The sequence below is a fragment of the Arthrobacter crystallopoietes genome (genome assembly GCF_002849715.1).
Classification (GTDB): Bacteria; Actinomycetota; Actinomycetes; order Actinomycetales; family Micrococcaceae; genus Crystallibacter; species Crystallibacter crystallopoietes.
On sequence record NZ_CP018863.1, the window covers coordinates 4,496,268 to 4,552,480 of the forward strand.

58 protein-coding genes and 1 pseudogene (1 of these 59 only partly in view) are annotated in these 56,213 nt (G+C 64.3%); 35 read left to right on the forward strand and 24 right to left on the reverse strand.

What is annotated here, in order from left to right; all coding sequences use genetic code 11:
* Positions 1-341 carry the 5' portion of an IS256 family transposase gene (locus tag AC20117_RS20645; protein WP_418202253.1) on the reverse strand. Its footprint begins 910 nt before the window's first position, so 341 of the gene's 1,251 nt are visible here — the first part of the coding sequence; the start codon lies at positions 339-341; the stop codon falls past the left edge of the window.
* Positions 342-662: 321 nt separating this feature from the next.
* Here AC20117_RS20645 and AC20117_RS20650 point away from each other — a divergent pair, with 321 nt between their 5' ends.
* Both AC20117_RS20650 and AC20117_RS20655 read left to right on the forward strand, forming a co-directional pair.
* Positions 663-1,037: a BlaI/MecI/CopY family transcriptional regulator gene (locus AC20117_RS20650; protein WP_074703359.1), complete on the forward strand. Its 375-nt coding sequence runs from the start codon at positions 663-665 to the stop codon at positions 1,035-1,037.
* Positions 1,034-2,065 carry a M56 family metallopeptidase gene (locus AC20117_RS20655; RefSeq protein WP_074701902.1) on the forward strand — a complete coding sequence of 344 codons (1,032 nt, stop codon included), beginning with the start codon at positions 1,034-1,036 and terminating at the stop codon, positions 2,063-2,065. Before AC20117_RS20650 ends, AC20117_RS20655 begins: the two co-directional genes overlap by 4 nt.
* Positions 2,066-2,297: 232 nt before the next feature.
* Here AC20117_RS20655 and AC20117_RS20660 read toward each other — a convergent pair whose 3' ends face one another.
* From AC20117_RS20660 to AC20117_RS20670, 3 genes are all read right to left on the reverse strand, one after another.
* Positions 2,298-2,510: a hypothetical protein gene (locus AC20117_RS20660; RefSeq protein WP_074701900.1), complete on the reverse strand. Its 213-nt coding sequence runs from the start codon at positions 2,508-2,510 to the stop codon at positions 2,298-2,300.
* Between the two features lie 2 nt (positions 2,511-2,512).
* Positions 2,513-2,806: a hypothetical protein gene (locus tag AC20117_RS20665; RefSeq protein ID WP_074701899.1), complete on the reverse strand. Its 294-nt coding sequence runs from the start codon at positions 2,804-2,806 to the stop codon at positions 2,513-2,515.
* Between the two features lie 102 nt (positions 2,807-2,908).
* Positions 2,909-5,686: a heavy metal translocating P-type ATPase gene (locus tag AC20117_RS20670; RefSeq protein ID WP_083339828.1), complete on the reverse strand. Its 2,778-nt coding sequence runs from the start codon at positions 5,684-5,686 to the stop codon at positions 2,909-2,911.
* Positions 5,687-5,903: 217 nt separating this feature from the next.
* Between AC20117_RS20670 and lgt (AC20117_RS20675) the strand changes: the two genes are divergently transcribed.
* The 4 genes from lgt (AC20117_RS20675) to AC20117_RS20690 all read left to right on the forward strand — a co-directional run bounded on the left by lgt (AC20117_RS20675) (position 5,904) and on the right by AC20117_RS20690 (position 10,098).
* On the forward strand, positions 5,904-6,893 hold the full coding sequence (lgt, locus tag AC20117_RS20675; RefSeq protein WP_083339827.1) for a prolipoprotein diacylglyceryl transferase: 990 nt from the start codon (positions 5,904-5,906) through the stop codon (positions 6,891-6,893).
* Positions 6,890-7,132: an SHOCT domain-containing protein gene (locus AC20117_RS20680; RefSeq protein WP_074701897.1), complete on the forward strand. Its 243-nt coding sequence runs from the start codon at positions 6,890-6,892 to the stop codon at positions 7,130-7,132. The genes lgt (AC20117_RS20675) and AC20117_RS20680 overlap by 4 nt, the downstream gene beginning before the upstream one ends.
* Positions 7,133-7,716: 584 nt before the next feature.
* On the forward strand, positions 7,717-9,294 hold the full coding sequence (locus AC20117_RS20685) for a multicopper oxidase domain-containing protein (protein WP_074701896.1): 1,578 nt from the start codon (positions 7,717-7,719) through the stop codon (positions 9,292-9,294).
* A 621-nt stretch (positions 9,295-9,915) separates the two neighbouring features.
* A complete protein-coding gene (locus AC20117_RS20690; RefSeq protein WP_074701894.1) occupies positions 9,916-10,098 on the forward strand; it encodes a hypothetical protein in 183 nt (60 codons plus the stop codon).
* Positions 10,099-10,174: 76 nt separating this feature from the next.
* On the opposite strand, the gene AC20117_RS20695 is transcribed toward AC20117_RS20690, so the two are convergent.
* The 3 genes from AC20117_RS20695 to AC20117_RS20705 all read right to left on the reverse strand — a co-directional run bounded on the left by AC20117_RS20695 (position 10,175) and on the right by AC20117_RS20705 (position 12,442).
* Positions 10,175-10,579, reverse strand: coding sequence for a hypothetical protein (locus AC20117_RS20695; protein WP_074701893.1), 405 nt, complete (start codon positions 10,577-10,579; stop codon positions 10,175-10,177).
* Positions 10,580-11,159: 580 nt separating this feature from the next.
* Positions 11,160-11,792 (reverse strand): DUF305 domain-containing protein, encoded by a 633-nt coding sequence (locus tag AC20117_RS20700; protein ID WP_074701892.1) that lies wholly within the window; start codon positions 11,790-11,792, stop codon positions 11,160-11,162.
* Between the two features lie 2 nt (positions 11,793-11,794).
* Entirely contained in the window at positions 11,795-12,442 is a 648-nt protein-coding gene (locus tag AC20117_RS20705) for a thioredoxin-like domain-containing protein (RefSeq protein WP_074701891.1), read from the reverse strand.
* A gap of 267 nt (positions 12,443-12,709) precedes the next feature.
* Between AC20117_RS20705 and AC20117_RS20710 the strand changes: the two genes are divergently transcribed.
* Positions 12,710-13,960 (forward strand): Nramp family divalent metal transporter, encoded by a 1,251-nt coding sequence (locus AC20117_RS20710; protein ID WP_074701889.1) that lies wholly within the window; start codon positions 12,710-12,712, stop codon positions 13,958-13,960.
* A 243-nt stretch (positions 13,961-14,203) separates the two neighbouring features.
* On the opposite strand, the gene AC20117_RS20715 is transcribed toward AC20117_RS20710, so the two are convergent.
* From AC20117_RS20715 to AC20117_RS20745, 7 genes are all read right to left on the reverse strand, one after another.
* Complete coding sequence (locus AC20117_RS20715; RefSeq protein WP_170064963.1) at positions 14,204-14,767, reverse strand: DUF3093 domain-containing protein; 564 nt, start codon at positions 14,765-14,767, stop codon at positions 14,204-14,206.
* Between the two features lie 123 nt (positions 14,768-14,890).
* Positions 14,891-15,202, reverse strand: a complete 312-nt coding sequence (locus tag AC20117_RS20720; protein WP_179951890.1) for a hypothetical protein — start codon at positions 15,200-15,202, stop codon at positions 14,891-14,893.
* 75 nt (positions 15,203-15,277) lie between these two features.
* Entirely contained in the window at positions 15,278-15,904 is a 627-nt protein-coding gene (locus AC20117_RS20725) for a thioredoxin-like domain-containing protein (protein ID WP_236777387.1), read from the reverse strand.
* A 187-nt stretch (positions 15,905-16,091) separates the two neighbouring features.
* Complete coding sequence (locus tag AC20117_RS20730) at positions 16,092-16,535, reverse strand: hypothetical protein (protein ID WP_074703357.1); 444 nt, start codon at positions 16,533-16,535, stop codon at positions 16,092-16,094.
* Positions 16,536-16,619: 84 nt separating this feature from the next.
* Positions 16,620-17,060 (reverse strand): signal peptidase II, encoded by a 441-nt coding sequence (lspA, locus tag AC20117_RS20735; protein WP_236777388.1) that lies wholly within the window; start codon positions 17,058-17,060, stop codon positions 16,620-16,622.
* Positions 17,061-17,129: 69 nt separating this feature from the next.
* Positions 17,130-19,082 (reverse strand): heavy metal translocating P-type ATPase, encoded by a 1,953-nt coding sequence (locus tag AC20117_RS20740; protein WP_074701886.1) that lies wholly within the window; start codon positions 19,080-19,082, stop codon positions 17,130-17,132.
* Positions 19,079-19,471 carry an ArsR/SmtB family transcription factor gene (locus tag AC20117_RS20745; protein ID WP_074701885.1) on the reverse strand — a complete coding sequence of 131 codons (393 nt, stop codon included), beginning with the start codon at positions 19,469-19,471 and terminating at the stop codon, positions 19,079-19,081. The genes AC20117_RS20740 and AC20117_RS20745 overlap by 4 nt, the downstream gene beginning before the upstream one ends.
* An 84-nt stretch (positions 19,472-19,555) precedes the next feature.
* On the opposite strand from AC20117_RS20745, the gene AC20117_RS20750 reads away from it, so the two are divergent.
* The 10 genes and pseudogenes from AC20117_RS20750 to AC20117_RS20795 all read left to right on the forward strand — a co-directional run bounded on the left by AC20117_RS20750 (position 19,556) and on the right by AC20117_RS20795 (position 27,570).
* Positions 19,556-19,915: an ArsR/SmtB family transcription factor gene (locus tag AC20117_RS20750; RefSeq protein WP_074703356.1), complete on the forward strand. Its 360-nt coding sequence runs from the start codon at positions 19,556-19,558 to the stop codon at positions 19,913-19,915.
* Positions 19,912-20,829 (forward strand): cation diffusion facilitator family transporter, encoded by a 918-nt coding sequence (locus AC20117_RS20755; protein WP_074701883.1) that lies wholly within the window; start codon positions 19,912-19,914, stop codon positions 20,827-20,829. Before AC20117_RS20750 ends, AC20117_RS20755 begins: the two co-directional genes overlap by 4 nt.
* Positions 20,830-20,877: 48 nt before the next feature.
* Positions 20,878-21,534, forward strand: a complete 657-nt coding sequence (locus AC20117_RS20760) for a DsbA family protein (RefSeq protein ID WP_101632660.1) — start codon at positions 20,878-20,880, stop codon at positions 21,532-21,534.
* A 33-nt stretch (positions 21,535-21,567) separates the two neighbouring features.
* Positions 21,568-22,560, forward strand: a complete 993-nt coding sequence (locus tag AC20117_RS20765; protein ID WP_170064982.1) for a cytochrome c oxidase assembly protein — start codon at positions 21,568-21,570, stop codon at positions 22,558-22,560.
* Positions 22,557-24,461 (forward strand): bifunctional copper resistance protein CopD/cytochrome c oxidase assembly protein, encoded by a 1,905-nt coding sequence (locus AC20117_RS20770; RefSeq protein ID WP_101632662.1) that lies wholly within the window; start codon positions 22,557-22,559, stop codon positions 24,459-24,461. Before AC20117_RS20765 ends, AC20117_RS20770 begins: the two co-directional genes overlap by 4 nt.
* Positions 24,462-24,466: 5 nt before the next feature.
* The gene (locus AC20117_RS20775; protein ID WP_101632663.1) at positions 24,467-25,210 is read left to right on the forward strand and encodes a hypothetical protein; all 744 of its coding nucleotides are present in this window, start codon (positions 24,467-24,469) and stop codon (positions 25,208-25,210) included.
* Between the two features lie 44 nt (positions 25,211-25,254).
* Complete coding sequence (locus AC20117_RS20780; protein ID WP_101632664.1) at positions 25,255-25,887, forward strand: copper resistance CopC family protein; 633 nt, start codon at positions 25,255-25,257, stop codon at positions 25,885-25,887.
* A gap of 84 nt (positions 25,888-25,971) precedes the next feature.
* Positions 25,972-26,148 (forward strand): annotated as a pseudogene (locus tag AC20117_RS20785) (cytochrome c biogenesis CcdA family protein); the annotation flags it as partial.
* A gap of 16 nt (positions 26,149-26,164) precedes the next feature.
* Complete coding sequence (locus tag AC20117_RS20790; protein WP_074701875.1) at positions 26,165-26,680, forward strand: TlpA disulfide reductase family protein; 516 nt, start codon at positions 26,165-26,167, stop codon at positions 26,678-26,680.
* A gap of 305 nt (positions 26,681-26,985) precedes the next feature.
* Positions 26,986-27,570, forward strand: a complete 585-nt coding sequence (locus AC20117_RS20795; RefSeq protein WP_074703354.1) for a vitamin K epoxide reductase family protein — start codon at positions 26,986-26,988, stop codon at positions 27,568-27,570.
* A gap of 33 nt (positions 27,571-27,603) precedes the next feature.
* Here AC20117_RS20795 and AC20117_RS20800 read toward each other — a convergent pair whose 3' ends face one another.
* The 3 genes from AC20117_RS20800 to AC20117_RS20810 all read right to left on the reverse strand — a co-directional run bounded on the left by AC20117_RS20800 (position 27,604) and on the right by AC20117_RS20810 (position 33,857).
* Positions 27,604-28,338, reverse strand: coding sequence for a ZIP family metal transporter (locus AC20117_RS20800; RefSeq protein ID WP_074701873.1), 735 nt, complete (start codon positions 28,336-28,338; stop codon positions 27,604-27,606).
* A 214-nt stretch (positions 28,339-28,552) separates the two neighbouring features.
* The gene (locus AC20117_RS20805) at positions 28,553-29,302 is read right to left on the reverse strand and encodes an AfsR/SARP family transcriptional regulator (protein ID WP_139186820.1); all 750 of its coding nucleotides are present in this window, start codon (positions 29,300-29,302) and stop codon (positions 28,553-28,555) included.
* 346 nt (positions 29,303-29,648) lie between these two features.
* A complete protein-coding gene (locus tag AC20117_RS20810; protein ID WP_236777389.1) occupies positions 29,649-33,857 on the reverse strand; it encodes a Pls/PosA family non-ribosomal peptide synthetase in 4,209 nt (1,402 codons plus the stop codon).
* 318 nt (positions 33,858-34,175) lie between these two features.
* Between AC20117_RS20810 and AC20117_RS20815 the strand changes: the two genes are divergently transcribed.
* The gene (locus AC20117_RS20815) at positions 34,176-35,417 is read left to right on the forward strand and encodes a heparan-alpha-glucosaminide N-acetyltransferase domain-containing protein (RefSeq protein WP_236777390.1); all 1,242 of its coding nucleotides are present in this window, start codon (positions 34,176-34,178) and stop codon (positions 35,415-35,417) included.
* Between the two features lie 294 nt (positions 35,418-35,711).
* Here AC20117_RS20815 and AC20117_RS20820 read toward each other — a convergent pair whose 3' ends face one another.
* Positions 35,712-36,587 carry a potassium channel family protein gene (locus AC20117_RS20820; protein ID WP_101632665.1) on the reverse strand — a complete coding sequence of 292 codons (876 nt, stop codon included), beginning with the start codon at positions 36,585-36,587 and terminating at the stop codon, positions 35,712-35,714.
* 278 nt (positions 36,588-36,865) lie between these two features.
* On the opposite strand from AC20117_RS20820, the gene AC20117_RS20830 reads away from it, so the two are divergent.
* Positions 36,866-37,762, forward strand: coding sequence for an aldo/keto reductase (locus AC20117_RS20830; protein ID WP_074701866.1), 897 nt, complete (start codon positions 36,866-36,868; stop codon positions 37,760-37,762).
* Positions 37,763-37,931: 169 nt separating this feature from the next.
* Here AC20117_RS20830 and AC20117_RS20835 read toward each other — a convergent pair whose 3' ends face one another.
* Positions 37,932-38,420 (reverse strand): signal peptidase II, encoded by a 489-nt coding sequence (locus AC20117_RS20835; protein ID WP_074701865.1) that lies wholly within the window; start codon positions 38,418-38,420, stop codon positions 37,932-37,934.
* 207 nt (positions 38,421-38,627) lie between these two features.
* Positions 38,628-39,215, reverse strand: a complete 588-nt coding sequence (locus tag AC20117_RS20840; protein WP_074701864.1) for a TetR/AcrR family transcriptional regulator — start codon at positions 39,213-39,215, stop codon at positions 38,628-38,630.
* Between the two features lie 112 nt (positions 39,216-39,327).
* On the opposite strand from AC20117_RS20840, the gene AC20117_RS20845 reads away from it, so the two are divergent.
* Together AC20117_RS20845 and AC20117_RS20850 are read left to right on the forward strand one after the other, a co-directional pair.
* Positions 39,328-39,537, forward strand: coding sequence for a hypothetical protein (locus AC20117_RS20845; protein WP_074701862.1), 210 nt, complete (start codon positions 39,328-39,330; stop codon positions 39,535-39,537).
* On the forward strand, positions 39,534-40,061 hold the full coding sequence (locus AC20117_RS20850) for a hypothetical protein (protein WP_170837962.1): 528 nt from the start codon (positions 39,534-39,536) through the stop codon (positions 40,059-40,061). The genes AC20117_RS20845 and AC20117_RS20850 overlap by 4 nt, the downstream gene beginning before the upstream one ends.
* 146 nt (positions 40,062-40,207) lie before the next feature.
* Here the strand turns inward: AC20117_RS20850 and AC20117_RS20855 are convergent, their stop codons facing one another.
* Positions 40,208-40,912: a DUF305 domain-containing protein gene (locus tag AC20117_RS20855; protein WP_074701860.1), complete on the reverse strand. Its 705-nt coding sequence runs from the start codon at positions 40,910-40,912 to the stop codon at positions 40,208-40,210.
* Positions 40,913-41,013: 101 nt separating this feature from the next.
* Entirely contained in the window at positions 41,014-41,421 is a 408-nt protein-coding gene (locus tag AC20117_RS20860; protein WP_074701859.1) for a four-helix bundle copper-binding protein, read from the reverse strand.
* Between the two features lie 682 nt (positions 41,422-42,103).
* On the opposite strand from AC20117_RS20860, the gene AC20117_RS24390 reads away from it, so the two are divergent.
* The 14 genes from AC20117_RS24390 to AC20117_RS20925 all read left to right on the forward strand — a co-directional run bounded on the left by AC20117_RS24390 (position 42,104) and on the right by AC20117_RS20925 (position 53,742).
* A complete protein-coding gene (locus tag AC20117_RS24390; RefSeq protein WP_170064954.1) occupies positions 42,104-42,370 on the forward strand; it encodes a hypothetical protein in 267 nt (88 codons plus the stop codon).
* A gap of 164 nt (positions 42,371-42,534) precedes the next feature.
* Entirely contained in the window at positions 42,535-43,020 is a 486-nt protein-coding gene (locus tag AC20117_RS20865) for a DUF6153 family protein (protein ID WP_236777623.1), read from the forward strand.
* A gap of 117 nt (positions 43,021-43,137) precedes the next feature.
* Positions 43,138-43,755 carry a DUF305 domain-containing protein gene (locus AC20117_RS20870; protein WP_074701857.1) on the forward strand — a complete coding sequence of 206 codons (618 nt, stop codon included), beginning with the start codon at positions 43,138-43,140 and terminating at the stop codon, positions 43,753-43,755.
* 114 nt (positions 43,756-43,869) lie between these two features.
* Positions 43,870-44,760, forward strand: a complete 891-nt coding sequence (locus AC20117_RS20875) for a F510_1955 family glycosylhydrolase (RefSeq protein ID WP_083339822.1) — start codon at positions 43,870-43,872, stop codon at positions 44,758-44,760.
* Between the two features lie 78 nt (positions 44,761-44,838).
* On the forward strand, positions 44,839-45,558 hold the full coding sequence (locus tag AC20117_RS20880) for a GNAT family N-acetyltransferase (protein ID WP_074703351.1): 720 nt from the start codon (positions 44,839-44,841) through the stop codon (positions 45,556-45,558).
* A 31-nt stretch (positions 45,559-45,589) separates the two neighbouring features.
* Positions 45,590-46,339, forward strand: coding sequence for a cytochrome c biogenesis CcdA family protein (locus tag AC20117_RS20885; RefSeq protein ID WP_074701854.1), 750 nt, complete (start codon positions 45,590-45,592; stop codon positions 46,337-46,339).
* Positions 46,340-46,387: 48 nt separating this feature from the next.
* A complete protein-coding gene (locus tag AC20117_RS20890) occupies positions 46,388-46,999 on the forward strand; it encodes a TlpA family protein disulfide reductase (RefSeq protein ID WP_074701853.1) in 612 nt (203 codons plus the stop codon).
* Complete coding sequence (gene resB, locus AC20117_RS20895) at positions 46,996-48,624, forward strand: cytochrome c biogenesis protein ResB (protein ID WP_074701851.1); 1,629 nt, start codon at positions 46,996-46,998, stop codon at positions 48,622-48,624. Before AC20117_RS20890 ends, resB begins: the two co-directional genes overlap by 4 nt.
* Entirely contained in the window at positions 48,621-49,640 is a 1,020-nt protein-coding gene (gene ccsB / locus AC20117_RS20900) for a c-type cytochrome biogenesis protein CcsB (RefSeq protein ID WP_074701850.1), read from the forward strand. Before resB ends, ccsB begins: the two co-directional genes overlap by 4 nt.
* 103 nt (positions 49,641-49,743) lie before the next feature.
* A complete protein-coding gene (locus AC20117_RS20905; RefSeq protein WP_074701848.1) occupies positions 49,744-50,190 on the forward strand; it encodes a hypothetical protein in 447 nt (148 codons plus the stop codon).
* A 115-nt stretch (positions 50,191-50,305) separates the two neighbouring features.
* Entirely contained in the window at positions 50,306-51,841 is a 1,536-nt protein-coding gene (locus AC20117_RS20910) for a multicopper oxidase family protein (protein WP_074701847.1), read from the forward strand.
* 55 nt (positions 51,842-51,896) lie between these two features.
* Positions 51,897-52,817 (forward strand): prolipoprotein diacylglyceryl transferase, encoded by a 921-nt coding sequence (gene lgt / locus AC20117_RS20915; protein WP_074701845.1) that lies wholly within the window; start codon positions 51,897-51,899, stop codon positions 52,815-52,817.
* The gene (locus AC20117_RS20920) at positions 52,814-53,011 is read left to right on the forward strand and encodes a hypothetical protein (protein ID WP_074701844.1); all 198 of its coding nucleotides are present in this window, start codon (positions 52,814-52,816) and stop codon (positions 53,009-53,011) included. The genes lgt (AC20117_RS20915) and AC20117_RS20920 overlap by 4 nt, the downstream gene beginning before the upstream one ends.
* A 92-nt stretch (positions 53,012-53,103) precedes the next feature.
* A complete protein-coding gene (locus AC20117_RS20925) occupies positions 53,104-53,742 on the forward strand; it encodes a thioredoxin-like domain-containing protein (protein WP_074701842.1) in 639 nt (212 codons plus the stop codon).
* Positions 53,743-53,869: 127 nt separating this feature from the next.
* On the opposite strand, the gene AC20117_RS20930 is transcribed toward AC20117_RS20925, so the two are convergent.
* Together AC20117_RS20930 and AC20117_RS20935 are read right to left on the reverse strand one after the other, a co-directional pair.
* Entirely contained in the window at positions 53,870-54,643 is a 774-nt protein-coding gene (locus tag AC20117_RS20930; RefSeq protein ID WP_074701841.1) for a hypothetical protein, read from the reverse strand.
* Positions 54,640-56,202 (reverse strand): polysaccharide deacetylase family protein, encoded by a 1,563-nt coding sequence (locus tag AC20117_RS20935; RefSeq protein WP_074703350.1) that lies wholly within the window; start codon positions 56,200-56,202, stop codon positions 54,640-54,642. Before AC20117_RS20935 ends, AC20117_RS20930 begins: the two co-directional genes overlap by 4 nt.
* Positions 56,203-56,213 lie beyond the last annotated feature (11 nt).

Genomic DNA, 56,213 nt, shown 5'->3' on the forward strand with positions numbered 1-56,213 from the left:
TCGATTCCGTCCAAGCGCCGTTTCCGCTTGGGCACGATCACCGGCTCGAAGGATCCCTCACGGTCCCGCGGCACCTCGATCTCCACCGGCCCGATCTCGGTCAATACGGTCTTGGATCGGGTGCCATTGCGCATGTTGGCCGCGATCGGAGTCTCGCCGTGCTCGTGGCCGAGGTGCTCGGTCAGTTCCGCTTCCAGCGCAGTCTCGAGCACGTTTTTCGTGAGCTGGTTCAGCAGACCGCCGGGGCCCACCAGGCTCACGCCCTGTTCCTTGGCCTGCGCGAGCAACTGCTCGGCGAGCTCCTTCTGATCGATGATCTCTCCCGTCACGGGATCGATCATCGCCTCTGTCATCTCGGTCGTGAACTCTGACACGCCCGTCTCCTTTCGGATTAGGCCGGGCCATCACACACCGTTCTTCTTACAGTCCCCACCAGTATCTGCGCTGCCTGTAGAAGCCTCGTGCGGAGGGTATGCAGGCCGTGCAAGCGTCATGATTACTGCGGGCAGGAGCCGATGAAACAAGTGGAAAGTCGATTCCCTGCTAGCTGAACCTCAAGATCAGCGCGGTAAATTCACGTACGGGTTTTCGTGACCGGCTGTCATGCCAGCTACTATGTAAGGTAGGAATAAAAGCCAAGCCCGGGGTAGAAGGTGGTTGTGGTGCGTCAGCTGGGACAGCTGGAAGCTGCGGTGATGGAGCGCGTGTGGTCTGCAGATGCTGCCGTTTCGGTCCGCGAGGTGCTCGATGCTCTGCAGCAGGAGCGCACTATCGCGTATACAACGGTCATGACGGTGATGGACAACCTCCATACCAAAGGCCTGCTGGTGCGCCAGAAAGAGGGCCGGGCTTACCGGTACCGGGCTGCCCGGACACGCGAGCAGCACGCTGCCGAGTATATGCAGAACGTGCTGGCCTCCGGCAGCGACCGTACCGCGACACTGCTGCATTTCCTTGAACAGATGCCCGCCGATGAAGTTGCCGAGCTGCGTCGGGCACTGGATCAGGCCGGGAACGGCGAAGCCGCAACGTCATGACTGTCCCGGTTGTCCTGGTCGTTTTTGCCACAGTTGCTGCCGTCTTGGGGCCGCGGCTGCTTCGGCGAGGCGACTGGCTCACCAGATCGCCGCGGATGGGCATTTTCGCCTGGCAGGCCCTGAGCGGTTCCGTGTTGCTCTCGGCACTGCTCGCTGGAGCAGCGCTGGCCGTACCGACACTGCCTGCAACAGCCAATATTGCCGAGTTCCTGCAGTCCTGCCTGATGCTCCTTAAGGCACAGTATTCGACTCCTGGCGGAGCCGCGGCAGGAATCACGGGCGCGATTCTGGCCGTGAGTGTCCTGGCACGCTACGGCTTCTGCCTCGCCAGATGCATGGTCTCAGCCAGGAGCAGCAGGCTGGAGCAGCTTCGGGCGCTGGCGCTGGTCGCCCGCCGGAATGACCGGTATGGCGTACTCGTTGTGGACCACCCGGTCGCAGCCGCGTACTGCCTGCCCGGCCGCGGACGGCAGATTGTCCTGACCACGGCGGCACTGGACGTCCTGGACGAGGAGCAGCTCAGCGCAGTACTGGCCCACGAGCGGGCGCATCTGCGCGGCCGGCACGATCTGGTCATGGCCGGCGCGGAGGCCCTGGAGCAGGCGTTTCCCCGCGTTCCCGCGTTTCGCGCCGCCCGCTTTGAACTCGCCCGGCTCATTGAGCTGCAGGCCGATGACACCGCTGTGCGCCACTATCCGCGGCTTACGGTTGCTTCTGCCCTGGTCCGTCTGGCTGAGGGCGGCGCGGCGCCCGCCTCCGCGCTGGGGGCCGGAGGCCAGAGCGCACTCATGCGCGTACGCCGTCTGGCGGCACCGTTAAATCCCCTGGGCCCCGGGCGCAGGGCGGCCATTGCGTTGGCCGCGGCCGTCCTGCTTGCCGGACCGGTCCTCCTGGCTGCCGTACCCGCTGCCGGCATTGCGCATGATTTTTCATGCCCGACCGCCGCCGTTGCAAGCCATAAAGACATGGCGGCCCTTGGTTGCCTGCCGGCGGCGCAGGCATGCCCGGAGGGAGCGGCCCGTAGTTAGGGTCCCGTCGGCTTCCCGGCGCTCTCACGTTCGTTGGAAGTCCTGCGCAGCTCTGCGATTTCCTCCCGAAGCAGCTCTGCCTCCGAGGCGCTGCCTGCCGGCCCTTGAGGTTTGGATGCCGCCCCTGAGAGGGCCGCAAGTGAACAGTTGCCCCGTCGCATGGGCCGCAGGCACAGGAAATACATCGCGGCCACCGATACCAGCAAAAGCGCGGCGGCAAACAAGGTTTCCACTAGCGAACCCCGGCCGAATCATGCCCGGTGACGCCGGGTTCCTGCCGGGAACCGCGAAGGCTTTCAACTTCCGCCCGCAACCTGCGGATCTCGTCCGGGGACGCCGCCGTGTCCGGGGCAGCATTCTTTGCCCCCCGCATCATGAACCACATCATCAGACCCATCCCCACGGGGCAGGCAAGCAGTGCCAGGGCATAGAACGCTTCAGCCATCGTCATTTCCCTTCGGTGCGGCCGGCCGGGGGCCCCGCCGGGCCGGTTTCGTCCATCATCTGTTCGTGCATGCGCGCCATGCCCGGATTCTCGTCCATCATCTGTTCGTGCATGCGCGCCATGCCCGGATTCTCGTCCATCATCAGTTCGTGCATGCGCGCCATGCCGGCCCCGTTCATTTCGGATACGTCCGGGGATGAAGGCGGAGCGGTATCGGCCACCGGTACGGACACGGCAGCTCCTGCGGCCAGCACAGCGGCTGTTGCGGCAAGTCCCGCGAAAGTTGCAGAAATCATGATCACCTTTCCAATCTACTATGTTTCATAGTAGTTGAACGGGTGGCAGGCTGCAATGGTTCCCGCCGGCAGGCCTCCTGCTGCAGCCCCACCCCGCGAAGGTCAGCGGCCGGCTCCGGAAGCCTTCACCTGGGCCGGCACCGGTACCGTTCCGGCGTCGCCGGGTTCTTCGGCCGGTTCCGGGGCGAAGCGGTGCAGCCGGCTGGCGTTGACAACGACGCTGATGCTTGAAACGGCCATGGCGGCGGCGGCGATCATGGGCGAGAGCAGGGCTCCGGTGGCCGGGTAGAGCAGTCCCGCGGCGATCGGGATGGCGGCGGTGTTGTAGCCGAAGGCGAGGAAGAGGTTCTGCCGGATGTTGCGCATGGTGGCCTTGGACAGGGCGACCGCCGTGACCAAGGCCTGCAGGTCCCCCGACATCAGGGTGATGTCGGCGGCTTCGATTGCAACATCGGTGCCGGTGCCGATGGCGATGCCGACGTCGGCCTGGGCCAGTGCGGGTGCATCGTTGATGCCGTCGCCGACCATGGCCACAAGTTTGCCCTGGTCCTGCAGGGTGCGGATCTCCGCTGCCTTGTGTTCGGGCAGGACATCGGCCAGGACCCGGTCAATGCCTACCTGGCCGGCTACGGCACGGGCGGTGGCGGCGTTGTCCCCGGTGATCATGACGACCTCGACGCCGAGCCGGTGGAGGGCGGCCACCGCGGCGCGGGAGCTGGGTTTGAGCGTATCGGCGACCGCCACCAGGCCGGCCGCCTGCCCGTCCACGGCAACATACATGGGGGTCTTGCCCTCTTCCGAGAGCCGGGCGGCCTGCTCGCCGAACTGCCCGGTTTCGATTGCCGCGTCGGAGAGCAGGCGGATGTTGCCGATCAGCACCTCCCGGCCGTCGACACTGGCCCTCACTCCCTTGCCGGTGACGGAGTCGAAGGCGCTCACGGGTGAGAGCCGCAGCCCTTTTTCCTGCGCGTTCCGGACGATGGCCGCGGCCAGCGGGTGTTCGCTGTCGGCTTCTGCCGAAGCGACGAGACGCAGCAGTTCGTCCGGGTCCTGGCCCGCAGCCGGAACCAGATCGGTCAGGGACGGCTCGCCCCTGGTGATCGTGCCCGTCTTATCCAGCACCACGGTATCGGCCTTGTGCGCGGATTCAAGAGCTTCGGCGCTCTTGACCAGCACGCCCATGGAGGCCCCCTTGCCGGTGGCAACCATGATCGACAGGGGTGTGGCCAGGCCCAGCGCACACGGGCAGGCGATGATCAGAACGCTCACCGCCGCGACCACGGCCAGGGTCAGGGCCGGACCGACGACAAACCAGACGACGAAGGCGATGACGGCTATGAAGACGACCGCGGGCACAAAGTATCCGGCAACGGTATCGACGAGGCGCTGGATGGGTGCCTTCGAGCTCTGGGCTTCCTGGACGAGCTTGATGATCTGCGCCAGGGCGGTTTCGGCACCGACACGGGTAGCGCGCATGGTGAATGCCCCGGTCGTGTTCACCGTGGCCCCGGTGACCGGGTCGCCGGCGCCTTTGCTGACCGGGACGCTTTCGCCGGTGATCATTGATTCATCTATGGTGGACCGTCCCTCGATGATTTCCCCGTCGACGGGAATCTTCTCCCCCGGGCGTACGCGGATTTTGTCTCCGGCCTGCACTTCGTTGGCGTCGACTTCGACTTCCTGTCCGTCCCTGAGCACCCTGGCGGTGGCCGGGGTCAGGGCCAGGAGCGCGCGGATGGCCTCGCCCGTGCCGGAACGTGCGCGGGCTTCCACCAGGCGGCCCAGCAGGATGACCGTCACGATGAAACTGACGACCTCGTAGTAGACCTCGCGGACCTCTTCGGGAAACACCCCGGGGAAGAAGGTCACTGCCAGGCTGTATCCGAAAGCGGCCGCGGTTCCCAGGGCGATCAGGCTGTTCATTTCCGCCGAGCGGTTGGCCAGGGCGCGCCAGCCGATGCGGTGGATCGGCCAGCCGACAATGAACATCACCGGCAGGGTCAGCACCAGCTGCGTATACGGGTTTTCCAGGAAATCCGGGACGAACCGGCTGCCGATGAAGTGCGAAACCATGGCCGCGTAGAGCACCGGAACCGTCAACACGGTTCCGAGCGCCACGCGCCATTTGAGGTCCCGCACCTCCTGGTGCTGGGCTTCCGCTTCGGCCTCCTCGGTCGGTTCGCTCCCCGGCTCGGGGCGCAGGCGGGCGGGGAAGCCGGTAACGTCGGTGACGGCTTTTTCGAGCTCGTTGGTGCCCGCGCGCTCCGGGTCGTATACCAGCACGGCACGTTCGGCGCCGAAATTGATCTCCGCTGATTCGACGCCGTCGATACGCTGCAGCCGGGATTCGGCTTTCACGGTGTCGATCAGCATGCTGCGCAGCGCGCCGGGGAGCATGAACTCGGCGCGTTCACGGGGTTGGTTGGCCTCGAGCCGGGGTCCGACGCCGACGGCGCGGGCCGTTTCGGCTTCTTCCTCCCGGCCGGTATCGGCCGGTGCAGTTCCGGCAGGTTCGGCGACCAGGCGGCCGTGCAGCATGTTCATCCCGCAGGCCCAGGGATACTCTCCGGGCTCGTCAATGACCAGGTCAACCGTCGTGGTGCCGAACGCCGCCAGCGATGCGCTTTTGCGCAGGTCGGGAAAGACGACCCGGCTGGTGCAGTCACTGTTGTCCTGCCGGTTGAACCGCAGCCTGACCGGGGTACCTGCCGTCACATGCACCAGATCCGGTGTGTATCCGCCGCGCACCGCAATGTCGACCGTCTGGACGCCGCCGGAAACCTCGGCGCGCGTCGCTTTCCGGGGCCGGAAAAAGTACCAGGCGAGGAATCCTATCAAAGCGATACCGGCGGCAATGACGGCTAAATCGAGCGTATCCATTTCTGCTTCTCCATCCACAGTGCGCCCGCCCTGAACCGGACTGCCGCTGCTGCTGTTGTCCGCGAAAACACCTTTAACTAGCTACTATGTAGATTAGTACATATGGCCGGAGGTTTGGCTCCGGCTAAGGAATTCACTGCTTCCACAGGCAGGCAAGAACGAAACGAGCGCCAACAGCAAGGCTGCGAGAAATGCATTTACCAGAGGAAGCTAGACCATGAAACCAGCCATTGGCCCTGCCTTAACCGCGGGCATCCCGAGCCCGGACTGGACCGGCTTCACCATCGGGCCCCTGACCATACATGCCTACGCACTGTGCATCCTGACCGGAATTGCCGCCGGCCTGTGGCTGACCTCCGCCCGCTGGAAACAACGCGGAGGACCGCAAGACGCCGTATGGGACATCGTTGTGTGGGCCATCCCGTTCGGCATCATCGGCGGCCGCCTCTACCATGTCGTTTCGTCACCGGACGCCTATTTCGGCCCCAACGGCGACCTGTCCCTGATCCCCCAGATCTGGCGCGGCGGCCTGGGGATCTGGGGCGCCGTCGCCCTGGGACTGCTCGGGGCATGGATCGGCTGCCGCCGCTCCGGAGTACGCCTCACCTCCTTCATGGACGCGGCCGCACCCGGGCTCCTGCTCGCCCAGGCCATCGGCCGCTGGGGAAACTGGTTCAACCAGGAGCTGTACGGAGGCCCGACAACACTGCCCTGGGGACTTCAAATCGACCCCGGCAACCCGGACTATCCTGCCGGCCTGCCAGCAGGTACCCTCTTCCACCCCACGTTCCTTTATGAGTCCCTGTGGAACCTGCTCGGGGTCGGCATTCTCCTGTTGCTGGACCGGCGTTTCGGATTCCGCGGCGGCCGTCTCTTCTGGCTTTACGCCGCCTACTACACGCTCGGACGCGTCTGGATAGAGGCGATGCGCATCGACGACGCCGAACTCGTGCTGGGCCTCCGCCTCAACATATGGACCAGCATCCTGGTCTTCATCTTCTCCATCGCTGCCTTTATCGCCCTCGGGCGGGAGCAGCGGAAAGCAGGGCCGCCACGGAGCGTATATCTTCCCGGCCAGCCCGCCGAAGACGGGAACACGATGGAACGCGAAGAAAGCCGGAAACACATAAGCAGTACAAACGACGCTGCCGGCCGCCGCAAGACGGATCCGGCCCAAAACAACCCTGAAAGGAGAGACCCGCAATGATGGACTTTATGGGATTCGGCATGGCGTGGATGTGGATCTTCGGCCTTCTGTTGCTCACGGGCCTGGTCCTGCTCATCGTTTTCCTGGTACGTGCCCTGTCCGCCGGCCCCAACCGAGGCAGCCGCAGGAGCGGAGAAGCTACACGTGCCCGGGGCATTCTGGAGGAGCGGTATGCGCGGGGGAAACTAAGTACCGAGGAATACCAGGAGCGCCTGCGCATCCTCAATGAGAATTCGTAGCCGGCCGTACGAAGCATTGCTGGACAAAATTTCGTGCCCTTGCAATGAGCCCTGCCGTTACAGCCAGCCGTAGAGCCTCACCCCACCTTGACCAGCTGATCCGCGTGACGGGAAACCAGGAGAACACGGACCACGGGGAGTCCATGTTGCTCGGCTAGCCGCCCCAGTCAGGGCAGTCCTGGTCATCGTCAGGCCGACCTGCACACTCTGCTCACGGCCTCCGGCAGGAATACCGACGGAGATACTCTCCTGCCCTATTCGGTTGGCACAGTATACCTCTGAGAGGGCGCGATGATAATGCTCTGAAGGAGCAACGGCCTCAAGCAACAATGGCCCGAAAGCAGGTTCATTTTTGCTCCGCTTCCAAACTTTTCTACAAGGTCGCCGCTGCAAGCTGTCACAATCACCATCCATACGTAATTGGGGTACGGAAATGATGACAGTAGTTGGGGAACGTACTGTCGGGTCTGAGACCGAAGGAACCGGGGTTCCAAACGGCCTGACGCGCACGATATTTGGAGGACTAGTAAGGGCCTGCCTAGCACCCGTAACGCTATGCGAGCCCGGTTGGTTGGAGCACGGCCATGAATGAGTTCGAAAACAACGTTCAGCACAACGACGACGCCGGGACCCGCCTCGGCGAGGACGCGCCGGTGAGCCGCTGGAGCTTTGTGAAGTACGGGGCTGCCGCGGGGCTCGGCGCGCTGGCACTGGCCGGTGCGCAGCCGGCCCATGCGCGGACCTCGACGCCGACCGAAGAGGCTGAGGCACCCGAGCCCACCGATCTAGCGCCAGGTGCCGCGACCGGCGTGGCTACCGAAGAGGCTGAGGACCTGGAGCCGGCTGACAAGGCGACCGATGAGGCTGAGGATCTGGAGCCCACCGACGAGACGACTGATGAAGCGGAGGACACGGAGCTGCTGGAATCGGACCGGGAAGTGCTGGACGTCTACATCAACGAGGGCTACCTCAAGATGGTGGATGACTCGCTGGTCTACTTCCGAGGGTTCGGCGACCGCCCCACCGAGAAGAACGACGCCAATCCCAGCCTTACCATCAAGCCCAAGGTCTTCCTGAAGGACGACACCTGGGTGGACAGCCGGATCTACCCGGTTGGGGCGCCGGAACCGCCACGCGGAACGCCGACGCCGCTGGCGCCGGATCCGCATAATCCCGGCCAATATTACGTCCGCAGGGCCCACTGGGGCAGCTTCATGCCCGAGCGGGTGATCGTTGCCGAAACAGGCAGCACGATCACGCTGCGCGTGCACAACCGGCTGGCCAAGGACCACGAGCTGGCCATCCACAAGGCAGGCGACGACGGCGAAAATGTCAGCACGGGCAAGATCGCTCCTGGCAAGGTCGGCACGCTGGAACTGAAAGCGCCGGACCCCGGGGTCTACATTTACAGCGATCCAGGCAACCAGCCGGTGGAACGGACCCTGGGCCTGTACGGAGCGCTGGTTGTCATGGACCCGTCGGACGCCTGGTGCATCTCGCCTGACGCCGCCGAATTCGAACGCCAGTGGGTCTGGCTCTGCCACGCCATCGATCCGGTATGGGCCAACATCGAGGCCAAGGGCGGCACCGTGGACCCGGTCCGGCAGAAGGCCGTGCCGCGCTACTTCACGCTTAACGGCCGCAGCGGCTACGAGTCCATGGGCATGACCCGCAACGAGGCGTTGAACCGGGCCTCCGATGAGGAGACCACCATCTCGGGATACCCACGGCAGTTCGACGCCCGGGAGTTCGCCGAAGGCTCGACCATCGGCTCACTGCGCGGCGGGCAACTGGTCCGCATCGTCAACTGCGGGATTGTCTTCCACCAGATGCACTTCCACGGCAACCACCTGTGGACCGTGCGCTCAAACAACGAGGACTGGGGCCGCACCGAGGGCTTCGTGGATGAACGAGGATACGTCTGCATCCAGCAGTGGGAAGACGTCATCAAGGTGAGGGGGATGGAAACCAAAGACTCCATCGTCCCGATCAAGCGGCCGCCGGACGCTGTCGACCAGGTCTGGCTTACCCGGAAGGAAGACTGGGCCTACCCCATGCACTGCCACTCCGAATCCTCCCAGACCGCCGCCGGTGGCATGTACCCGGGCGGCCTCACCGCCCACTGGATCATCAAAGCACCCGTCACAAGCGCATCACCATGATGAAAACGCAGCTCCGAGCGGACGGCTTAGATTCTAGAAGCGGAAGGCCGCCAAGACTCGTGACCGAAGCAGTGATCCGCGAGGAGGAGCAGGCGGGCTAGCCGTACGCCGCCGCGGGTCGCTCCCCTGCCCGGTAAAGCTGGAGGAGGAGCGGCGCACTGCACCAATCGGTCTCGCCCGAAGGCAAAGTTTCTCATTGCCGAAGCCGGGAAGCCTATGTAACTGCTGCCGTCCTGTGATGAGCGGCGGTTACCGGTGGCGCAATGGGCCGGTTACCCTGTTTGGCTTGGGACTACCTGAGCAGTGCCGTCTACTACTCACTTTTCTACGGAACACCTATGCACGATCCGTTAATGTGGAAGGCCACGCCGGTTTGGTCCGTGCGTCGGCTAATCAGTGCGGCGTGTACCGCCGCGGTGTCTCGACGCTGGGACAGGAACGCCTTGTCGCAAGGACGAAGACGGCTGACCTACCTTCGCGTTCAGAGGCATGTTCGACACGAGACAACTATGCGGCGGGAACACCATCACCAAGCACATCTATCAAGCCAAAGACGTTTTTTGCCCGCCGGGGGAGCTCCCCTGGCCCCTGGCTGCCACGTGCCGGGGGTAGATTGGTTACATGGAGTATCTGTGGGTCTTGGCGCCCTCTGCCGGCGTGGGGTTAATCTTCTACTTCGCCATGAAGGCAGTCTTCAACGCCGACCGTAAGGAGCGCGAAGCGCTGGCGGCTGCGGAGCGCGAATCAGACCTCCGCAGCCGCGCGAACCGGAATGACGAAGCCGGACCGGGTTCCCAGGTCTGAGACAAAGCGCCCTGATGCCGGCTAACTTCGGAAGACTCTCACGGGCTGCCGGAAAAGTCAGCCGTTTAAACGGTCTCTATGCTTGGACGTCCGAGACAAACACGGCAAGTTCACCGGCTTTCAGGGTTCCGAGTGCGAGGGCCAGCAATGCCGGGATCAGCAGGTTCGCCGGCCTGAAGACATGCCCCCGCCTCCAGCGCCAAAGTCCTACCAGCGAAATAACTACGCCATAGGCAAGGGCGGCGGCGATCGTAAAGCCCCATCCCTCACCCCAGAAGTACGGCAGGCTGACTACTCCGGCGATCAACAGCTCCCCGATACCCGCTAGGCGCTGGACCGCCGGTTTAGGGTTCTCCGCATAGGGGAACCACGGGAACCGGAAGATGTTGGCGAAAGCGCTGCCCAGCAGATACGCGACGAAGGCGATGTGCGCGAACGCCACGATGATCTCGTATACGCCGAGTCCGTCATTGGCCACCATTGTTTACATACTCCCAGTCTCATCAGGCAAGGTTCTTCCGGAAGAACTCCCGGCAGCCCCGGGCGGTTCCGGACGCATAGGTAATGGGAGCAAGGTCACGGACGCAGCCCTCCGTCAGAACCTGGTCGGAGCGTGACCGTCGAGGGCGTACGAGCAGGCCAACCAGTCCCGGCCGCAAGGAGCGCGAAGCGCCGGTTCGATCAACTCTGAACTTCACCTCAGGCTGGAAGCAGTGGCAGGGCACGACCCGGCATCTAACAGGTGCACCCGAGATACCGCCCCTCCTATGCGTGCCCGGCAGTGAGACGTGCATGCAAAGACGTCGGTGCGGGTAAAGGTCGGCAACCAGCCGGTGTGCTGATTGTTGACGATTTCCGGCCCCGTCGGGGGCATATCCAGTACCGATGAAAGAATGGACCACCACAGGCTGGTCAGGCCCTTGGCCATATGGATGACGCCCCGGCCCGGAAGCCTCCGCCAGGCTGAAGTCACTCCGGCATATAGAACTGTTTGCTGCTGAACGCCAGATCGGTCGCCAGTGCCCACCGGAAGACTCGGAGCACCAGGTCACGCAAGGCACCTATTGGCGGGCAGCGAGGAGCTGCTGCATATAGCCCATTTCTGATTGTTGTGAAGTGACGATCGAGTTTGCCAGGGACGTCACTACCCGGTTTTCGGTTCGCGCCAGGATCGCTTCTGCCATAGTGACTCCTGCTTTGTGGTGGTCGATCATCAGTTCGAGATAGAGACGTTCAGCCTCGGTCCCGCTGGCGGCCTTGAGCTCTTTAAGCTCTTCAGGCGTGGCCATTCCGGGCATCGCCGTGTCCGTGCCTGCGCCGCCTTCTGCCGCTGTATCGCCGTGCGTGGTGTGGCCGGCACCGTTCATCCACGCCATGGCGGGCTGGGTTGCCGCCTGGGGCAGACCCCAGAGTGAGAGCCAGCCGTACATCTGCCCGGCCTGCTGCTGCTGGGAACGGGCAATGTCGTAGGCCAGCTGGTCTATGGCCGGATCCTCGGTGTGGTCCCTGACGATCATGCTCATGTCCACGGCCTGCAGGTGGTGGACCTGCATGTCGCGCGCAAAGCCGGCCTCCGCGCTTCCCTCACCGGGGACGGCGGGCCGGGAAGTCAGACTCCCCAACGCCCAGCCCGCCACAACGGCCAACGTCAGGGCTGCGATGGCGGCAACAACCCGCAAAGAATAGCTCTTCACCCTCAGGCTGTCCGGCCCGGTGCGTCAATGCCGCCGGTGCAGGCAGCGCCGGGTTCGGGCGCGTCCGGGGACTGCCAGTACTTGGAAACAAAGAGGCCGATCCGTTCGTCCTGCGGGGAATCAAGGCCGACCTGGGCTCCCCATGCCGACATCATGATCGGGGACTCTGTTCCTTCCAGCGGCGAGAGAACCGAGTAGGTGTCCGGGATCGCTTCATCCAGACTCTGGATGTCCGCCTCCGAGACCTTGGTCGGGTCGTAGGTCATCCAGACAGCGCCGTGTTCGAGCGCATGAACCGCGTTCTCGCCGGGCACGGGCTCGCTGTAGGTGCCGCAGTTGAGCCAGCGGGATGCATGGTCACCGCCGACAGGCGGCGACTGTTCGTAAGCAACCGCCGCATCGACATGGTCGGCGCTGAGATCGTCGAACGTCTGCAGGCCCGCCACTTCAATGTCCTCCGGTGACGGCGGGGGCGGGTCGTTGATGAGTGCCACCGTGACGAGCGTTCCGACGACCGCCACGGCCGCAAGGCTGCCCACGCCGGCCAGGATCCTGCGTTTGCGGGCCTGCCGGGCCTGCGCTGCCTTGACCTCTCCCAGGCGGGCAGCCCTGTCCTGCCGTGCCTGTTTGGATGCTTTCCCGCTCGTCACGTAGCTGCCCCTTGCTTGTTCTTGTCATGGGCGGCCGGAAGGCCGCGGCTGAACATCCAGCACTGTTGTTTCTAACGTCCTTACCTGAGCAGATTCTACAGGCCGGCTTGAAGGTGTCTGAGAATCAGCGAGACACTCTTGTGCCGGGGAGGCGGAGAAGAGATGAGTGCAGAAATGTTGTAGATATGCCTAGTAATAACTTTTCGGCAAGCCTAAACTTTGTTCACGACCGTGCTTTTCTCCCCCTCCCGGCAGTTGAGGTTTCCGATGCCCGTTTCTCCCGTCCTGACCGGACCGCGCAGCAGGCCGCGCGTCCTTTCCAGGCTCCTGCTGCTTGGCCCGGCCTTTGTGGCGGCCATCGCCTATGTTGATCCGGGCAACGTCGCGGCGAACCTCACCGCCGGTGCGCAGTATGGCTTCCTGCTGGTGTGGGTGCTGGTTATGGCGAACGCGATGGCGGTTCTGGTCCAGTACCAGTCGGCGAAACTCGGGTTGGCTACCGGGATGAGTCTTCCGGAAATCCTGGGCAAACGGCTGCCTGCCGGCCGCCGCCGGGCATACTGGCTGCAGGCCGAAGCCGTGGCCGGGGCAACGGACATGGCCGAAGTCATCGGTGGCGCCGTCGCGTTGAACCTGTTGTTCGGCCTGCCGTTGCTGGCCGGTGGGGTGATTGTGGGGGCTGCCTCCATGCTCCTGCTCGCGGTCCAGTCGATGCGGGGCCAGCGTTCGTTCGAGAACATCATTATTGTCCTGCTGGCGGTCATCGCCGGCGGGTTCATGACCGGTTTGTTCGTCAATCCGCCTGATCCGGGCGAGGCGCTCAGCGGGCTGATCCCCGGCTTCGACGGCACGGCCACCGTGCTGCTGGCGGCCAGCATGCTCGGCGCTACCGTGATGCCCCATGCGATTTACCTCCACTCGGCGCTGGCCCGGGACCGGCATGGCTACGCCGCGGACCCGGAACAACGTCAGCGGCTGATCCGGGCGACGCGCTGGGATGTCGTTGGCGCGCTGCTGGTTGCCGGCGCGGTGAATATTGCCATGCTGCTGCTGGCAGCTTCCAGCCTGCGCGGAACGGAAGGCACCGACACTATTGCCGGCGCGCATGCCGCGATTACCGACGCGCTGGGCCCGGTCGTCGGAGTGGTCTTCGGGATCGGGCTGCTGGCCTCGGGCCTGGCATCAACATCGGTGGGCTGTTATGCCGGTGCAACTATCATGGGCGGCCTGCTGCATGTACGCATTCCGTTGCTGCTGCGCAGATTCATTACCCTGATTCCCGCTCTGATCATCCTGGGGGCAGGGATCGAGCCCACATGGGCGCTGGTGCTGAGCCAGGTGCTGCTGAGTTTTGGCATACCCTTCGCGCTGATCCCGTTGATCCGCCTGACCGGGAACCGCGAGATCATGGGAATCCACGTCGATTCCATCCCGCTCCGCGTGGCCGGCATCGTCAGCGCCGTCCTGATCGTCGGATTGAACTGCGTACTGATCGTGCTCACGGTCTCCGGACAGTAGCCGCTGCGCGCTACCGTTCCTCGCGTCAAGATCCCGTCCGGGATATGGAGCGGCAGCAAGTCCTCCAGCCCTTCATCACGAGGAGAGCCACGAAGCCGCATCCGACTTTCAGCTGCGGCGACGTTTTACTCAGGATTCAACGTTGGTGCAGGTCCTTGTCCACGCATCTGCACTGCTTCCGCCTTCCCGCGGCCGGTTCATGGCCGGGATAAGCAGGCCAGGCCTTCATGCCTGTTCTTCCTGCTAGGCCGGAGGATCCGATGGCCGGAGGGAAGAAACCAGCTGCCCGGGCCGCCGGGTGGACACCAGCCAGTACGGCGTGCGGTCGACTTCGTCCGTGATGCCGATTTTGACCACCGGATCGATCCAGCCGCGGAAGCACATATAGGCGGTCCCGTTGAGTTTCCGCCCACGTTGTGCCGTGGCTTCCTCTGCCTTGTACGCTTCTACGTCCCCGATGAAGCGGCGTTCGATTTCGGCCCGTCCGACCCTCAGGGTCAGGTCCGTCACCGTTATGCGGGGAGTGGAAACTGCCAGCAGGACCGTGAGGAGAACGGCGGTGCAGGCGCTTGCGATGTAGCCCACGGCGAGGTTGATCGGGGCCAGGACCACAATCACCGCGGCTGCCAGGCCTGCGGCGATGAGCCATACTCCCGGGGAAGGCCACAACCGTTCGTCATACAGCACGTGGGCAGGGGCTGGACCGGCCGTACTGTTCCGTTCGCGGGGTACGGGTTCGGCGGTGCCGGATATGCCGGCGTCCGCTGGCACGGGTTTTCGGAGTGTTCCTGTGGTTTTCTTTGTCATCGTGACGGGTTCCTTGCGTTGGAGGGATGTTGCAGGCCGGGACCGCTGACCGGGGTGTGGACGCGGTTTCGGGAAGCGGCGTCCGGTGCCGCGGTCCCGCACCGGCCGGGCGTGCCGGAAGCATCAGTTCGGGCTGGAGGCCGTGGTGTGCGGGAGAGCCTGCGTGTTGCGCACGTGGGCGGGTTCGGGTTCCTGCGCCGCTGCATTGTGCCGGGGTACGGCCGGGGTGTGCTGTTCGGTGATCATTTCCCGGTAGCGGACCCGGCGGATGCGTTTGGCCATGGAGCGCATCAGCAGCACGATGGCCAGCACCATGAAGAAGGTTGCGAAGAATCCGAGCGCTCCGGGGGTGACCTGGTCGGGGTCGAGGCCGGGGCGGAGCTTGGTTTCCTGGTCCGGGAACGGGTTGGTGACGCCAAGGATGAGGTGTTTCATAGGGGTTTCTCCTGCGATGGAAGTGGTACGCCGTGGGTCTGTGGCATGACACGGCGGGTACAGGTGGGGTCTGTTTCAGCCGGTGGCTGCACCGGTGCAGGTAGCGCCGGGTTCGGGTGCCTGGGGGTTTTGGGAGTATTTGATGATGAAGGGTTCGATGCGTTCGTCCTCGGCGTCCTGGACTTCGAGCCGCACGTTCCATGCCGTGGCGGTGACCGGCTCGGACTGGCCTGGTGTGGGGCTGAGCAGGACCGAGGGGTAGCTGGCGGCGATGTCCTCGAGCTGCCGGAGTTCCTTCTCCGGGAGGTTTGGATGGTAGGTCAGCAGGACAGCGCCGTGTTCGAGCGCGTGCAGGGCAAGGCTCTCTTCCACGGGTGCGGCGTAGGTGGTGCAAGCGGTTTCGGCACGGGCATGGTAGTTTCCGGCGGCCTCCTGCTTGTCCCCTGTCGTGGCCCCGGCTTGCGGCGACGGGACGGTGTAGGGCTGGATTCCTTCAATAGGACGTTGTGCGGCGCCTTCGATTGCTGCCTGGCGCTGGGCCTGTCCTGCCACGGCCGTGATGATGACGGCTGCGGCTGCGGCGGTTGTCAGGGCACCGGTGCCGTAGGCGAACATTCTCCGTCGGCGGACAGCACGGTTGCGGGTGCGGGTTTGCGCAAGTTCCAAAGCACGGTCGAGGTCATGGTTTTCTGATGGGTACACGCTGGTCCTGGTAGATCATTTGCCGTTACGGCGTGCCGGCAGCAGGGCTGGTGGCATCGTCCGGTGGTGCGGCCATGGCCGGTGCCGCGTCTGGGCAGGATGCTCGAAGCAACTATCCCGGGCGCGGTTTCCGGCGTGATGCGGACACGGATTTCGGGCGGACATGGTGGAAGCCACCGGGCGCGTGTCAGGTCCGGCTGATGGAAAGCCGGTGCAGTGAAGGGGGTTCCGCGGCGAACGGCAGGCCCGGGTTTGGTCCCGGGGCGGAGTACGGGCCGTATCCTGGAACAGGTGTCCCGGTGCCGGCCGGCACGGGGAACAGTGTTGTGGCGGGATTCGCGATGAGGCACTGCTCGCCGGCACCGGATTCGGCCGGACAGACGCCCGGGTGCGCGTCGGCAGGGGGAACAACGCGCTGGTCTTCTTCCGCGGTTGCGTGCTGGGAAGGGCCGGATGAGATCATGCCGGCCTGGTTTGCGGGGTGGAGCTCGGCGGCGGATGCCGTAGCGGGCCCGTTCCACAGGTGCAGTCCCAGAAGCGAAACGACCAGCACGATCAGCAGGACGGCAGCACGCCATCCGGACGGAACGGCAAGGAATGCCGATCCGGGGAACGCGCTTGTTTGCCTCATGCTGCCTCCCATCGTTTCAGTGCCCCTAACAGGATAAGCCGGATGCCGCCGCCTGCCTGACACTCCGGCTGCCGGTGGGTTTCCTCAGGTATCGGTCCCGGTCCTGGGCTGCAGGAAGGCGCCCAGGACGAACGCCGCCACCCCTGCCGTGACGAAGATGTCGGCGAGGTTGAAGGTGGGAAACCAGCCGGTGTGCAGGTAGTCAACGACACCGCGCCCGTCGAGCCGGTCGATGAAGTTGCCCAGGGCGCCGCCCAGCAGCAGTCCCGCGCCGGCCCGGGACATCCGGGCCATGGTGGGTGCCGACGAGAGGGCGTACCAAGCCAGGCCCGCAATGATCAGGCCGGTGGCTGCGATGATCACCCAGTCAGGCAGATCCGCGCCGAAGCTGAACGCAACCCCTGGGTTGTACAGCAGCCGGAAATTGATTACCCCCAGATCGATCAGTTTCCCGCCGGAGAGCAGTGCCTCGGCCGCTGCCTTGACGGCCAGGTCTGCGCCGGCCAGCACCGCCGCCCAGACCAAGAGTTCTACCCGGACCCGGCGGCCGGCGTACCGGACCGGTTTTCCCGGCCCGGGGCGTGGATTCGGCGCTCATGCTGCCGGTTCCAGCGCGCGAGTCTTCGCCGGAGCGAGGACGGTTTTGCGGCTGATCCGGCCGGCCCGGACGCCGTTGGCGATGACGACGATTTCCGCCAGTTCGTGCACCAACACGACGGCGGCCAGTCCGAGCACCCCGAACAGGGCCAACGGGATCAACACGGCGATCAGCAGCAGGGACATGCCGACGTTCTGCAGCATGATGCCCCGGGTCCGGCGTGCGTGGTCGAGTACCTGGGGCAGGTGGTTCAGGTCTTCGCCCATCAGCGCAATGTCGGCGGTCTCGATGGCCACGTCGGTGCCCATGACGCCCATCGCGATGCCGGTATCGGCGGTGGCCAGGGCGGGGGCGTCGTTGACGCCGTCGCCGACCATCGCAGTGGGCATGCGTGATTTGAGCATGCGGATGATCTCTGCCTTGTCCTCGGGGCGGAGGTCGGCGTGGACTTCGCTGATGCCGGCGGCCTTGGCCAGGGCGGTGGCGGTGATGGTGTTGTCGCCGGTGAGCATGGCCGTGGTGTACCCGGCCTTGGTGAGCCGGGCAATGACTTCGCGGGCTTCGGGACGCAGTTCATCGCGGACCGCGACGGCGCCGATGACCCGGCCCTCTTCCTCGATCAGGACGGCGGTGGCACCATCGTGCTGCATCCGCTCCACGTCGGCAGCCAGAATCCCCGGATCGATCCAGCCCGGACGGCCAAGGCGGAGGCGTTTGCCGTCGAACCTGCCTTCGAGGCCGGCGCCGGGAACGCTGTCCACGTCAGTGACGGCGGTCCGCTCGCCGGTTGCGGCGAGGATCGCGCGGGCCAGAGGGTGTTCGCTGCGGGCCTCGAGCCCGGCGGCGAGGGCGAGGACGTGCTCCCTGGTGACGCCGTCGACCGAGGCGACGTCGACGACGGCTGGCCGGTTGCGGGTGAGGGTGCCGGTCTTATCCAGGGCGATGGTGCGGATTTTCCCGAGGGTTTCCAGTGCGCCGCCTCCCTTGATCAGGACACCGATGCGGCTCGCGGCCCCGACGGAGGCCACGACCGTGACGGGTACGGAGATCGCCAGGGCGCAGGGCGAGGCGGCGACGAGGACAACGAGGGCGCGTTCGAACCAGAGCAGCGGTTCGCCGACCAGGAAGCCGAACGCGGTGATCAGGGCGGCGGCGACCAGGATGCCGGGGACGAGCTTGCCGGCGATGGCGTCTGCCAGGCGCTGGCCGGGGCCCTTGCGGGATTGCTCGGCTTCAACGATATGCACGATCCGGGCCAGCGAGTTGTTCTCCGCCGTGCTGGTGACTTCGACTTCGAGCGGTCCCGTACCGTTGATGGACCCGGCATAGACTTCGGTTCCCAAACCGGCTTCGACCGGCACGGATTCCCCGGTCAGCGCGGACATATCCAGGGAGCTGCGGCCGCGGGTGATCAGCCCGTCGGTGGCCAGGCGTTCGCCGGGACGGACGATCATCAGGTCTCCGGGCACGAGCTCGGCGGGGGCAAGCGTGGTCTCGTAACCGTCCCGCAGCACGGTGGCTTCGGCCGGGACCAGGTCGAGCAGGGCGCGCAACCCGCGGCGGGTTTTCGCCAGCGAGTATTCCTCAAGTCCCTCGGAAATCGCGTAGAGGAAGGCCAGCATGGCAGCTTCCTCTACCTGCCCGAGGGCGACTGCGCCGGCCGCGGCGAGGGTCATCAGGGTGCCGACCCCGATTTTGCCCTTCGCCAGGCGCTTCAGCGTGGAGGGAACGAAGGTCCAGGCGGCGAGCAGCAGCGCCACGATTTCCAGGGACAAGGCAACCCATGGCTGGCCGTCCGCCAGGGAGATGATCCACGCGGCCAGCAGCAGGACACCTGCGGCCGCCGCGGCGCGGACTTCGGTCACGTGCCCGAACTTCACGGGCTCGGGATCCGCTGCCGCTGCCCCGGACCGTGGTTCCTCGTCATGGTTGCAGCAGGCGTCGCTCATCGCGCATTCTCCTTCGCAACGCGTGCACCGGCGGCGCGGGTTGCGTCGATGCCGTAGTTCGGGCACAGGCTGACCGCGTTGCCGGTGGCGGCCAGGAGGACCTCGGCCTGGGCGAGCATGTCCATCAGTTCCGGACGGGTCAGCGAGTAGTACACGCTGCGCCCCTGGGCGCGTCCGTCCACCAGCCCGCAGTCGCGCAGGCACGCAACATGTGCCGACACCGTGGACTGGGCCAGGCCGAGTTCACCGGTGAGATCGCCCACACGCGCTTCGCCCCGGGCCAGCCGCTTCACAATCGCGAGCCGAGTCGGATCGCTGAGAGAATGGAACAGGGCCGCCGCCGGATCCAGGCCAGAAGCGGCATCACCGCAGGAATCATTGATCGTCATACAACGATGATAAAAAAACCGTCGATCATTTGCGCCGTTCCGCCAGGAATGACTGAATTCAGAAAATTCTGTATGGTTTGGGCCATGAGGATTCTCTCCACCACTGATGTGCTGGCGCGGTTCGGCAAGGCCCTGGCCGATCCGACCCGTGCCGCCGTGCTGCTGGAACTGCGCAACGGACCGGCGTTCCCCTCGGACCTTGCCGATCAGATCGGTGTCAGCCGGCAGACCCTGTCCAACCATCTGGCGTGCCTGCGCGACTGCGGGCTGGTGGTTGCCGAACCGGCCGGCCGCCGGATGAGTTACGAACTCTCCGACCCGAAGCTGGCCCACGCGCTTGGGGACCTGTTGAGCACCATCCTCACGGTCGAGCCCGTCTGCAGCTGCGAGAACCCCGGCTGCGACGCCGCTGACCCAGCCCATTCCGTGGAGGCCGGGACGTGAGCGGGCACGACCACGACCACGGCGCACTGGCCAGAGGCCGGCGCAGCAAACTTGCGGTGGTCTTCGCCCTCACGGCAACGGTCATGGTCGCCGAGATCATCGGCGCCCTGGTCTCGGGAAGCCTTGCCCTGCTGGCCGACGCCGGGCACATGTTCACCGACTCCGCAGGCCTGTTGATCGCCCTGCTGGCGGCGACGCTGGCACTCAAACCCGCTACCGGGAAGCGGACCTGGGGATACAAGCGGGTCGAAATCATCGCGGCAGCCGGCCAGGCTGCCTTGCTGCTGGCCGTGGGCGGGTTCATCCTCTACGAGGGTATCCGGCGGCTGATCGATCCTCCCGAAGTCGAATCGGGGGCGATGCTCTGGTTCGGCATTATCGGCCTGGCCGGCAACCTCATCGGCCTGATCATCCTGGCCGCGGACCGGCGCAGCAATCTGAATATGAAGGCCGCGTTCCTGGAAGTCCTCAACGACGCCCTCGTCTCCGCCGCCGTCATCATCTCCGCGATCATCATCGCCGCCACAGGCTGGACCCGCGCGGACGCCATCGTCTCCCTGCTGATCGGTGCCCTGATCATCCCCCGGACCCTGGTCCTGCTCCGGGACACGATCGACGTGCTGATGGAATCCGCGCCCCGGGGACTTGACCTTGACCAGGTCCGCCGGAGCCTCCTCGCCCTGCCCCACGTCATCGACGTCCATGACCTGCACGCCTCCCGCGTCGACTCCGACACCCCCGTGCTCAGCGCCCACGTCACCGTCCGCGACTCCTGCCTCACCGCGGAGCACATGGCCATTGTGCTGGCCGATCTGCAGACCTGCGTCGCGGATGATTTCGCGGTCTCCATCGAACACTCCACCTTCCAGATTGAACCGGCCTCCCACCGCGGGTCAGAGACCATCAGCCACTAACGGCCCACCCGATAGAACAGGAAACACGTGAGCACGAGCACTACCGGCATGGACAAAACGAAGAAAGCGAAAATCTTTCTCTGGATTCTTCTGGGCCTGATCGTCGTCGGCGGCATCGTCGGATTCACCCTCATGAAGAACTCCCTCACCGCTGCCGAACCCACCGACGGCGGCCAGGTCGTACGCGAAAACAGCCGGGTCCTCTCCCAGGCCCCGGACGAGAAGGCGCAGTTCGTCGAATTTCTGGACTTCGAATGCGAATCCTGCCTCGCGGCCTACCCCTTCGTGGAAGAACTGCGCGCCGAGTACGGCGACACGGTCACCTTCATCAACAGGTATTTCCCGCTGCCCGGGCACAAGAACTCCATGAACGCCGCCCTGTCCGTGGAAGCCGCCGCGCAGCAGGGCCAGTACGAGGCGATGTACCGCAAGATGTTCGACACCCAGAAACAGTGGGGTGAATCCGCCGACGATCAGAGCGCACTGTTCCGCACCTACGCCGAGGACCTGGGCCTGGACATGGCCGCTTACGACGCCGCGGTCGCCGACCCGGCCACCAAGGAGCGGATCGAAGCCGACAAGGCCGACGGGCAGGCCTTGGGCGTGTCGGGCACACCCACCTTCTACCTGGACGGAAAACTGCTCGAGCCCAAGTCCCTCGAAGAATTCCGGTCCCTCGTCGAGGCCGCAGCCAACGGCTCCTGACCTGTGACGTTCTGGCAAGCACCGTTCCCCGGGTTGGATGATCCGGGTGTTACCGGCCCCGTGTGGGTGCCGGCCCTGCCGCCGACGCTGGAAACCCTGTTGGCGCCGACTCTGCAGCCGGTCCCGCTCATCCCGGTCCTGGCGGCGCTGATGGCGCTGGCCTACCTGGCCGGGGCGGCCCGGCTCTGGGCGGCGAACCGGCGCTGGCCCGTGTGGCGGGCCCTGGTATTCCTGGCCGGCTGCGCCCTGATCGCGGTGACCATGGGCGCGGGCATCGAAGGCTACGGGCTGCGGATGTTCTCGGTCTTTATGTTCCAGCAGCTGACCCTGATGATGGCGGCCCCGCCGCTGCTGATCCTGGGCCGCCCGGGCACCCTGCTGCTGCGGGCGGCCCCGCACTGGGGCCTGGGAAAACTGGTGCTCCGGCTGGCCCACGCCGGGCTCCGTTCCCGGCTGTCCCGGATCGCGATCCATCCCGGATTCATGATCCCGCTGTTCCTGATCGCCTTCTACGGCGTCTATCTGAGCGAACTGGCCGACACGCTGCTGCCGAACTGGTACGGACATGTCGGTTTGGAACTGCTGTTCCTGGCCTCGGGCATCCTGTTCACCGTTCCGCTGATGTCCACGGACCCGCTGCCGGTCCGGCAGACCCATTTCGGCCGGCTCATCGACATCTTTTCGGAAATGCCGCTGCACGCCTTCTTCGGCGTGATCCTCATGATGGCCACGACCCCCGTCGTCGCCTTCTTCGCCAACCCGCCGGACACCTGGGGCCTGGACCCGGTGGCCGACCAGGGACTCGCCGGGGCACTGGCCTGGTCCTACGGCGAACTGCCGTCCCTGCTGATCCTGCTCTTCATCATGGTCCGCTGGCAGCGCGAGGAGTTCCGGCAGTCCAAACGTGCCGACGCAGACGCCGAGATCAACGGCACCCCCGAACTTGACGCCTACAACGACTACCTTGCCCGGCTGCGACAGCACGAGCAAGCATCTCCGGCACAATCCGATGGCAGGCTCCCATGAAAACCCTTTCCACCCGACACACTGGCACGGCGGGCCCGCGCTGGCTGACCACCGGAGTCATCTCGGCCTCCGCGGCTGCCCTGATAACCGCAGTGGCCGTGACTGGAATCGCCGCGCCCCGGCTCCTGGCCGATCCCGGCGCGATCGTGCGCTGGGGCCTGCCGGCAGCCACGACCCTGCACCACCTGGCCATGGCCGTCACCCTCGGCGCCCTCGCGATCGCCGCCGCCGTCCTCCCTCGGGCAACCGGGAACGGCCGGCCGCACCCGGCGCGGGAACAAGCGATGGCCGTGGCCTCGGCCGCCGCGACCGTGTGGACCCTGGCCGCGGCGTCCGTCCTTATCCTCGCCTATGCCGACACCGTCGGCCTGCCGGTGTCGGGTTCCCTGGAGTTCACCGAGCAGCTGGCCTTTTACATGACCAACCACATCCTCGGCAGAACCTGGCTAAGCATTACGGTCATTTCGGCGATCGTGGCGACGCTTGCCTTCGCTGTTCGCTCCCCCGGTGCCGTCACGGCCACCACCCTGCTGGCCGCGACAGCAGTCGTGCCGCTGTCGCTGATCGGCCATGTCGCCGGAAGCGACGACCATAACGGGGCCGCGAACGCGCTGGCCCTGCATCTGCTCGGCGCCAGCCTCTGGACCGGAGGAGTCATCACCCTCGGACTGATAGCAGGCCGGCTCACGGCCAGCACGGACCTGATGCGCGCAACGCTCCGAAGGTTTTCCGTCCTGGCCATTACCGCGTTCGCCCTCGTCGTTACCTCCGGTGTCATCAACACCGCCTACCGGATCGGCGGCTGGGACGGACTGGTATCCACGTGCGGTTCCCTGGTCGTTTTCAAAACAATGGCAACCCTGGCCTTAGGCTACATAGGCTTCGAACACCGGCGCTGGATCGCCGGGAAAACCGGCACCGTGTCGGCCCGCCGCCTCGTCTGGCAGCTGATCAGCGTGGAAATAGTCGTTCTGGGCGCAGTCATGGCCGTCGCCGCGGTCCTGGGTAAGACCCCTCCCCCGGTGCCGCGGGTCCCGGAACCGCCGGCCACACCGGCCAACATCCTCACCGGCTACGATCTCCCCTCCGAGCTAACCGCAAGCTCATTGCTGACCCAGTGGCGCTGGGACTGGCTGTGGATTGCCGTCGCCGTGATCCTGGCAGTGGCCTACCTCACCGCTGTGCGGCGGCTCCGGACCGCCGGTACGCCCTGGCCAGTCCGTCGCAGCGTGGCGTGGCTGGCAGGACTGGCGCTGCTGGTCTACGTGACCTCCGGCGCCCCGACGGTGTACGGTCCGGTGCTGTTCGGCCTGCATACTGCCGGGCACCTGCTGCTGACCTTCGCCGTCCCGCTGCTGCTGACCTCGGCCCGGCCCTACCTGCTGGCTTCCATTACCGTGCCCCGACGTGAAGACGGGAGCACCGGCTGGCGGGAAGCCTCCGCAGCGTGGGCCGGGTCTGCGCCGGGAAGGCTGCTGACCCGTCCGGTGGCGGCCGCGGTCCTGGTCGCCGCCGGCCTCGGGAGTTTCTACTACAGTCCGTTGTTCCGCTACGCGCTCAGCGACCATGTCGGACATGAGTTGATGAACAGCGTGTTCCTGCTCATCGGGCTGGTCTTTGCCGCCGCAGTCCTCGGCACCTGCCGGCTGCCCTCCAGCCGAACCGGAATTCTGTGCCTGCTCGGCCTCACCGCACTGATGGCAGTCTGGGCCGTTTACGTGGCCACTGCCGGCACCGCCGTTCAGGCAGACTGGTTCGGGTCCTTGGGCAGGACCGGAGCCGCCGGGGTGCTCGCGGACTACCGGTCCGGGGCCGTGGGCATGCTCCTGGCCGGTGCCGTGCCGCTGCTGATTGCCACCGCTGCCGTCGTTTTGCGTTCGCGCCAAACGCGGAGGCTTTGACCGCCATGCCCGCTTTCACGGCCGGCCGGGACCTCCGGAGCGCAGGTGCCCTGCCGCGCACCATCGTGGTGACGGTCGTGGTCATCGCCCTCGCCGCCGGGGCGCACACGGCCGGCGGCGGAGCCCTGCCCGCGGCTGGCATCACCGCCACCCTGGGCGCGCTGCTGTTTCTTCCCGTGCGGTTGCTGGTCTCCCGCCAGCTGCCCACACGCGCCCTGCTGCCCGTCCTGGCCGCCGGCCAGCTGCTCCTGCATGAACTGTTCGGCCTGCTCTCCCCGCACCAGGAATGCGTGCCCGCCGGCGGCCCACCGGCGCACCACAGGTCTGGGCCCGGCACGTGGTGTACCGCCACGGTGGAGGCCGTTCCGGCGGCCCACCTGCATCTGGGAGAAGGGCTCCCTACCCTGCCCATGGCCTTGGCGCATCTGCTTGCCGCGGCGGCGGCCGCCCTGATGATCACGCGCGGCGAAACCGCCCTGCGCTTCGCCGCGGACTGCCTCCTGGCCTTGTTCCGCCTGCCCGCACCCGCGCATCGGATACCGGCGGTCCGCCTCCTCCCAGCAACCGTCGGTTCCGTCCCGGCAACAGGTCCCGCATACCGTCCCGATTCCCCACGCGGGCCACCGCACCGCGCTGCACCGGCCCGTGCGCGCTGGCTGCCTCAGCGGTCTGCCGGAACCGGCGCCGTCTCATGCTCGTCTCCCGCTGCTCCACGGTACTTTATTCACCTTCCGGCCTGCCCTGCCTGAGACGGCGCGGGCAGGACGGCCCCGTTTCTTCAAAGGAAAAAAATATGAACAACCCGATGACCTTCCGCCTGCCGGGCGCTGCGGCGGCGGTCTTTGCCTTCCTCCTGGCGGCAGCGCTTGTCCTGCTGCAGCCGGCATCCGGGGCTTTCGCGCACGACGACTTGCTGGGCAGCAACCCGGCCGACGGCGATACCGTTGAACAGATGCCCGGAGACATTGTCCTGCGCTATTCCGCGAATGTGGTTGGCCTTGGCAGCACCGTCCTGATCCAGGACGCCGAGGGCAACGACTGGACCGACGGCGAAACCCGCATCGTGGACGACGCCATGATCCAGGAAGTCCGCTCCGGGGCGCCGGCGGGCGAGTACACGGTGCTGTGGCGCGCCGTGTCCTCGGATTCGCACCCCATCGAAGGAACCCTGACCTTTACCGTTGCCGGACCGGCGGAGAGCCAGGCAGCACCGGAAAATACACCTGCAGCCTCCCCGTCCGCTGCTCCGGCACCGGCCGCGGCCACCAACTCTGCAGCGCCTTCGACGGACACCCCAGGTGAGAGCCAACCGGCAGGCGCTGGATCGGATGCCGCCGGCGTCCTGATCGGGGCCGCGGTGGTCCTGGTCCTCATCGTTGCCGTGATCGCGTTCGTCGTGCGGAGGAAGGCCAAGGCCGGCAACTAGCGGCCCGCGACCCGGTTCTTCCCGTTGCCGGTACACCCTCTGTGTGCCGGCAACGTGCCCTCCCCCGTGCTGTAAAGGAACGACATGAGTATTGGCGGATACTTCGCCGAAATGGTCCAGTCCGGTGCGCTGCTGATAGCGGCGCCGCTGGCCATGACCGCCGGGCTGGGCTCATTCATCTCCCCCTGCATCCTGCCGCTCGTCCCCGTGCACCTCGGTTGCGTGTCCGGGCTGGCCGACCCGTCCCGGCTCGACAACCGGTGCCAAACCGGCTCGCATGGCCACCCAGGCCAAGGCAGGAGACAACAAGAATTACATCGCCGGCGACGGCTCGGTCTCCGAATACGCCCCGGAAGGCCGGGGCAAACCGGTCCAACTGGCTGGCCGGCTCTATGACGGCACGGACGTTTACTCATCCGAATGGGCGGACCAGGTCGTGGTGCTGAACTTCTGGTACGCCGCCTGCGCGCCCTGCCGCATCGAAGCCGCCGACCTCGAAGCCCTGCACCAGGAATTCCAGGACGACGGCGTGCTGTTCTACGGCGTCAACCTCCGCGACACCGCGGCCACCGCGGCGGCCTTTGAACGCAACTTCGGGACCACCTACCCCAGCTTCGATGACACCGGGGGCGGAATTCTGCTCGCCCTCACCGAGTATGTGCCGCCGCAGGCCGTCCCCACCACCCTCGTCCTGGACCGCCGGTCACGCGTGGCCGCCCGCATCCTCGGCGTCGCAGAGAGAAGCACGCTCAAAGCCCTCATCGCCGACAGTGTCACGGAACCTGCCTCATGAGCCAGAGCAACGGACGCGAGATGGCTGGCAGAGCCCTCTGTCAAGAACGCCGGACCCTGCTGGAAGGCTTATGGATGCCGGACGCGCCGCCGTGGGACGAGCTGCCCGAAGAAACCAAGGAACGCTGGCGCAGTACACGGATAAGACAACCACCTAACCGAAACCGGCACGGGCCAGCCGCCCGAAAAAACACGCCCACAGCCCTCATTCCCCTGCGCAAAAGGACCGCCCCTGTGAACACCCGCAACAGCACAACGCACGCCGCTCCCCTAACAGGCCCGGAATTTGAACCGGCAGATAATGCCTTGCCGGCCTTCACCCTCCAGCGCCCGTTCGGGTTCCTGCTGCTGGCCACCGGAGTCGTGGGCTTCGTTGCCTCGGGCATCCTGGTCCTGGAACGGCTGGAACTATACAAGGACTCCGGCCATACGACCAGCTGCGATATTAATCCCTGGGTCTCCTGCGGCCGGGTCATGAAGACCTGGCAATCGGAACTGTTCGGCTTCCCCAATCCCCTGATCGGCATCGCAGCGTTCACCATCATCATCACCATAGCGTTGGCGATACTTTCCGGAGCCCGGTTCAGCCGCTGGTACTGGCTCGGGCTGCAGGGCGGCGTGACGCTGGGCATGGTCTTCGTTGCCTGGCTGTGGAGCCAGGCACTCTTCGAAATCTACATCCTGTGCCTCTACTGCATGGTCGTCTGGGCCGCGATGATACCCATGTTCATCCTGCTGACCGTCAGAAACATGGCCTACGGAATCATCAAAGTACCCGCAGGCCTGGCCCGGGCTGCATCCGAATGGGCGTGGACACTCGTGGCGGTTGTCTACGTAGGGGTGGCAGCCTCGGTTTTCCTGCGCTTCTTCAACGCTTTCCTGGGCACCTGAAGCCGTCCGGCTCCACTCGTTAGTTCCGTGCCTCTAGCCGCCGACATAGACAGAGACCAGGGCGAACAGGGCGAATCCGCCCGTGAGGAAGACCGGTTCCAGCCTGCTGGTCTTGCTCTCGTGGGCCTCCGTGATCATCTCCTCGACCACTACGCTCGTCAGTGCCCCGCCCGTCAAGGCCAGGACAGACAGGGTGAGTATTTCCGGGGCCTCGCGCAGGGCGAAGTAACCGATTGCCGCGCCCAAAAGAATCGGCACGGTGAACCCCAAGGCCATCAGGACGCGGGTGCGGCGGCGGATGCCTGCCCGGCGAAGCGTGGCAACCGCGGCAAAGCCTTCCGGTAAATCGGCCGGAACCTGGCCCAAAGCCAGCAGAAAGCCCAGTGCAGGATTGAGCACGGTAGCTGTGCCGATCATGATTCCGTCGCTGAACAGGTCAAGGGAGACACCGGAGAAGATAGCCAACGGTCCCGCCGCTTGTTCCGAACTCTCGAGCCGGCCCTGGATGAAACCAATGGCGCGTTCGATGCCAATAAAGAACAGACCTCCACCGACAAAAGCGAGGATGGGTACCCACGGTGCAGTGGCTTTCAGCGCCTCCGGCATGAGCTCCAGACCCACGACCGCAAGCACGATACCGGCGGCCAGATGCAGGGCCAGGCTCAAAGCCCGCTCGGACACGTGGAAAAGTTCCGCAGCGACGCCACCCAGGAAATTTCCTGCCGCCGGCAGAGCCGCCAGCGCCAAGACCAGCATGAAACCATCCATCAGATCCCCCCGTCATCGATTTGGGAACGCTACAGGCCCCCGGCCGGAATGCGGCGCCGAACGAGTCCGGCTCACGTAGCTTACCCATGCACGATGGACGACCACCCTGCTGCCAGAACCACGTCGGGCCAACCATCGAAAGGACCCGGCATAGTTTCGATGCTGCCCGTTGATAAGAAAAGTATCATCGGGGTTGCAGCCGGACACTGCCCGGTTAGCGGCGGTTGGCCTCGGGAAGCTCCGGAACAGGATCCTGTCCGCCGGCCAGAAGCGGCCCAACGACATCCATAACAACCGGAGAGGGAGATACGCCGTATTCCTGCCGGAGCCTGAGGCTAAGCGACTGGTAGGTATGGAGGGCTTCCGCATTATTCCCTTCTGCCAGATGGCACTGCATCAGCAACGTGTGTGCGGATTCGCGCAAAGGCTCGATGGCAATGGCCGCGCAGGCAGCCTCCATGGCCGCATCGATGTGCCCCTTAACCAGGAGTATCCCGGCCAGACGTTCGAGCACTGACAGCCGCAAGCGCTGCCATCGTTCCTGTTCCAATACAACCCAATCCTCATACCATCCAGGCAGAAGGTGTGAGTCCTGCATATTCTGCAGCATGGTGCGTACGTGCGAGAGATCGGGTTCCTCTTCCAAACGGGCTGCCCGCACCTTTATTTGTCGGACGTCAACCCCGACATCTTCTTTCAGGCCTACCAAGCGCGCTGTTTGTGACAGCAACGCCGGGACCTGCGGGTTTACGAGAAAGATGCTCTCGCGAAGGCTGCCGGCAGCCTGCGCGTCGGTACTGTCCGGCCATAACAATGCAGCCAGGGAAGATCGTGGTTGCCCGCCCAAAAGAGCCAAAACAGCCAGCAGACGCTGTTGGCGTAAGGCCACTTTGACTGGACGGCCCGCGCGCTGCAGTTGCCATCCTCCCACCAACCGCAATTCCCATATGCTCTCGGTAGTCATGACGCCGAAGCCCCCAACCAACTCCCCAAGGAACCGGCTGGATTATCCGGCTCCGTTCCGGGACACCCCCAAGACCACGGATATTCAGAATCGCCAAGACAGGGGGCGCTGTCAACCGGTACCTGACCGGATCCAAGAAAAACCCAAGGTCGAGCCGCCGGAACTCGGGAAGGATACGGGCCTGGACAGCAAGCTGAAGCAGCCGACCGATAAGGCCGTCCCTCCCCTAATCGCGCTTGAATCCGCGTTGGATGCGCAGGCGTGGACCTCCGAGCATGCTTGCCTCTGAGCGAATGGGGCTTGAGCGATGGTTAAACGTTCACCGGCATGTTGCCGCCTCCTGCGCCTAAGCCGGAACGCCTGAATGCTTCCCCGGCTTCGTTCTGCGATCCCTGCTTCCCGCTGATCCCAGGTGTCCGTACCAGCCGGCCAAGCGGTGACGCGGTGTGTTCCGCAGTCCTTCCAAGGACTGCTGGCGGATGCCGCTATCCCTTATTTCGCGTGCCGGATTGGCGCCGTAAACGGTGTGTTCCGGGACTTCTTCGCCCTTCATCAGGAACGAGTCGGCCAGCAATGTCGATCCGCTGTGCATGGTGACGCCGTAGTTCACGAAGGATTCAACACCTAGCGAGCAGCGGTCCCGGAGGGTGATGTAGTCGGATTTGAAGGTGCCGTCTTCCATCGAATGGCTTTGGATGGCTGTGCCTTCGTTGAGCGCGCAGTCGTCGCCGATCGAGACCAGCGTCTTTTCCGGAATGTCGCAGCCGGCATCGTAGAGCCGCTTTCCGACCCTCACGCCGAGCAGTCTCCAGATCATGGGTTTGAAGGGAGTGCCGCTGAACGGTGCCACGGCGAGGAGTTTCCAGAGGCGTTCGTGGTGCCAGAAGTAGGGGTCGTAGATGGAACAGTACTGGGGCTTCAGCCGGCCGAAGCCCAGCACGGAGCGCTCGGCAACCACACTAATCAGGATGCCGACGATCAGGAACACGATGGTCGCGACTCCCACGGCCAGTGCGCCGAACTCGTCGTAGAAGGTTACGGCGATGGCCGAGAGCAATGTCGCTTCGAAGAGCAGGAACCACCGTACGGTCAGGAACAGTGCCATGGTCACAAGGTTGTGCTTGTTCTTGGCTTTGATGAGCGGTTCTTTGATTTCTTCGTTTTTGAGTTCGTCGAATTCCCTGTCCCGGTCGACAGTTCTGGGGATTTCGAATGGTGGGGATCCGAGCAGGCCTACGCCTTCCCGGAGTGGCCCGTTGATCGGGATCATGACCTTGGTCGCGAGTAGGCAGTTGTCTCCGGTGCGCGCAGCGAGTGGGAAGGTGATGTCGTTGCCGAGGAAGTTGCGTTCGCCGATGGTGACGCGTGAGACGCGGAAGGACGAGCTGGAAAAATCCGCGTTCATGATGTTCAGGCCGTCCGAGACCATCGTGCCGGAACCGACGGAGCTGAGGTAGGGCGTTTCGTGTGCGACTTCGGGGCCGAAGTTCGATCCGGTTTGTTCGACTTTGCCCAGGTCGTATCCCAGGGCCTGCAGGAAATGCACGATGTATGAGCTGTCGCCGAAGATGTCCTTGTACATTTTGGCGTTCGTCATGCGGGCGATCACTCTCTGGATCGTGAAGTGCACGCCGTAGAGCGGGTAGACGGTGTCGGGTTTCAGCGCGCGGTTCAGGATCCTGGGGACGGTGAGCACGAAGACGAGCCCGGTGAGGAGTCCGCCGTAGAACAGCAGCATGGTGGCGGCCAGCACGTCGAGGTAGAAGCGCGGGTTGTCTAGCTCCAGGTGTTGGCTCTCCAGGTAGTCCGGCAGCAGCGCGGCCAGGCCGACGAGGCCTACGGGGAGGACCAGGACGAAGCGGTTGAACAGCTGCAGCAGGCTGTAGATGACCCTGCGGCGGGTGGTGCAGTTCGCGGGTTCGACCGTCCGGTAGTTTGCGTCCGTGGGTACGGCCGGGGAACCGTGCCAGGTCTGTCCGTCCGGCACTGATTGTGAACTCTGCAGTGACGACGCGTGTCCGAGCTGGGCGTTGTCGCCCATGGAGGATCCGATGTCCAGGGTGGTCTTTTCGGAAATGAGGACGTTTCGTCCCAGTGTTACCGGGCCGGTCTCGATGGCGCCGGGGCGGGCGCGGTAGCCGAGGAAGAACGAGTTCTTGTGGATGACGGTGTCTGCTCCGATGGTGATCAGGTCGGTGCAGACCGGGACGGTGCGGGAGAAGATCACTACGTTCTTCCCGATCTTCGCCCCCAGCGCGCGGAGGTAGAGGATGTAGAGGGGGGAGCCGACGAACATCACGAGGGGATTGGCCCGGGTAAGTGTTTTGACGGCCCAGAACCGGATGTAGGCCATGCTCCAGAGCGGAATCTCGGCTGGCTTCCACCGGCCGACCAGTATCCACTTCATGATGATGGGGGCGATGGAGAGCGCCACGAACGTCGCTGCCCCGAAGCCGACGGACCGTACCCACATGTCGATCAGGCTGGTGCCTTCGGAAACCCAGGTGAATCCGAAGATCAGCAGGAACGCGGCGTACGTTGTGTAGCCCAGGAATATCAGCAGCTGGATGGCGCCGCACAGCACGAAGCTGCCGGTACCGGGCAGCGGACGCGCAGGCACCGCTTCACGTAGCGTGGGCTGTTCCGGTTCAAGGGTGGCTGCGGACTGGGCAGCGTCCAGGACCACGGCCAGCTGCCGCACGGTCGGGGACTGGTAGACGTCCTGCATGGCGATCGGCGGCAGCCCGGTGTGCTTTCTGACCCTGGCGCTGAAATGCGCGAGCAGCAGCGAGTTCGCTCCCAGGTCCTCAAAGAAGTTCGCCTCGGCCGACACCCGCTCCAGGCTCAGGACTGCGCCGAGCTGCGTTGCCAGGGCTTCTTCCGTTTCGGTCGCCGGGGCAGTGTAGCTTTCGGGACCGGTGAGGCTGCGCCTGTTCGTCGGGGCGGGCAGCTTCTTACGGTCCGCCTTGTCACTGGCCATCATGGGGATGGCATCGAGGCGTTCGAAATACGCCGGCACCATGTAGCCGGGCAGGAGCTTCCTCAGCATCTCGTGGATCTTCTGTTCGTCCGCGTCCCTGTCGTGGCGGACGGTGTAGTACGCGACAAGCTCCACGAAACCAGGCGCCGGCTCATAGGTTCCCACGACCGCCTGGGCGACTCCGGGAGCCTTCAACAGCACGGACTCGATCTCCGTCAGCTCGATCCGGTAGCCGCGGATCTTGACCTGGGTATCGATACGGCCGAAGTACTCGATCTCACCGTCCGCGTTGATCCGCCCCAGATCCCCCGTGCGGTAGATACGCCCCGACGGATTGTTCCCGATCCCCAGGAAATCGGGAATGAACGCCTTTGCGGTCAGGTCATCGCGGTTCACATAGCCTCGTGCCAGCCCTACACCGGCCAAGCCGATTTCACCGGTTTCGCCCGGGCCCAGCGCCCGGTTCTCCTCCGGGTCAAGGATGACGGCGGAATAGGTCGGCAGCGGCACGCCCAGCGTGACCGGACGGTCCGGATCCACCACGTTCCACGTCGCGGTGACGGTCGCTTCGGTCGGACCGTAAACGTTGAGGAAGCGCAGACCGGGCCGGTGCCAGCGCACGATCAGGTCCCGGGGACAGGCCTCCCCGGAGACCAGCAGGAAGCGCAGATCCGGCAGCTCCTCCTCGATGGTTGCAAGCAGGGTCGGCACGCAGCACAGCGCGGTGATCTGCTTCTCCGTCAGGAACGCTGAAAGTTCGGTCCCGAGCAGGCTCGTCCCGCCGGGTTTGGGAACCAAAGTTGCCCCGGCCAGCCAGGGAACCCAGATTTCCTCCACCGAGAAGTCGAAGGCCAGTGTCATGCCCTGATAGACACGGTCCGAGGACCGGTATCCGTAGACGTCGGACGCCACACGGACAAAGTTGCAGATGCTGGCATGGTCAACGGCCACGCCCTTGGGCCGGCCGGTCGAGCCGGAGGTGTAGATGATGTACGCCAGCTCATCGGGTGTGCCCCAGTCCGACAAGTTGGTCAGGCGGGATGATTCGCACCCTGATATGTGCAGATGCTCGTGGTCGAGGCACACCACGGGAGCCGCGACCTCAGGAAGCAGGTCCTTCAAGTGGCTGAGCGAGAGCACCATCGCGGCGTCCGCGTCCTCAACGATGTATTTCAACCGGTCGGAGGGAAACGCCCGATCCATCGGCACATACGCGGCACCGATCTTCAGCACGGCCAGCATGGCCACATAGGCACGCCACGGCTGGTCGAACAGCAGAGCGATGCGGTCACCGGGACGTGCTCCCGACACCAGCAAGTGGCGCGCGAGCTGGTTGGCGCACCCGTCCAGGTGCTTGTATGTCAAAAGGACATCTCCGGCATCCACCGCCGGGTGGGTGCCCTGTCCCTCTGCCAGGAGCTGGTCGCAACGGTCTTCAAAAAGCCGCTCCAACCGTTCACCTGGACGCCAGCGGATGGACTGGTCAGGGGAAGCTGATGTCAGAACGGCGCCATCCCCCACCCCCTCATTCGTGCAGATCCGGCCCTGAAGCTCCACCGGGCGGGATGTGACCACGTCAGTTCTCGCCTTTTTTCCCATATTGCTTCTCCCCATCGCATGAGAACCCACAGATAGGGCCTAGTGGAACGCAGAGCCTGTTATCCGGTCGTCACGGTGCCGTTACTGACGAACAAAACCGTGAGATTCCGTATGCAACTACGTGAAGTTAGAGGACCTTGGGCGCACCATCTCAAGCATTATTGTGTTCGAGGCCGAGAGGCAGGCACTCAGGATTTTCCAAGTTTTGGACTTTAGGTTGATCCGGAAGGTCGGATACCGACATTGCCGGGCCGGATGCCGCTGTTCCGGCATTACTGTCCCTGAGGAGCGCCTGTGCCGAAGGCAGATGACACCAGTGAAGGGGTCCAGCTGCCGCATTCCTCCGAGCAGGTGGCAGGGAGCCGCACGCCCCGGGTGAGGGGTGTTGACGCGGCGCGCGGCGTGGCGTTGCTGGGGATGCTCGCCGTCAACGTGCTGCCAGCCGAAACGGCAAATCACGGGCCGACAATGACGACGATGTTATTGGCGGGGCACGCAGCGGCACTTTTCGCGGTCCTCGCCGGCGTTTCACTGGCATTTATTTCCGGTGGGCGCCGCCGGTTCCAAGGGCGCCCGCTGTTGGCGGCAAAGGCCGGGCTTGCGGTGCGGGGCGTACTCATTCTGGGGCTTGGCCTGTTGCTAGGTTACGCGGAACCGGGCCCGGCAATTATCCTGGCCTATTACGGTGTGATGTTCCTGCTGGCGGTACCGCTGCTGGGCCCGCCACCGTGGGCATTGGTCGTCATTGCAGTCGGCTCCGCCACACTGGCACCGGCGCTCCTGCTGGGCCTGCAGGGCGATCTCCCTACGGTGCAAACGGACAACGCCACGTTCACTGACATTTTTGAAGAGCCGGTCGGGTCGGCGGGCCTCTTGACGTTCACAGGCTTCTACCCGGCAGTACCGTGGATGGCTTATATCTGTGCCGGGATGGTGATCGGGCGGCTCAATCTCTCTTCGCGCCGATCCGCGGCCAGGCTTCTGATAGGCGGTGTCCTGCTCGCACTGTTGGCATGGGGTGTCTCGGCGTTCCTGCTCGGGCCCGCCGGGGGCTTTGGCCAGCTCGTTGCTTCGTCGCCGGGCCTTGCGGCGGATGACGTGAGCGAAGTCTTTGTCTATGGCCCGGACTCGGGCTTGCACGGCGGGTCCTGGTGGTGGTTGGCGGTAATGGCGCCGTACTCGTCGATGCCTTTGGAATTGCTGCATACGATCGGTATGTCCGCGGCAGTACTTGGGCTCGTATTGCTGCTGGGCAAAGCGTTCGATCCGATTATCGGCGTCCTGGCCCCGGCGGGGAGCATGACCCTGACCCTGTATTCCGCCCATCTGCTCTTCGTGTCCACCGGGTTCCTCGGCGACAGGCCCTTTGTCTCGCTGGCTGTCCAGACCGGCGCGGCGGTCATCTTCGCCGTGGTCTGGCACAGCACGAAAGGGAAAGGGCCGCTGGAAAGACCGCTGGGTGCGTTATCCGAAAAGGCCCGCAACCGGATCAGACATCGGCACCGGGAAGCCCTGGATCCGGCCGCCGCGGAGTAGACACCTTCCGAACACGCCAGGGCTTCGGGGATTCGCGGTGGGCCGCTGTGAGTCGTTGGTCCCTTATCGTTCGCCGGTACACGGCTTACGTCTGGTAAATCTGCTGCACCGGAAAATTACAGGCCGAGCGGTGGCTCACGGAGAACGTTTTTCGTAGCCGCGAGAAAAATCCCGATTCAGCTTCCCGGCTGGTCTTTCAGGGGCTCCTGCCGTACCGGATACGGCCAAAAGCCTTCTGTGGATAGAGTTCCTCACTGCCTGGCGCCGCACTCTGGGTGCGGTACCGGGTCCGGGTCAGCCTTGGGTGCCTTGGCCGTGGTCGTTCGCGTAGGCCGCGAAAACGTCTTCGGGGTTCTCGTCCTTGGGCACGAAATCCTCTCCGAGTTTTTTCGCCAACTGCTCCAGTGCGACGGAGATCCGCCGGGCGCTGAGCTGTAGGTCCTTGCTCGGGGAAGCAGCCGCCGCTTCCCGCAACGCCAGTGCGTACGGCAGCTGCCGGGCCAGGGAAAGGTCCGGGTCCTCCTCTTGAAAGTAGTAGCTCTCCGTGTACTGGGTGAAGTCGATGCGGACCTTCTCCAGCTGGGCCGTCAGGGTGTCCAGGATACGGGTGGCTACAGCATGGTCAACTTCGCCGAGCGTCTTGGCGTAATTGATGTCGGCAAGACCTTTGAGCTCCAGGGCCAGTGACCGGCGCCGGGACAGCGGAGGATAAACCTGGGTGAACCAGGTCAGTGCCGCGGTCAGCAGGGCGAAACCGGTCAGCCCCTGCAGCGGGGAGGCCAGGCGAACCCACGGGTCGGTGGCCACGACATCCCCAAAGCCCAAGGTCGCCAGGGTCACGAGGGAAACGTAGATTGCCTCAGCGATGTCGGGATAGTCTGCTGGATTCACCCCCGGGGAGTACATGAAACCGCCCGGGATATGCGGGTAGTAGATCAACGCCCAGCCGATTGTCTGCAGGGCCACCCACAGCAGGATCACGGCTACCATCGCCGCAGGTCCCACGGCAGATCCCAGCCGGTGACCGGTGGCCCTCGACGCCCGCCAGACACCCGAGAGCACCAGATGGCTCAGGTAGCCTTTGCCGCTCGGGTGCAGCAAGCTGTGAAACATGTCGATCAATCCCAGTACGGCGAGTGAAATTCCTGCCACTGTCAGAAGTACATCCACGTCCGGCCTCCGTCTTTGGTGTTGTTCCAGTCGTCCTGGCCCGCAGGTTCGCTCATATGGCCGGCAAGTAACCGGCCGCCTGGCATCCCGGCGCCCGTATCAATCACGATCCCATCGGAGAAGGCTCCATCGTAGGCAGGGCGGCAACGCCTCTTCATGTTGCCGGCGCTTCTGCACGCTTGCCTTGCGGCTTCCGCGAGGAGAAACGGCACAGCTTCCTGCGACGAAGTTCACGAGTCTCAGTAATCTAGCAGTACTGAGGACAAGAGGAACTTAGGATGCAGAAGAAGTTGTTGGGACAAACCGGCCTGTTCGTTTCCGAGCTTGGGTTTGGGGCCGGTGGATACTGGGGGTTTACAGCCTTTCCCGAGAAGAAGGCGGCCGCGCTGATCGACATAGCCCTCGAGCACGGAATCAACCTTTTCGATACCGGCCCCAACTACAGCGCCGGGAACGCTGAAACCAGGTTGGGCAGAATCCTTAAGGAAAGGTCCGCAGAACCCGTCGTGGCTACCAAGGTAGGCACCAGATTCGTCGACGGCAGGCATATCAAGGACTTCACCCCGGACGGCATCGAAAAAAGCATTGTCTCGAGCCTTAGAAACCTTCAGCTGGAGCGACTACCGCTGGTTCATTTCCACGGATTCCCCCGACCGGCAGAACCGGCAATCGACAAACTCCTGGACCTCAAGGACCGGGACCTGATCGGCCACATTGGCGTCTCCGCAAACGGCTCCGGCGCCCGGAAAACTGTCGACATGGACGTCTTCAATTCGCTGATGATCGAATACAACGTCATCAACAGGGCCGGCCCGGCAAAAATCATCGACACAGCCGGCAGCCGGGGCATGGGGGTGCTGGTCAAATCCCCGCTGGCACAAACCCTGTTTTCGAACGATATTTTCAAAATCAGGCGCCGAAGCGACATCTGGTATCTGCTCAGGGCAATGAAGAATCACAGAAGCAAGTTCACTCGCGGCCGGAGCTACCGGTTCCTCAACCATATTGACGGCATGACCGGCAGCGAAGCGGCCCTCAACTTTGTGCTCGCCAACCCTCATGTCACCAGCGCCATCACCGGAACCGTCGATGCCCAACATCTTGTCAGCAACATCGAGGCCGCGGGCAAAGGCTTGCCGCCGGAACTGCTGAAGAGAATCGAGTCGACCGGATAGGTCCCGCCGAAGGCGCAACCGGCGCGTAGAGCGCGAAGACCGAGTTCGCAGTGCCCTTCCGGCGCACCTGCCAAACCGAACGGTGACTCCGCAACGCCGGCCTGTCAGGGGATCGGCGCGGCCATGTTCCGTCGCCGTCAGCGTGCTGACCAAGGGCCCGGTTTCCCAGCTAGCGGCGGGCCCGCCGTCTGCTCAGGGCAGCCAGGCCGAGCAGGCATACCCCGGCAACCAGCCACACTTCAGCGAGGTTGAAGTCGGGGAGCCATCCCGTATAGAAGTATTCGATGTGACCGCGTCCCTCCACCCGGCCAACCAGCTCTGCCGTCGCCCCGCCAAGAATCAACGCGCTGGCCATCAGATCCGGGGTATGCCCAGCCATTGCAGCATGCAGTGTGTAAGCACCCAGGATGATGACGGCCAAACCCAGTCCTATAAGGAGTATCCGCTCAGGAAATCCAACAGCGTCAGAGTCGGATTGCGTATCGTAGGACGGTCGCAGCTGCAGGATCCCGAAATCGAAAACCTGGGCAGCAGGCATGCGGGCCATTGTCCAGGATTTGAGGCCCAGATCCGCGACCGCCAGAAGAGCTGCCGTCGCATAAACCTGCACCAGCCGGCGAAAAACCGGAACACGTTCCGAAGCCTCCGGCCCAGTCATTGGAGTCCTGTCTTTTGTGCCATGTAGAACGTACCGGTGTTCAGCGAGGAAATCCGCTGGCCGTGCCCCATACTTCCTGTCTCCGTACTTTAGGATACGACCGGCAGCCGGCGGACACGGCAGGCGTGCGCCTTTCCAGGGGTACAAGGGCGGGAGGCGAAGGCCTGGTTTCTTCTTCCACCCCGCTTGGTGACGGCTTCGTCCGACTTACACGTTTCCTGTTGCGCCCTCAGGGAATTTCAGGCCGGACATGATGACGGCGACGAGCCGGTGAACGGCATCCTGGGATGACAGCGTGTTTGCCGCTGCGAGGGCATGCAGGCAGTAGACAGCTAGCTCCTCCGGCGAAACGTCAGTCCGCAGGTCACCGGCGTCCGCCGTCTCGCCTATTAGATCCCGGATGAAATCTTGGAGATGCTGTTGGGCTCGGGAAATATGCCCGCCATGGTGAAGCAAGGCTGCGAGTTCGGTGCCGTGATGTTGATAAGAGATCCGCGCGTAGGCTTCCAGTACGGCTTTGAGCCGCCCGGCAGGGTTGCCGGCCCCGTGCCGGATCCCGGCCAGCTGTTCCAGATGGCCGGTGACTTGGCGTTCGTGCCAGGCGGCCATGATCGCATCGACATCCGGGAAGTATTTGTAAAGCGTGGCCCTTCCGATGCCGACCGCCTCGGCGACCTGGGTCATCGTCACCGAGGCAAGCCCATGCCTGTGCACGAGGTCTGCAGTCGCGTCCAGTGTTGCAGCCCGTACGGCATCGCGGTGGGCCGCTATCGTCTCGTTCCACAGTTTGGGCACGCTTTTAGTTTAGGGTGCGCGGTAAGACCGGGAGCGATCAAGACACTTTGTATCGTAAAATACTGTTATCGACCGCCGTTGATGCCAGCCCTTTAAGAGGAGAACCCCGCTCATGGACGAACCGCACAACAACCCCCGGCAGGACCGGCAGACCGGTTCCGGCCGCGATTCCGCTCCGCGGACGCCCCGCTGGGTATACGTCTTCGGAATCATCACCGCCGTCCTCGTCCTGGCGTTTGCGATCTTCCACCTTGCCGGCGGTGGCCTCGGCAGGCATGCTCCGGCCTCCAGCGGCTGGGAGTACGGCGTACAGCTGTCATGAAAATGCCTCCGCGGCTTCGCAAGCTGGCCCTCACCGCCCACGTCACGGCGTCCGTTGGCTGGCTTGGTGCCGTGGCCGGGTTCCTGGTCCTGGCCATCGCCGGCCTGGGCAGCAGGGACCTGCAGACCGTGCGCGCTGCCTACATTTCCATGGAACTCATCGGCTGGTTCGCCATCGTCCCGCTGAGCCTTGCGTCGTTGCTGACCGGACTCATCCAGGCCCTGGGCACTGTTTGGGGGCTGTTCCGGCACTACTGGGTGCTTGCGAAACTACTGATAACCGTCGTTGCCAGTTTCCTCCTGGTCGTACACATGCAGCCGGTCAGCCTTATGGCCGACCGGGCTGCCGGGACGTCCTTGGCCTTCGCTGACCCGGACGGACTGAAGGTCCAGCTGCTCGCTGACGCCGGCGCCGCCTTGGCTGTTCTGCTCGTGGCCGTAGTGCTCTCGGTTTACAAGCCCCAGGGCAGGACCCGGTACGGGTGGCGCAAGCAGCAGGAACAGCGCGCGGCGTGGTTGCCGTGAGGCTGCCCCGGCTGCCGGTGCATGCCGCACTTCAGGCCTCGCCCACTATGACTGCTCTGATCACCAACATCCTTTTTTCTTAATCAGCATGCCGCAGCAAACCCTGAAAATGTCTATCAACCGGCAGTCAGGGTTCAAGCTGCGGTTCAGTCCTCCCCCTCCTGTGCGGAGAGCCAGGTGCGGAAGTCGACAACTTCCGCTTCCTGATTCAGGATTCCGGTGGCCGCAGCCACCCGCAGCTGGGCATGGGGCGCCCTGGACTGCGGCTCCAGGAATTCGATAATCCCGCCCTGGTGATGCGGGATCATGCGCACGACGAAAGCCTTGTCAAAACCTTCGCCATCTTCGACCTGGCGCAGTTCTTTGATCATTTGTTCGGTTTCACGGTCCATCTTTGCCATTTCCCGGCGGGCTTCCCGGGGAGCTTCTTCCTTCGCCTCCTCGGGTGTCAGGCCGTACCATTCATCCAGCCATCGGGTGAACTGGTCGATCTGGTGCTGCTGGTTGGCGATGATGTTCTCGGCATGGGTACGGACGTCCGGGCTCTCGCCCCGCTCAAGTTCGAGCTCAGCCATTTCAATGGCGGCACGGTGATGCGGAATGATCGCCGCCATGAACGTTACTTCGAGGTCTTTGCCTTCCAGATTGGCCAGGGTTTCGCCGAACTCATAAACGGTGGGAGAGGTTGGCTCCGGCTGCTCCCCCGATTCAGCCGTATGGGCCTGCGTCAGTACTGTTGCCGGCACTTCCGTTGCGGCAGTTGCTACCGGTGTGCTGCCCAGCATGGCCGCCAGCATGGCGGCGGAAACTGCAGCTGCGGCGCGGCCGCGGCGGGCGTGATTTGTTTGCATCGTCTTACGTCTTTCGTTCATATTCGTGTTTTGGTTCCGCCACCGGGCAAGGGGACGTCCCCCTGGGACCTCCCCTCACCCTGGCGGGACTTGGCCGCTGGTTAGCCCAGTGAGCCCAGCAGCTCGGCGCAGGCCTGTTCACAGCGGCGGCAGGCCTCGGCGCAGACGCGGCAGTGGTCGTGCATGGAGGCGTGCCGTTCGCATTCGTCGGCGCAGGCCTTGCAGACGGTCCGGCAGGCTTCCAGGACGACGCGGGTGACGTTGGCGTCGTACCCGGTGTGGCGGGACAGCGTGTTGCCGGTAGTGACGCAGATGTCGGCGCAGTCGAGGTTGGTGCGGATGCACTTGGTCAGGTCGGCGACCATGTCTTCGCTGAGGCACGCATCCGCGCAGGCCGTGCAGGTCTGCGCGCATTCGAAACAGGCCCGGATGCACTCGATAAGTTTCGCCTTGTCGACGTTCCCCAGGTCCTTGGGGTACGTGTCGAGCATTGTCTGTACGTGTGTCATTGTTCTTCTCCGATTCGTTCTTGGTGTCACCGGTGGCGGTTGCGGCCACCATGGTTTCGGTACGGTGCGTTGTGCCTGTCTTGCTACCGGATCCTGCCTGCCTCCCCGTTGAAAACGCCGGAACGGTCGCCGGCGAGGGGAAGGCATGCGGGCAGGGCCGCTCAACGAGCGCCATCCGCCAGGCGGCCGGCACCCGGCAGACACGGGGCCCGGTTTATGTCCGGCTGATCGACATCTCAATGAGGGATGGTGACTGCGGAGGCGGCCCCGGATCCATGCCCGTCGGCGACGGTGCTGCTGCGGGCGGATCAGTCAGTGCGTGCTCGGGCAGGACCAAAACGGCTTGCCCTTCGGGGCGCTGGACGGCTGCAGAGGTGTCCGGTGCCGCGTACTTTCCACAGCAGTCATGGCGGTGGCCTTCTGCATGAGGCGCCGTGTCCAGCGCTGGTCCTATCCCCGGACCCACTTCAGGCTTTACGTGGTGGGCATGCCCGGCCGCTGCTGGCTCCGCAGAAATCCGGCCACCTGCTTCCGGCTGCCCGGTGACGCACACGGACATCACGCTCGCAACGAGAAGCGTGAGGGCCACACCGACAATGATGCTTCGCCAGGCCCCCACCCGGTGAAGCATCGCTGCAGGACGTCTCGTAAGCCGGATCATGATCCTTCCATAGGGACGAACATGTGTGGCCCACACTACCGATGCGCCTCAGGTCCGGCTACCCCAAAAGCCGAACTGCACCATAAAGCGAAAGCACAGCACAACCGCCAACCGACCGCCAGCAGCTTCGCCTCGATCGGCCGCGGGGTCAAAGCCGACGTCGGTGCCTCCGCCAGCTACGGCAAGATGATCCTGAACCTCATCTGGGCCAAGGGCTACAAGGTCATCGCCGTTCCCTGGCCGCGGGCTTGCCGGTCTTTGCCAGCGTCGCAATCTCCCCTGCAGTAGCAGGCGAACTGATGCCGGTGTCCACCATCGTCGTGGCCCTGAACGCCCAGCTGCTGCGGCCGGATCAAGCTCGATGCCGCCGCGGTGCAATAAGCCGTAGCCGTGGCGCAGAACACAGGCCCTGCCGGATTCGGCAGGGCCTGTACAGCTTCGGTACCCTTGACATGGGACCGATCAGGATCGACTGGAAGGCAGGACTGATGAACCACCGCATCATGTCAGGCCTCTCCCTGCCCATCCGACACTCCCTGACACTGCTTTTGGGCCTGGCAGCGGTTATCACCGGGATCCTCGGGATGCACATCCTGAACATCTCCCACGGCCCCGGATCCGGCAGCCTCGACGTAACCGTCACGACAGCTGCCGCCCATACCGCGAGTCATTCGTCTGATGCGGAAGCCGCCGTATCCAGCCACGCCACGCCCCCAGACTCAGCCGGTTGCACCGGGCCCTGTGGAGGCGAGCATGATTTGATGGCCGCCGCCTGCGTGCTGATGATGGTGGTGGCCAGCTTCGCCCTGTTTTTCAAGCCAAACCGGCTGCGGACCGAAAGCCGGCACGGTTTGCGGGCACCGCCCCACCCTGTGCCCTGGTCCACGTCCATGCTCCGGCCTCCTTCGCTCGTTCAGCTCTCTATCAGCCGCACCTAGAATCCCTGCGCCTTCTCCCCTATGGGCGAGGCGTGTTTCCGCATGCCCTGCAGCGTGTAGAGGGCATGCTCACTGATAGCCAGCAGTATTTGAGAACATTTTTTGAAGGAATTCACCATGAAGCGCTTTAGCGCCATTTCAGCAACCGCCGTTGCCGCCGCCCTCTTTCTGGCCGGCTGCGGCTCGGACACAGGATCGGACACCGCCGAAGGAACCATGCCGGGCATGGACCACGGCAGCATGTCTGCATCCCCCTCGGCTGCCTCTTCCGGGGTCGCCGCCGACAATAACAGCGCGGACGCCATGTTCGCGCAGATGATGCTCCCCCACCACGAGCAGGCCGTGGAAATGAGCGACATCATGCTCGCCAAGGACAACCTCGATCCGCAGATCATGCAATTAGCCGAAGACATCAAGGCCGCCCAAGGTCCGGAAATCGAGAAAATGACCGGCTGGCTGCAAGCTTGGGGCGAGCCGATGGAAATGTCCGGCGATCACGCCATGGAAGGCATGATGAGCCCGGACGACCTTGCCCAGCTTGAGGCAGCCCAGGGCGATGAGGCAGCCCGGATGTTCCTGACCCAGATGATCGCCCACCACGAAGGTGCCGTGGCAATGGCTGAAGAAGAAATCGCCAACGGGCAGGACCCTGACGCCGTCGCCCTCGCCGAGGCGGTTGTCGCTGACCAGAGTGCAGAAATCGAGAAGATGAAAGAACTTCTCGCCGGTCTCTGACATCTTCTTTCACGCAACCGGGCACAGAACCGTTCCTGTGCCCGGACAACGTGCTATCCCTCCCCCAGGCCCGCGTACGCGGCTGCCGTCCCCTTATTGGAGACTCTTTCCCTGATGAACCGTTCACCCATGTCCCTTAAGTCCTCCCGGATCCGCGTCTGGAAGCGGGGAGCCCTTACCTCTGCTGCCATGTCCGTAGCGTTGCTCGCCGCAGGCTGCGCCCAACCCGCGGAAACCCCTGATCCTGCCGCTGATACCGGTGCCTCCCCCTACGGCCACGTACACGGCATGAGCGTCGACCCGGCATCCGGCAAGGTCCTGCTGGCCACGCACGATGGCCTCTTCAACGTCACGGCGGAGAAACCCGAAAAGATCGGGCCGACCATCGACCTGATGGGCTTCTCACCCGCCGGAAACGACCATTTCTACGCCTCCGGCCATCCCGGCCCCGGGTCGGATCTACCGAACCCGGCGGGGCTGATCCACTCGACCGACGGCGGGAAAACCTGGGAACCGCTTTCCCGCCAGGGTGAATCCGATTTCCACGCCCTGACCGTGACACGTAACGGGATCGTCGGATTCGACGGCGAACTGAGGCTCACCGGAGATCTGGAGACCTGGACGACTTCGGAAACAGACATCCGCCCCTACAGTTTGGCCGGCACCTCGCTGAGCCCGGTTGTCCTGGCCACAACGGAAGAAGGCGTCCAGCGCTCGGACGACGGCGGTGAAACCTGGGAACTGCCGGCGAATGCACCGGTAATGCTCCTGACGACATTCGCCGACGAGGCCACGGCCGTCGGCGTCGCCCCCGACGGATCAGTCCAGGTCAGCCGCGACGCCGGAAAAACGTGGCAGGAGTCCGGCGGTGCCGTTTCCGGTCCGCCCGCAGCCATCGCAGCTGCCCCAGGCGAGGAGGGACAGCTGCAGATCTGGGTAGCCACAGCCGCCGGCATAGAGCACTCGGCAGACAGCGGGGCGACTTTCAGCGTACTTGAAAGCTGACCGGCCATGTCAATCGCTCCCGTGACCTTCCGGCATGCCACCTCGCTGCCGCCCGTACCGCTCCCCCAGAAAGTGCCCATGACAGCCCCGATTCTTCCCCGGGTGGTCATACGCCCCGCGACCGGTGATGACCTCGCACTGACCGCCTCACTGCAATGCGCCTTCCTGCCCCATGGCTTGTTCCCCAGGCTGGGCGAGAAGTTTGTCCGCCGCTGGCATGCAACGTATCTGAACGCTCCGCACGGAACTGCGCTGATGGCCGAACTTGTAGCTCCGGACGGGAACCGGCAACCTGTGGGTTTCCTCGTCGGCGCCACCGACCAGGTCCGGCACGTCGACGACGTCCTCGGAAGGCATCGGATACGGCTGGGTACAGCAGGTGCCGGCGCTCTGGCCCTTCGCCCCCGCCTGGCCGCGCATTTCCTGCGCACCCGTGCCGGGGCGTATCTGCGCAGGCTGCTGAAACGACCTCCGCAGCGTGTTCCTGCCGGCGCCGTACGGCCCAGTGCCGCGGCAAGCGGTGCACCGGCACAACCCCGCACCGCCGTCATCACCGCTGTGGCGGTCATTCCAGAGGCCAGAGGCAGCGGAGCCGGCAAAGAATTGGTCACGCATTTCCTGACACAGGCGCGGGCAAAAGGCGCCGTCCGGGCCGAACTCGCCGTCATCGCCGGAACCGGCAGCGCGGAGGGGTTTTATGCGCGGCTGGGCTGGTCAGTGGTAGAGGAACATCTCTCCAAAGACGGTTCACTGACCAGAACCTACCGCTACGAGTTCGGTACAGGGACAGGCAAATGAGTGCGGACTACAGGGGTACGGGGGCATACCGTTGACCATCGGAGTGTATTTCGCGGAGATGGTCCAGTCGGGTGCGCTGCTGATAGCTGTTCCCCTGGCGATGACCGCAGGAATCGTTTCCTTCATCTCCCCCTGCATCCTGCCTTTGGTCCCAGGCTATCTCGGGTATGTCTCCGGCCTGGCCGATCCTGCCGCTCCGGATAACCGGCGACGCGTGATGACCGGGGTCGGCTTGTTCATCCTGGGATTCGCCGCCGTGTTCACGCTCTATGGCGCTGCATTCGGTGCAATCGGCGGGTGGCTGCTGCGCTGGCAGGACCTCCTCATCCGCGTCCTCGGCATCTTCGTCATCGTCATGGGCCTGGTCCTGATCGGAAAGCTCTCCCTGATGCAGCGGACCATGCGGCTGCCGTTCAAACCGAAAACCGGTGTGGCCGGAGCGCCGATGCTTGGCATCGTCTTCGGCCTCGGGTGGACACCCTGCATGGGGCCGACCCTCAGCGCGGTACTGGCGTTGAGCACGACGACCGGCGGCGCCTGGCGCGGCGCACTGCTCGGCTTCGTTTACTGCCTGGGCCTGGGCATCCCGTTTGTCATGGTCGCCATGGGGCTGAACTGGGTAAGTACCACGCTGGCCTTTATCCGCCGCCACATCAGGACCTTCAACCTCATCGGCGGCGGCCTGCTGATCCTTGTCGGCGTCCTGATGGTCTCCGGCATCTGGATGCTCTGGATCTACCAGCTCCAGAACCTCGCCGGCACCTACCTCACACCCGTCTAACCGGCACCAGTCCTGCTGAAGAAACCCAAACCGTGGAAAGAATGACTCATGAAACTCTCCCTACTTAGCCGCCGCCAGGCTGCTGCCGCTGCCCTCACCGCCTCACTGCTGCTTTCCGGCTGTGCGGCCGAAGATCCGTTAGCGGAAAAGGTCAACGCCGGAACCAACAGCTACGTGGCCGGCGACGGTTCCGTTGCCGAATACGCTGAAGGTATCCGCGGCGAAACTGTCCGGCTCAGCGGTCAGCTTTTCGACGGAACCACGGTGAGCAATGATGACTGGGCAGGCAAGGTCACCGTGCTGAATGTCTGGTATGCAGCATGCGCGCCATGCCGGGTCGAAGCGCCGGACCTGTCCGCCCTGCACGCCGAGTTCGAGCCGCAGGGGGTGCAGTTCTACGGGATCAACACCCGGGACGAGGCAGCCACCGCATCCGCATTCGAGCGCACCTTCGGCATCGAGTATCCGAGTTTCAAAGACAAAAACGGACAAATCCTGCTCGCGCTGACCGACTATGTGCCGCCCCAGGCCGTACCGACAACCCTGGTGCTGGACAAGGACGGCCGCGTCGCTGCCCGGATCCTGGGCATCGCCGAAAAGAGCACCCTCACGGCGATTATCGAGGACGCTCTGGCGGCACCTGGCACTGAGAAGCCATGACGACGACCAATCTCCCGCCGCAGAAGCCTCGCGAGGATGTCGACCTGCCACGACTCGGGCCAGCCGGCATGCTGCGCTGGGCGTGGCGCCAGCTGACGAGCATGAAAACCGCACTGCAACTGCTGCTGCTGCTGGCGGTGGCGGCAGTGCCCGGGTCGCTGTTTCCCCAGCGCCCGGCGAACCCCGCCGTGGTGGCCCAATACATTCAGGACAACCCCGAAACAGGGCCTTGGCTGGACCGCTTCCAGCTGTTCGACGTTTACTCCTCGGTCTGGTTCTCCGCGATTTACCTGCTGCTCTTCATCTCCCTGATCGGTTGCGTCATCCCGCGGGCCGTCCAGCACTGGAAGGCCCTGCGCTCCCAGCCGCCACGGACGCCCCGGCGCCTGTCCCGGCTCCCTGAATACGGGACGATGACCGTCGCCGCCGGCACGGCCCTGACCCCGGACCGGGCCATCGAGGACGCTGCCAGGATCCTCCGCCAGCGCGGCTACCGGGTGCAGCTGCGCGATACCGGCACGGACCTGCCCTCGGTGGCAGCCGAACGCGGATACCTGAAAGAAGCCGGCAACCTTGTCTTCCACACCGCGATGATCGGCGTGCTGGTGTCCATCGCCGTCGGCGGCATGTTCGGCTACCGGGGACAGAAACTCATCATCGAAGGCGAGGGGTTCACAAACTCCGAACCCGGCTACGATTCCTTTTTCCCCGGTACCAGCTTCAACCCCGGGGCCCTCGTCCCGTTCTCGCTGACTCTGAACAATTTTGACGTCACCTTCGACCGCAACCCGGCCAGCTACGGCAATCCCATCGACTTCACGGCGGATATGACAGTCCAGGACAGTCCCTCGGACGCACCGCGGCAGGAAACCCTGCGGGTCAATGAACCCATCGGATTCGGCGGCACGAACGTCTACCTGATCGGCAACGGCTACGCTCCGGAGATAACGGTCCGCGACGGGGAGGGCAACATCGCGCTGCAGGGACCGGTCCCTGCACTTCCCACTGACGCAACCTACAACTCGACGATCGTCATCAAGGCACCGGACGCCCGGCCCGACCAGCTGGGTTTCGTTGGTTTCTTCCTGCCCACGGCCATGATGGACGAGAACGGGGTGGCCTTCGGCTCTGATCCGGACCCGTACAACCCGCAGCTGAACCTGAACTCCTACACCGGGGATCTCGGGCTCGACGACGGCAATCCTGTTTCGGTCTACCAGCTCGATACCACCGAACTGACACAGCTTAACGGCAGGGACCTGCCGGACGGCGGCATCGTGCTCGGCGCCTACCAGACGTACGAACTTCCGGACGGCAAGGGATCCATCACCTTCGACGGACTGAAACGCTACGTCGCCCTGGACATCGTGTACGACCCCGGCAAGGCGGGGGCATTGGTCTTCACCACGCTGGCGTTGCTCGGGCTGATCATCACGCTCACGACCGCAAGGCGCAGGGTCTGGATCCGCGCCGGCCGGCACGAAGACGGACGCACCATGGTCGAATACGGGCTTCTGGCCCGCGGAGAGGACCATTCCCTGGCCAAGGAAGCCATCCGGATCGGATCGGCCCTGACCACACACTGGAACAAAGCGGACGATCAGAACAGGCAGGCAACACCATGATTACGGTCAACGAAACCCTCGGCCAGTACAGCGAGCTGTTCATGCTGCTGGCCGCCCTGACCTATACGGTTTCATTCATCGCGTTCGCCGCCGACCTGGTCCGTGCCCGTAAGGTCGTGACGGCGCCGGCGGAACCGGCGCAGGAACCGGTACTTGCCGCTGCCGGCACCCCGGGTACAGTGCAATGGACGCATGGTTCCGGGGGCGGCAAGGCGAACGAGCACAATGACGCCGTGGTGGACGACGCCATGGGCTACAAGGCGCTGCGGCGTCCGGCGGCGCGGATCGGCGTCGCCGTCGGCGTCCTGGGCCTGGTTGTCCATGCCGCCGGCGTGGTCACCCGCGGCATGGCAGCCCTCCGCGTGCCGTGGGGCAACATGTATGAATTCACCACCACCGGCGCCATGCTGGTCATGGCGGTGTTCCTTACGGCACTGCTGTTCCGGGACCTGCGTTTCCTCGGAACCTTTATCACCGGTCTGGTCCTGGTCATGCTCATGGCCGGAGCGATCGCGTTCCCCACCCCCGTCGCGCAGCTCATCCCGGCCCTGCAGAGCTACTGGCTCATCATCCACGTCTCCGTCGCGGTCCTGTCCGCGGCGATCTTCACCCTGACGTTCGCGCTCTCAGTCCTGCAACTGGCAAAAACCCGCCAGGAAAAAAGAGGCAAACCCCGCACGGCCGGGCTGCTGCGGCTGGTGCCCAGCCCCGTCAGCCTGGAGCAGCTGGCCTATAGGCTCAACGCCATCGGATTCATCCTCTGGACCTTCACCCTCATGGCGGGCGCCATCTGGGCCGAGGCTGCCTGGGGACGCTACTGGGGCTGGGACACCAAGGAAGTATGGACCTTCGTGATCTGGGTCGTCTACGCCGGTTACCTCCATGCCCGCGCCACCCGCGGCTGGGACGGCACCCGGGCGGCCTGGCTCTCGATCATCGGCTACCTGTGTGTCATCTTCAACTTCGCGGTGGTCAACGTCTACTTCCCCGGCCTGCACTCCTACTCCGGCCTCTAAACACCAAAGCCGGTCATGCCTCCGGCGGCAGCCAACGCTCCCGACTGCCGCCGGCGGCAAATACCAACAACGACGAGAGGAGAGCATCATCGCCGCTACACCGGTGCCGCCTGCCGCGTTCTCCTTGCGCAGGATCCTCCCCTTACTGGCGGGGCTGCTGTTCGTCATGTCCTGCATGCTGGGCACACCTGCCTCCTCGTCCGGCCACAATGTTTCCGGCACTCCGGCAACCCACGCCGGCGCCGCCACCGCTGCCGGCCAGCAACAGCCTCCTGCGCCGGGGAACAGCAGCGCGCTCTCCGCTGCCCACGAAACAGCGGTCAAAACCACCGCGATGCCCGCCGCAGGCACTTGCAGCGACAGCGGACACATGTTCCTGGCCGACTGCGTCCTCACCCCCGCAGCTGCTGCACCGGCAGGGGCCCCGGCACCGGACCTGCACTGGGCAACTCCCGGGTACCGTTTCGATGTGCTGCCCCGTGCCCCTGGTCTCATCACGCGGCTGCCGCGGCCGCCCTCACTCATACAGCTTTCCATCAGCCGAACGTAGAGCCGGACATTCGCGTTCCGCCCATGCCCCCACAGGGCAAGCATGCCGAACGCTTCCCCTCCTGCCAGCTTCAGCATCGGTGACCCTTGTGGTCCCTCTTGGAAAGAAAGCCCCCATGAACCGTCTCATTACCCGCCGCTCGGTACTCTCCGCTTCCGTGGCCAGCGCAGCGGCGGCCGCCCTGGCCGCCTGTTCCAGTCCTGCTACCCCGGCCGCAGCGGCGGTCCGGATCCTGCCGACCGATCCGCTGGTCGCGGATTTCGAAGCCCGCCGCATCGCCGACGGAACGACAGTCACACAGCAACTCACCGCCGCACCGTTCAACACGAAAATCACCGGAAACCCGGTATCCACCTGGGGCTACAACGGATCCCTGAACGGCCCGTTGATCAGGGCTAAAACGGGTGACCTGCTCGATGTTCCCGTGACGAACAAACTCGCGGAAGGCACCAGTGTCCACTGGCACGGGCTGGCCCTGCGCAACGACGCCGACGGCGTCCAGGGCCTCACCCAGGAGGCCATCGCCGCCGGAGCCGATTACGCCTACCGGTTCCGGCTGGCCCACCCGGGCACCTACTGGTACCACTCCCACTTCGATATGCAGCGCGAACGCGCCCTTTACGGGGCCCTGATCATCGAGGACCCGAAAGAGGCCCTGTCCTACGACCAGGAGTGGGTCATCATCCTCGATGACTGGCTTGACGGCGTCACCGGCACCCCGGAAGAGGTCGTGGAGGAACTGTCCATGGGCATGGATATGTCCGGCGGCAGCATGGAGGGTATGGACCACGAAGGCGGGGGCGGCATGGACATGAAGCACATGCTGATGGGCGCCACCAGCAAGTATCTCGGCGGTGACGCCGGCGATGTGAAGATTCCCGTCCACCTGTTCAACGGAAAACCTGCCCAGGAAGCCGAAATCCTGGAGAGCAGGCCCGGCAGCCGGATCCGGCTGCGGATCATCAATGCCGCCGGAGACACCGCCTACCGGGTCGGCGTACCGGGCCAGAAGCTTACCCTCACCCACACGGACGGCTTCCCCGTACAGCACCACGACATTGACGCAGTCGTCCTCGGCATGGGCGAACGCTTTGACGCCCTCATCACCGTGCGCGACGGTTACACGCCCGTGCTGGCACTGCCGGAAGGCAAAGACGGCAACGCCTACGGTTTGATCAGCACCGGAATCGGAACACCTCCCCCGGCAGGGCGCATGCCCAAGACGCTGGACGGAACCGTTACGGATGGCAGCCGCCTGAAAGCAGACGCATCAGTCCTGTTCGCGCCCAAGCCGCCTGACCGGGTCCACGAGATGCGGCTGACCGGATCCATGGAGAAATACGACTGGGGCATCAACGGGCGACGCTTTGACATGGCCAATCCGTTCGACGGGGCCTTCGACCTCCGGCTGAACGAACGCGTACAGGTCAAAATCGTCAACGACACCGATATGTGGCACCCGATGCACTTGCACGGGCACACCTTCCAGCTTGCCGACAACGGTGCCCGCAAAGACACCGTCATCGTCAAACCCAAGCAGACCGTGGTCTTCGAATTCGACGCCGACAACCCCGGCCAATGGCTCACCCACTGCCACAACTCCTACCACGCCGAACGCGGCATGATGGGCGTCTTCTCCTACCTGCAGTAATCCTTCCGCTTGCCTGCTTCCACGGAACCGGCAAGCGCCGATGCATCGGAGCACCATGACAACGTCTCTCCCGGCGGAATTGTTTATTCCGTCCCCAACGATCAGCGCCATCCAGGTCGGCCCGCTGACCATCCACTTTTACGCCCTGGCCATCCTGGCTGGAATAGGCCTGGCTACCTGGCTCACGGACCGGCGTCTTACCTTCCGAGGCGGCGATCCGGGAAAGACCCTGGACGTCATCCTTTGGGCCGTCCCCTTCGGCATTGTCGGCGGTCGCCTCTACCACGTCATTACCGACAACCAGCTGTACTTTGGTCCCGGCCGAAACCCGTGGAACGCCCTGAGGATCTGGGACGGCGGGCTCGGCATCTGGGGTGCTGTCGCCCTTGGCATCGTGGGTGCCTGGATCGGGTGCCGCCGGCACAACGTTCCCCTGCCCGCATTCTTGGACGCCGCCGCGCCGGGGCTGCTCCTGGCCCAGGGCATCGGACGCTGGGGAAACTGGTTCAACAACGAACTCTACGGCGGACCCACCGACCTGCCATGGAAACTCCAGATCCACGAGATGGATCTGGCTCAGGGCAGAGCCGTGCTGGACGCCGACGGGACCCCGGTCGTCTTGGGCTACTTCCACCCGACCTTTCTCTATGAATCACTCTGGTGCCTTGCTGCCGGGCTGGTGCTGCTGGCCATCGACCGCAGGTTCAAGCCGGGGGCCGGCTCCGTCTTTGCCCTGTACGTCACCCTTTACACAGCCGGCCGGTTCGGGTTCGAACTCATGCGCTCCGACTACGCGAACACGATCCTGGGCCTGCGGGTCAACACCTGGGTCTCCGGTCTGCTGTTCCTCGCCGGCCTGGCGGTCTTCCTGATGCTGCGCCGGCGACCCCGCGCAAATATCCTCCCGTCCGAAAACCGTTCCGCCTCAACCGCCAGCGAAACCGAGCCAGTCATAAAGAAGGAGAGCGCGTCATGACAACTCCTGAAAGCCAGGACAACTCCGTACCGGGCCCCAGCGGCTTCGACGCAAACCGCGACGCCGCTGGCAGAGCGCTCTATGAGGAGCGCCAGGCAATGCTGGGAGGCCTCTGGATGCCGGAGGCACCCGCATGGGACGAGCTGCCCGAGGAAGTCAAGGAACGCTGGCGCACTTATATGGACCGGAAGTAAACGTACGTCCCGGTTCCATCTGGAACCAGTGTCCACCCACCATTTCTAACACCGCACCATCTCTAACACCGCACAGATAAAGGAGTCCGCCAGTGACAAACCCCAAAAAGCAGGACAGGGACGCACGCAGAGAGCAGATACAAAAACTCAAAGCACAACAACGTGCACAGGAACGGCGCCGGAACTTCCTCATCTACGGAGGAACAGGGCTCGTACTTCTGGGCCTCGTCGTCTGGGTAGCCGTCGTCATCGGCGGGGAAGCCCGCAAGAGCCGGGAATTGTCCGAAGCTGCGGCACAGCCCGTAGCCGGAGTGCAGACCTACGAAGACCTGTCCAACCGGCATGTGGAGACGGCTGTCGAATACGACCAGAACCCAGGTGTCGGCGGGGACCATTCGCCCGTATGGACAAACTGTGGAGTTTACACAGAACCCGTCGATGAAGGCCGGGGTATCCACTCCATGGAACACGGGGCCGTGTGGATCACATACCGCCCGGATCTTCCGCAGCGCGAGATCAATCTACTGACCGATCTGGTGGGTGAGCGCAGCTATGTCCTGCTGAGCCCAAACCCGGATCAGGAAACACCGGTTGCCGCCAGCGCATGGGGAACCCAGCTGACTGTTGATACTGCCTCGGACAGCCGGCTTGCGCCGTTCCTGGCGAAGTACGTTCAGGGAGAGCAGACACCGGAGCCCGGCGCTGCCTGCACCGGAGGCGTAGACGGGTAACGGGGCGGTAACTGGTGCCGGTTATTCTTGGAACCCGGTATGGGCGCTGAACGAAGGTGCTCGTGCCGGGTGCCGCGCACCTGCCGCGGGCACGGTCTTTGCTAGCTATCTGATCTTCCCGCAGGTGTCAGCGGTGTTGGACCGGACTGGTGGTAACGATCTTCTTCCACGGCCCTTCGGGTACGTTTTTCGCTTCGACGAACTGCCAGTCCACCCTGTCCTGGGATCCGTTGAGCTGGCTGAATTTCAGGCAGCCGTTCAGCGCCGGGGAAACGTCGAGGCCTGCCCCGTTGAATCTTGTGTTGGCCGGTCGAGGGTCGTCGTTTCCGAAAACGTAGGCCGCGTCATCATAAACGTTAGGGCCTGCGTCCTGCACTTGCCCATAACAGACCCGGTCGCCTTTCCTTAGCCGTACCCACCGGTTTTTCATGTAGCTGAAAGACTTATCGGCTGACTTGCCCGCGTAGCCGGGATGGTCTGCCCACGGAATCACTTTCGCCCGCGTCGCGAACGCTTGGGGGTTGTTGAGATCGTCGAACGGCAGATCAAGGTAGAAGTAGTTTTCCTTTGGCTCCATGTTCAGTGGAGCGTAGCCGTTCTCTGCCGTGCGCCGCTCGGTGTTGCAGACCCCGTCGATAACCACGCCGTCGCATCCGCCATAGCTCTCCATCCAATGGCTGTCATAGGTGGAAAGTTCCTGGCTTCCGTCCGACGTGTTGGGATCGAGAATCTCACCCACCCAGAAAGTAGTGGCAACAATGTCCGTGTGCCACGGGTAATCATCCTCGCCCGCCAGTTCCGTGGACACCGGCCCGCTCTGCCGGAGTGCTGTCCCGCCAGGCACCGCGCAGGCCGAAAGCGACAGAGAGATAAGGAGCACCGCTGCCGTGCCCGGTTTCATCGTGCTGGCCCTTCAAGCGGGGGTGCGCCCTCGGAGTCGTAGAGTGCATAATCGTCCGTGGTCAGCTCGCCGTTGCCCAGCAAAGCCAGTCCGAAACTCAGCGCGGCAGCATCGTCGGGTACGGGTGGTGTCGTCCATTCTGCCTGGGTGAAGTCGTCGCTGGCGGGTAAGAACGGGCCGGCAGTCCAGTAGTGCCATAAGCCGATCTCATCGCGGTAGTAAACGCTGAACTGGGTCCGGGCGTCGGCCCGGTACCACGCGCGAAGGGAATAGCGTTCGCCAGGAACTACGGGTGGCGCACACTCCCCCAGATCCTGTTGTTGTACCAGCTTCGCATCTCCGTCGACGTAGCCTTCGACAACCACCCGCATGCCGGAAGACCCGTTTCGGCCTTCTCCCATACTGAATACCGCCTCGTTCAGACCAAACCCGCCCTCCATCCAGCACAACGCCGTGCCGCTGCTTCCCCGCTGCTCAAGCCCGGGGTTCCGGACGCCGTTGACGCTGCTGGCCGCCGGCTCCGGAGAGGACCAGATGACCGGCTCACGGTTCGGGCCGCCGATTACCTCCTGAACAGTCCTCGTTACGGTAGTCCCGCCGGCATCACGCTCTGCCAGCCAGTCAGCGAACTGGGTGAAAGTGTCCTCTTCGACACCGATCTTCGTACATTCATACGGGCACAGTCCGTGGAAAGTCAGAATCACCCAACCCCCGCCAGGTTCAGCGGAGGTGACGGCTTCCTGCATATCTGCAAGTGTCCAGTTGCTTTCAACTTCCTCTGGTGCCTGCAGGCGGTAAGGTTTGGCCGGACGCAGCGATTCTGCCGCCGGACACTCCTCGCAGCTGAACCGGGTCCGGATGTCCCCGAGGCTTCGGGCGCTGTTATAGCCGCAGTCTCCGGCGCTGTTCTCCACCTGCTGATTTCGGGACGCGAAAGGGAAAGCGAAGTTCGTCACGGAAAACCCCCACTCCACCAGGTTTTGACGGTCGACGCAGATCTGCCTGGCAGCCTCGTCGGCCGACAGCTCGCGGACGTCCGCGTGGGACAACGTGTGCCCCCCGATCTCGTGACCGTCGAGGGCCATCTCCTTGGCCTGTTTTAGAGTCAGGTATCCGGGTTTGTCCAAATTGCCTGAGTTGATATAAAAGGTGCCATCGAGCCCTGCCTCGGATACGATGTCGGCAGCACGATACTGGCCGGCGAACCCGTCATCAAAGGTCAGGGAAACCACGGTTTGGCCGACTACCTCAGGTATCGGTTCTGCGGGTTCGTACTCGGGCACATCGATCGCGGCCGCCGCTGCCCGGTTCCCGGGAACGGGCTCCGGACTGACCGTCGGTGCACCGCCAGGGCCAGGCCCGGCAATACCCTCAGCAGCCCGGCTGTTGTCCCCGGACGCCAGGAACTGACCGCCGTACAGGAGGAAGGCCGCTGGCAACGCCAGCAGCAGCATCGCGGTGATCCATTGCAGCGAGCGTTTAGGCCGAGTGCGCACGTAGCCCGGCCCCGCACTGCTTTCGTTGGCGCTGTCACCACGGCGATCCTCGCTCAGACCCATGATGCTTCCCA

Coding starts and splice junctions, on each gene's coding strand:
- AC20117_RS20890 (WP_074701853.1), top strand. CDS start 46,388: ATGAAACTCTCCCTACTTAGCCGCCGCCAGGCTGCTGCCGCTGCCCTC.
- AC20117_RS20680 (WP_074701897.1), top strand. CDS start 6,890: ATGATGGACTTTATGGGATTCGGCATGGCGTGGATGTGGATCTTCGGC.
- AC20117_RS20780 (WP_101632664.1), top strand. CDS start 25,255: ATGAACAACCCGATGACCTTCCGCCTGCCGGGCGCTGCGGCGGCGGTC.
- AC20117_RS20710 (WP_074701889.1), top strand. CDS start 12,710: ATGCCCGTTTCTCCCGTCCTGACCGGACCGCGCAGCAGGCCGCGCGTC.
- AC20117_RS20880 (WP_074703351.1), top strand. CDS start 44,839: ATGACAGCCCCGATTCTTCCCCGGGTGGTCATACGCCCCGCGACCGGT.
- AC20117_RS20935 (WP_074703350.1), bottom strand. CDS start 56,202: ATGGGTCTGAGCGAGGATCGCCGTGGTGACAGCGCCAACGAAAGCAGT.
- AC20117_RS20660 (WP_074701900.1), bottom strand. CDS start 2,510: ATGGCTGAAGCGTTCTATGCCCTGGCACTGCTTGCCTGCCCCGTGGGG.
- AC20117_RS20715 (WP_170064963.1), bottom strand. CDS start 14,767: ATGACAAAGAAAACCACAGGAACACTCCGAAAACCCGTGCCAGCGGAC.
- AC20117_RS20855 (WP_074701860.1), bottom strand. CDS start 40,912: ATGCAAACAAATCACGCCCGCCGCGGCCGCGCCGCAGCTGCAGTTTCC.
- lgt (WP_074701845.1), top strand. CDS start 51,897: ATGACAACGTCTCTCCCGGCGGAATTGTTTATTCCGTCCCCAACGATC.
- AC20117_RS20920 (WP_074701844.1), top strand. CDS start 52,814: ATGACAACTCCTGAAAGCCAGGACAACTCCGTACCGGGCCCCAGCGGC.
- AC20117_RS20750 (WP_074703356.1), top strand. CDS start 19,556: ATGAGGATTCTCTCCACCACTGATGTGCTGGCGCGGTTCGGCAAGGCC.
- AC20117_RS20775 (WP_101632663.1), top strand. CDS start 24,467: ATGCCCGCTTTCACGGCCGGCCGGGACCTCCGGAGCGCAGGTGCCCTG.
- AC20117_RS20930 (WP_074701841.1), bottom strand. CDS start 54,643: ATGAAACCGGGCACGGCAGCGGTGCTCCTTATCTCTCTGTCGCTTTCG.
- AC20117_RS20670 (WP_083339828.1), bottom strand. CDS start 5,686: ATGGATACGCTCGATTTAGCCGTCATTGCCGCCGGTATCGCTTTGATA.
- AC20117_RS20860 (WP_074701859.1), bottom strand. CDS start 41,421: ATGACACACGTACAGACAATGCTCGACACGTACCCCAAGGACCTGGGG.
- AC20117_RS20805 (WP_139186820.1), bottom strand. CDS start 29,302: ATGACTACCGAGAGCATATGGGAATTGCGGTTGGTGGGAGGATGGCAA.
- AC20117_RS20720 (WP_179951890.1), bottom strand. CDS start 15,202: ATGAAACACCTCATCCTTGGCGTCACCAACCCGTTCCCGGACCAGGAA.
- AC20117_RS20830 (WP_074701866.1), top strand. CDS start 36,866: ATGCAGAAGAAGTTGTTGGGACAAACCGGCCTGTTCGTTTCCGAGCTT.
- AC20117_RS20740 (WP_074701886.1), bottom strand. CDS start 19,082: ATGAGCGACGCCTGCTGCAACCATGACGAGGAACCACGGTCCGGGGCA.
- ccsB (WP_074701850.1), top strand. CDS start 48,621: ATGATTACGGTCAACGAAACCCTCGGCCAGTACAGCGAGCTGTTCATG.
- AC20117_RS20800 (WP_074701873.1), bottom strand. CDS start 28,338: ATGGATGGTTTCATGCTGGTCTTGGCGCTGGCGGCTCTGCCGGCGGCA.
- AC20117_RS24390 (WP_170064954.1), top strand. CDS start 42,104: ATGTGTGGCCCACACTACCGATGCGCCTCAGGTCCGGCTACCCCAAAA.
- AC20117_RS20690 (WP_074701894.1), top strand. CDS start 9,916: ATGGAGTATCTGTGGGTCTTGGCGCCCTCTGCCGGCGTGGGGTTAATC.
- AC20117_RS20730 (WP_074703357.1), bottom strand. CDS start 16,535: ATGAGGCAAACAAGCGCGTTCCCCGGATCGGCATTCCTTGCCGTTCCG.
- AC20117_RS20695 (WP_074701893.1), bottom strand. CDS start 10,579: ATGGTGGCCAATGACGGACTCGGCGTATACGAGATCATCGTGGCGTTC.
- AC20117_RS20910 (WP_074701847.1), top strand. CDS start 50,306: ATGAACCGTCTCATTACCCGCCGCTCGGTACTCTCCGCTTCCGTGGCC.
- AC20117_RS20665 (WP_074701899.1), bottom strand. CDS start 2,806: ATGATTTCTGCAACTTTCGCGGGACTTGCCGCAACAGCCGCTGTGCTG.
- AC20117_RS20685 (WP_074701896.1), top strand. CDS start 7,717: ATGAATGAGTTCGAAAACAACGTTCAGCACAACGACGACGCCGGGACC.
- AC20117_RS20875 (WP_083339822.1), top strand. CDS start 43,870: ATGAACCGTTCACCCATGTCCCTTAAGTCCTCCCGGATCCGCGTCTGG.
- AC20117_RS20870 (WP_074701857.1), top strand. CDS start 43,138: ATGAAGCGCTTTAGCGCCATTTCAGCAACCGCCGTTGCCGCCGCCCTC.
- AC20117_RS20845 (WP_074701862.1), top strand. CDS start 39,328: ATGGACGAACCGCACAACAACCCCCGGCAGGACCGGCAGACCGGTTCC.
- AC20117_RS20655 (WP_074701902.1), top strand. CDS start 1,034: ATGACTGTCCCGGTTGTCCTGGTCGTTTTTGCCACAGTTGCTGCCGTC.
- AC20117_RS20760 (WP_101632660.1), top strand. CDS start 20,878: ATGGACAAAACGAAGAAAGCGAAAATCTTTCTCTGGATTCTTCTGGGC.
- AC20117_RS20865 (WP_236777623.1), top strand. CDS start 42,535: ATGGGACCGATCAGGATCGACTGGAAGGCAGGACTGATGAACCACCGC.
- AC20117_RS20835 (WP_074701865.1), bottom strand. CDS start 38,420: ATGACTGGGCCGGAGGCTTCGGAACGTGTTCCGGTTTTTCGCCGGCTG.
- AC20117_RS20790 (WP_074701875.1), top strand. CDS start 26,165: ATGGCCACCCAGGCCAAGGCAGGAGACAACAAGAATTACATCGCCGGC.
- AC20117_RS20850 (WP_170837962.1), top strand. CDS start 39,534: ATGAAAATGCCTCCGCGGCTTCGCAAGCTGGCCCTCACCGCCCACGTC.
- AC20117_RS20770 (WP_101632662.1), top strand. CDS start 22,557: ATGAAAACCCTTTCCACCCGACACACTGGCACGGCGGGCCCGCGCTGG.
- AC20117_RS20745 (WP_074701885.1), bottom strand. CDS start 19,471: ATGACGATCAATGATTCCTGCGGTGATGCCGCTTCTGGCCTGGATCCG.
- resB (WP_074701851.1), top strand. CDS start 46,996: ATGACGACGACCAATCTCCCGCCGCAGAAGCCTCGCGAGGATGTCGAC.
- lgt (WP_083339827.1), top strand. CDS start 5,904: ATGAAACCAGCCATTGGCCCTGCCTTAACCGCGGGCATCCCGAGCCCG.